This window comes from Enterobacter sp. KB-280D8 (assembly GCF_041399405.1).
Classification (GTDB): Bacteria; Pseudomonadota; Gammaproteobacteria; order Enterobacterales; family Enterobacteriaceae; genus Enterobacter; species Enterobacter cloacae_N.
In genome coordinates, this window is record NZ_JBGKEC010000001.1 from 680337 (window position 1) to 738007 (window position 57671).

Annotated in this window: 50 protein-coding genes and 1 pseudogene (2 of these 51 cut by a window edge); 20 read left to right on the forward strand and 31 right to left on the reverse strand. The window is 55.1% G+C overall.

Going from position 1 to position 57671, the window contains the following annotated elements; all coding sequences use genetic code 11:
• The 3 genes in view from AB8818_RS03280 to AB8818_RS03290 are tightly spaced (at most 4 nt apart) and all read left to right on the forward strand, a layout consistent with a single transcriptional unit that may run on beyond the window.
• Positions 1-70: the end of an SrfA family protein gene (locus AB8818_RS03280; protein ID WP_371199761.1), read on the forward strand. Its footprint begins 1265 nt before the window's first position; only the last 70 of its 1335 coding nucleotides appear in the window; its start codon lies beyond the left edge, outside the window; the stop codon is at positions 68-70.
• Positions 71-74: 4 nt separating this feature from the next.
• A complete protein-coding gene (locus AB8818_RS03285; protein WP_371199762.1) occupies positions 75-3056 on the forward strand; it encodes a virulence factor SrfB in 2982 nt (993 codons plus the stop codon).
• Positions 3053-5227: a virulence factor SrfC family protein gene (locus AB8818_RS03290; RefSeq protein WP_116339621.1), complete on the forward strand. Its 2175-nt coding sequence runs from the start codon at positions 3053-3055 to the stop codon at positions 5225-5227. The genes AB8818_RS03285 and AB8818_RS03290 overlap by 4 nt, the downstream gene beginning before the upstream one ends.
• Before the next feature lie 71 nt (positions 5228-5298).
• Here the strand turns inward: AB8818_RS03290 and AB8818_RS03295 are convergent, their stop codons facing one another.
• The 10 genes from AB8818_RS03295 to AB8818_RS03340 form a co-directional block, all read right to left on the reverse strand.
• A complete protein-coding gene (locus AB8818_RS03295; RefSeq protein WP_116339619.1) occupies positions 5299-6054 on the reverse strand; it encodes an alpha/beta fold hydrolase in 756 nt (251 codons plus the stop codon).
• Positions 6055-6140: 86 nt separating this feature from the next.
• On the reverse strand, positions 6141-6314 hold the full coding sequence (locus tag AB8818_RS03300; RefSeq protein ID WP_013096478.1) for a GhoT/OrtT family toxin: 174 nt from the start codon (positions 6312-6314) through the stop codon (positions 6141-6143).
• Between the two features lie 197 nt (positions 6315-6511).
• Complete coding sequence (locus AB8818_RS03305; RefSeq protein WP_371199763.1) at positions 6512-10198, reverse strand: autotransporter domain-containing protein; 3687 nt, start codon at positions 10196-10198, stop codon at positions 6512-6514.
• 185 nt (positions 10199-10383) lie between these two features.
• Positions 10384-11808 (reverse strand): aminobutyraldehyde dehydrogenase, encoded by a 1425-nt coding sequence (gene patD / locus AB8818_RS03310; protein WP_192982077.1) that lies wholly within the window; start codon positions 11806-11808, stop codon positions 10384-10386.
• Positions 11809-11832: 24 nt separating this feature from the next.
• A complete protein-coding gene (locus AB8818_RS03315) occupies positions 11833-12639 on the reverse strand; it encodes an ABC transporter permease (protein WP_371199764.1) in 807 nt (268 codons plus the stop codon).
• Positions 12629-13573 carry an ABC transporter permease gene (locus AB8818_RS03320; RefSeq protein ID WP_233003372.1) on the reverse strand — a complete coding sequence of 315 codons (945 nt, stop codon included), beginning with the start codon at positions 13571-13573 and terminating at the stop codon, positions 12629-12631. The genes AB8818_RS03315 and AB8818_RS03320 overlap by 11 nt, the downstream gene beginning before the upstream one ends.
• Position 13574: 1 nt before the next feature.
• Positions 13575-14588: an ABC transporter ATP-binding protein gene (locus AB8818_RS03325; protein ID WP_371199765.1), complete on the reverse strand. Its 1014-nt coding sequence runs from the start codon at positions 14586-14588 to the stop codon at positions 13575-13577.
• A gap of 17 nt (positions 14589-14605) precedes the next feature.
• Complete coding sequence (gene ydcS / locus AB8818_RS03330) at positions 14606-15751, reverse strand: putative ABC transporter substrate-binding protein YdcS (RefSeq protein WP_163329587.1); 1146 nt, start codon at positions 15749-15751, stop codon at positions 14606-14608.
• A 271-nt stretch (positions 15752-16022) separates the two neighbouring features.
• Positions 16023-17432, reverse strand: a complete 1410-nt coding sequence (locus AB8818_RS03335; protein WP_116339607.1) for a PLP-dependent aminotransferase family protein — start codon at positions 17430-17432, stop codon at positions 16023-16025.
• An 82-nt stretch (positions 17433-17514) separates the two neighbouring features.
• On the reverse strand, positions 17515-17703 hold the full coding sequence (locus tag AB8818_RS03340; protein WP_058654517.1) for a hypothetical protein: 189 nt from the start codon (positions 17701-17703) through the stop codon (positions 17515-17517).
• Positions 17704-18094: 391 nt separating this feature from the next.
• Here AB8818_RS03340 and AB8818_RS03345 point away from each other — a divergent pair, with 391 nt between their 5' ends.
• The 4 genes from AB8818_RS03345 (at position 18095) to hslJ (ending at position 21197) form a co-directional block, all read left to right on the forward strand.
• Positions 18095-19495, forward strand: coding sequence for a cytochrome ubiquinol oxidase subunit I (locus tag AB8818_RS03345; protein ID WP_116339604.1), 1401 nt, complete (start codon positions 18095-18097; stop codon positions 19493-19495).
• Positions 19495-20505 carry a cytochrome d ubiquinol oxidase subunit II gene (gene cydB, locus AB8818_RS03350; protein ID WP_116339602.1) on the forward strand — a complete coding sequence of 337 codons (1011 nt, stop codon included), beginning with the start codon at positions 19495-19497 and terminating at the stop codon, positions 20503-20505. The genes AB8818_RS03345 and cydB overlap by 1 nt, the downstream gene beginning before the upstream one ends.
• Entirely contained in the window at positions 20505-20633 is a 129-nt protein-coding gene (locus AB8818_RS03355) for a DUF2474 domain-containing protein (protein ID WP_008501283.1), read from the forward strand. Before cydB ends, AB8818_RS03355 begins: the two co-directional genes overlap by 1 nt.
• Before the next feature lie 126 nt (positions 20634-20759).
• Positions 20760-21197 carry a heat shock protein HslJ gene (gene hslJ / locus AB8818_RS03360; RefSeq protein ID WP_116339600.1) on the forward strand — a complete coding sequence of 146 codons (438 nt, stop codon included), beginning with the start codon at positions 20760-20762 and terminating at the stop codon, positions 21195-21197.
• Here the strand turns inward: hslJ and AB8818_RS03365 are convergent, their stop codons facing one another.
• Positions 21198-21464 carry a DUF333 domain-containing protein gene (locus AB8818_RS03365; RefSeq protein WP_028013313.1) on the reverse strand — a complete coding sequence of 89 codons (267 nt, stop codon included), beginning with the start codon at positions 21462-21464 and terminating at the stop codon, positions 21198-21200.
• A 271-nt stretch (positions 21465-21735) separates the two neighbouring features.
• Here AB8818_RS03365 and nifJ point away from each other — a divergent pair, with 271 nt between their 5' ends.
• Positions 21736-25260 carry a pyruvate:ferredoxin (flavodoxin) oxidoreductase gene (gene nifJ, locus AB8818_RS03370; protein WP_371199766.1) on the forward strand — a complete coding sequence of 1175 codons (3525 nt, stop codon included), beginning with the start codon at positions 21736-21738 and terminating at the stop codon, positions 25258-25260.
• Positions 25261-25649: 389 nt separating this feature from the next.
• On the forward strand, positions 25650-26759 hold the full coding sequence (gene ompC / locus AB8818_RS03375; RefSeq protein WP_371199767.1) for a porin OmpC: 1110 nt from the start codon (positions 25650-25652) through the stop codon (positions 26757-26759).
• A gap of 332 nt (positions 26760-27091) precedes the next feature.
• Here ompC and AB8818_RS03380 read toward each other — a convergent pair whose 3' ends face one another.
• From AB8818_RS03380 to AB8818_RS03405, 6 genes are all read right to left on the reverse strand, one after another.
• Entirely contained in the window at positions 27092-27169 is a 78-nt protein-coding gene (locus tag AB8818_RS03380; protein ID WP_223239581.1) for a hypothetical protein, read from the reverse strand.
• Between the two features lie 68 nt (positions 27170-27237).
• Positions 27238-27660 carry a GFA family protein gene (locus tag AB8818_RS03385; RefSeq protein WP_163329593.1) on the reverse strand — a complete coding sequence of 141 codons (423 nt, stop codon included), beginning with the start codon at positions 27658-27660 and terminating at the stop codon, positions 27238-27240.
• 3 nt (positions 27661-27663) lie between these two features.
• Entirely contained in the window at positions 27664-27861 is a 198-nt protein-coding gene (locus AB8818_RS03390) for a hypothetical protein (protein ID WP_116339592.1), read from the reverse strand.
• 65 nt (positions 27862-27926) lie between these two features.
• The gene (locus AB8818_RS03395; RefSeq protein WP_371199768.1) at positions 27927-28349 is read right to left on the reverse strand and encodes a VOC family protein; all 423 of its coding nucleotides are present in this window, start codon (positions 28347-28349) and stop codon (positions 27927-27929) included.
• Between the two features lie 95 nt (positions 28350-28444).
• Complete coding sequence (locus tag AB8818_RS03400; RefSeq protein ID WP_371199769.1) at positions 28445-28849, reverse strand: DUF1294 domain-containing protein; 405 nt, start codon at positions 28847-28849, stop codon at positions 28445-28447.
• A gap of 74 nt (positions 28850-28923) precedes the next feature.
• Positions 28924-30549, reverse strand: a complete 1626-nt coding sequence (locus tag AB8818_RS03405) for a mechanosensitive ion channel domain-containing protein (RefSeq protein WP_371199770.1) — start codon at positions 30547-30549, stop codon at positions 28924-28926.
• 374 nt (positions 30550-30923) lie between these two features.
• Between AB8818_RS03405 and AB8818_RS03410 the strand changes: the two are divergent.
• Together AB8818_RS03410 and ttcA are read left to right on the forward strand one after the other, a co-directional pair.
• Positions 30924-31063: pseudogene (locus AB8818_RS03410) on the forward strand (site-specific integrase); the annotation flags it as partial.
• A 101-nt stretch (positions 31064-31164) separates the two neighbouring features.
• Entirely contained in the window at positions 31165-32100 is a 936-nt protein-coding gene (gene ttcA, locus AB8818_RS03415; protein WP_371199771.1) for a tRNA 2-thiocytidine(32) synthetase TtcA, read from the forward strand.
• A 42-nt stretch (positions 32101-32142) separates the two neighbouring features.
• Here ttcA and dbpA read toward each other — a convergent pair whose 3' ends face one another.
• The 4 genes from dbpA to AB8818_RS03435 form a co-directional block, all read right to left on the reverse strand.
• The gene (gene dbpA, locus AB8818_RS03420) at positions 32143-33516 is read right to left on the reverse strand and encodes an ATP-dependent RNA helicase DbpA (RefSeq protein WP_166711371.1); all 1374 of its coding nucleotides are present in this window, start codon (positions 33514-33516) and stop codon (positions 32143-32145) included.
• Between the two features lie 27 nt (positions 33517-33543).
• The gene (locus tag AB8818_RS03425; protein WP_306464030.1) at positions 33544-33708 is read right to left on the reverse strand and encodes a hypothetical protein; all 165 of its coding nucleotides are present in this window, start codon (positions 33706-33708) and stop codon (positions 33544-33546) included.
• A gap of 291 nt (positions 33709-33999) precedes the next feature.
• Positions 34000-34983, reverse strand: a complete 984-nt coding sequence (gene zntB / locus AB8818_RS03430; protein ID WP_116339581.1) for a zinc transporter ZntB — start codon at positions 34981-34983, stop codon at positions 34000-34002.
• Between the two features lie 154 nt (positions 34984-35137).
• The gene (locus AB8818_RS03435) at positions 35138-36280 is read right to left on the reverse strand and encodes a methyl-accepting chemotaxis protein (RefSeq protein WP_163330880.1); all 1143 of its coding nucleotides are present in this window, start codon (positions 36278-36280) and stop codon (positions 35138-35140) included.
• Positions 36281-36734: 454 nt separating this feature from the next.
• Here AB8818_RS03435 and AB8818_RS03440 point away from each other — a divergent pair, with 454 nt between their 5' ends.
• The 3 genes from AB8818_RS03440 (at position 36735) to AB8818_RS03450 (ending at position 40404) form a co-directional block, all read left to right on the forward strand.
• On the forward strand, positions 36735-38864 hold the full coding sequence (locus tag AB8818_RS03440) for a bifunctional diguanylate cyclase/phosphodiesterase (protein ID WP_192984252.1): 2130 nt from the start codon (positions 36735-36737) through the stop codon (positions 38862-38864).
• Positions 38865-38956: 92 nt separating this feature from the next.
• Positions 38957-40189, forward strand: coding sequence for a sensor domain-containing diguanylate cyclase (locus tag AB8818_RS03445; RefSeq protein WP_192984250.1), 1233 nt, complete (start codon positions 38957-38959; stop codon positions 40187-40189).
• A gap of 74 nt (positions 40190-40263) precedes the next feature.
• Positions 40264-40404 carry an Ecr family regulatory small membrane protein gene (locus AB8818_RS03450; RefSeq protein WP_162874963.1) on the forward strand — a complete coding sequence of 47 codons (141 nt, stop codon included), beginning with the start codon at positions 40264-40266 and terminating at the stop codon, positions 40402-40404.
• A gap of 190 nt (positions 40405-40594) precedes the next feature.
• On the opposite strand, the gene AB8818_RS03455 is transcribed toward AB8818_RS03450, so the two are convergent.
• A complete protein-coding gene (locus AB8818_RS03455) occupies positions 40595-41494 on the reverse strand; it encodes a LysR family transcriptional regulator (RefSeq protein ID WP_192984248.1) in 900 nt (299 codons plus the stop codon).
• A gap of 141 nt (positions 41495-41635) precedes the next feature.
• Between AB8818_RS03455 and AB8818_RS03460 the strand changes: the two genes are divergently transcribed.
• Positions 41636-42565, forward strand: a complete 930-nt coding sequence (locus tag AB8818_RS03460) for an aromatic alcohol reductase (protein WP_192984246.1) — start codon at positions 41636-41638, stop codon at positions 42563-42565.
• Here the strand turns inward: AB8818_RS03460 and AB8818_RS03465 are convergent.
• Positions 42558-43427, reverse strand: coding sequence for an AraC family transcriptional regulator (locus AB8818_RS03465; RefSeq protein ID WP_116339568.1), 870 nt, complete (start codon positions 43425-43427; stop codon positions 42558-42560). The two genes, AB8818_RS03460 and AB8818_RS03465, sit on opposite strands and share 8 nt — an antisense overlap.
• 157 nt (positions 43428-43584) lie before the next feature.
• Between AB8818_RS03465 and AB8818_RS03470 the strand changes: the two genes are divergently transcribed.
• Entirely contained in the window at positions 43585-44340 is a 756-nt protein-coding gene (locus AB8818_RS03470) for an SDR family NAD(P)-dependent oxidoreductase (RefSeq protein ID WP_192984244.1), read from the forward strand.
• A gap of 96 nt (positions 44341-44436) precedes the next feature.
• Here AB8818_RS03470 and AB8818_RS03475 read toward each other — a convergent pair whose 3' ends face one another.
• Positions 44437-46053, reverse strand: a complete 1617-nt coding sequence (locus tag AB8818_RS03475) for an ABC transporter substrate-binding protein (protein ID WP_192984242.1) — start codon at positions 46051-46053, stop codon at positions 44437-44439.
• 185 nt (positions 46054-46238) lie between these two features.
• Here AB8818_RS03475 and mpaA point away from each other — a divergent pair, with 185 nt between their 5' ends.
• Positions 46239-46952 carry a murein tripeptide amidase MpaA gene (mpaA, locus tag AB8818_RS03480; protein ID WP_116339562.1) on the forward strand — a complete coding sequence of 238 codons (714 nt, stop codon included), beginning with the start codon at positions 46239-46241 and terminating at the stop codon, positions 46950-46952.
• Here the strand turns inward: mpaA and ycjG are convergent.
• Positions 46943-47908: an L-Ala-D/L-Glu epimerase gene (gene ycjG / locus AB8818_RS03485; RefSeq protein ID WP_116339560.1), complete on the reverse strand. Its 966-nt coding sequence runs from the start codon at positions 47906-47908 to the stop codon at positions 46943-46945. The two genes, mpaA and ycjG, sit on opposite strands and share 10 nt — an antisense overlap.
• Positions 47909-48015: 107 nt before the next feature.
• Between ycjG and tpx the strand changes: the two genes are divergently transcribed.
• Complete coding sequence (gene tpx, locus AB8818_RS03490; protein WP_192984239.1) at positions 48016-48522, forward strand: thiol peroxidase; 507 nt, start codon at positions 48016-48018, stop codon at positions 48520-48522.
• A 275-nt stretch (positions 48523-48797) separates the two neighbouring features.
• Entirely contained in the window at positions 48798-50006 is a 1209-nt protein-coding gene (locus AB8818_RS03495) for an aldose 1-epimerase family protein (protein WP_371199772.1), read from the forward strand.
• A 33-nt stretch (positions 50007-50039) separates the two neighbouring features.
• Here the strand turns inward: AB8818_RS03495 and tyrR are convergent, their stop codons facing one another.
• The 3 genes from tyrR to AB8818_RS03510 all read right to left on the reverse strand — a co-directional run bounded on the left by tyrR (position 50040) and on the right by AB8818_RS03510 (position 54140).
• The gene (gene tyrR, locus AB8818_RS03500) at positions 50040-51581 is read right to left on the reverse strand and encodes a transcriptional regulator TyrR (RefSeq protein WP_163330870.1); all 1542 of its coding nucleotides are present in this window, start codon (positions 51579-51581) and stop codon (positions 50040-50042) included.
• Between the two features lie 112 nt (positions 51582-51693).
• On the reverse strand, positions 51694-52746 hold the full coding sequence (locus tag AB8818_RS03505) for a YcjF family protein (RefSeq protein WP_192984234.1): 1053 nt from the start codon (positions 52744-52746) through the stop codon (positions 51694-51696).
• On the reverse strand, positions 52743-54140 hold the full coding sequence (locus AB8818_RS03510; protein WP_192984231.1) for a YcjX family protein: 1398 nt from the start codon (positions 54138-54140) through the stop codon (positions 52743-52745). The genes AB8818_RS03505 and AB8818_RS03510 overlap by 4 nt, the downstream gene beginning before the upstream one ends.
• Before the next feature lie 155 nt (positions 54141-54295).
• Here AB8818_RS03510 and AB8818_RS03515 point away from each other — a divergent pair, with 155 nt between their 5' ends.
• Positions 54296-55306, forward strand: a complete 1011-nt coding sequence (locus AB8818_RS03515) for a LacI family DNA-binding transcriptional regulator (protein WP_371199773.1) — start codon at positions 54296-54298, stop codon at positions 55304-55306.
• Positions 55307-55339: 33 nt separating this feature from the next.
• Here AB8818_RS03515 and AB8818_RS03520 read toward each other — a convergent pair whose 3' ends face one another.
• The 3 genes from AB8818_RS03520 to pgmB all read right to left on the reverse strand — a co-directional run.
• Complete coding sequence (locus tag AB8818_RS03520; RefSeq protein ID WP_116339546.1) at positions 55340-56254, reverse strand: OmpG family monomeric porin; 915 nt, start codon at positions 56252-56254, stop codon at positions 55340-55342.
• A gap of 66 nt (positions 56255-56320) precedes the next feature.
• Positions 56321-57403 (reverse strand): ABC transporter ATP-binding protein, encoded by a 1083-nt coding sequence (locus AB8818_RS03525; RefSeq protein WP_061098026.1) that lies wholly within the window; start codon positions 57401-57403, stop codon positions 56321-56323.
• A 13-nt stretch (positions 57404-57416) separates the two neighbouring features.
• On the reverse strand, positions 57417-57671 hold the 3' portion of the coding sequence (pgmB, locus tag AB8818_RS03530) for a beta-phosphoglucomutase (RefSeq protein ID WP_192984229.1). It continues 411 nt past the right edge of the window; 255 of the gene's 666 nt are visible here — the last part of the coding sequence; its start codon lies off the right edge, out of view; it ends in the stop codon at positions 57417-57419.

Sequence of the window (57671 nt, forward strand, 5' to 3'; positions counted from 1 at the left end):
CGCAGAATGTCGCGCGCGTTATGATGCCAACACCGTCGTTCCACTGACGTTCAAGAAAGCAGGTGCCTGATCCTATGCTGGTAAATCTTTGCGACTATAAACAAAGCGTCTCGCTTATTGCCAACAGCGGCGTGCAGTTCCTGGATTTCGGTCTGACGCCACAGGACACCGCCAGCAACGGACGCTTCGTACGTAAAACCGCGAACGGCCCCCTTTTGCGACTCGATTTCGACCTTGTGAACGGGCGCTATACCCTGCCGGGGACGAACGGCGGGCAGCCTGAAGTGGTTAAACCGGAAACGACGATCCCGCTGCATCAGTCCCTTGCCGTGCTTGACGGCGTCTGGCTTCCCGTTCCCTTCCTGCGCTTTAACCCACCGCGGACCTTTGTGGAAGGACCGGATAACTGGGCGCGCGTTCAGGTGCGCAAGCTCGATAAGCCCGACACGGCAGGCAACACGCACCGCGTCACCCTCGCGCTCGACAGCCAGATCGCGGAACATGCCACCTCCGCCCTGTCGCCGGTTGAAAACGATATTCTGAACGGAACCCGCTTTGCGCTGGCCTGGCGGGATAATGAGGTTGAAAGCTTCCTCGACCAGACCTGGATTGACGGCTGGCTGCGCGAGGCGTTTACCCAGTATGCCGACGGCGTTGAAAACCGCTCTGAACGAGACCTGCATCAGGCGATGCGCAGTTTTGAATATCAGGCCCACTGGCTCAACCTGCTGACCATGCTCGGTGAACAGCTCACCGTGCCGGAAGTGAAATTTGTCACCCATACGCTCAGCACGCCTGCCATTCCGGTCGACCTGATCCTCGACGTGGGCAACACCCATACCTGCGGCGTGATTATTGAAGACCACGGTGATGCAAACGATGGGCTTCGGCAGACCGCCGAGCTGCAGGTTCGTTCGTTAAGCGAGCCGCAGTTCCTCAACGAGCCCCTGTTCACCAGCCGTCTTGAGTTCTCCGAAGCGCGCTTTGGTAAACAGCACTTCTCGGTGGAAAGCGGTCGCGAAGATGCGTTTGTCTGGCCGTCGATTGTTCGCGTGGGTGATGAAGCCCGCAAGCTGGCGATGCAGCGTCTGGGAACCGAAGGTAACAGCGGCATCTCCAGCCCGCGTCGCTACCTGTGGGATGAAACGCCGGTCGTGCAGGACTGGCGCTTTAGCCAGATGAACGGCAAAACCCAGCGTGAACCGCTCGCCACGGCGTTTCCGCTGATGAACCTGATGAACGATGATGGTGAACCGCTGTTTACGCTACCGCAGGACGAACGGCTGCCGGTCTTTTCGCCGCAGTACAGCCGCAGCACGCTGATGACGCACATGCTGTGCGAGCTGCTGGCGCAGGCGCTGGGTCAGATCAACAGCGTCGCCACGCGCCTGCGGCTGGGCTTCCCGGCCTCGCCGCGCCAGCTGCGCACGCTGATACTGACCCTGCCCTCGGCTATGCCGAAGCAGGAGCGCGAGATTTTCCGTCGCCGCATGTTTGAAGCCATTGCCATCGTCTGGAAAGCGATGGGCTGGCACCCGCAGGATGAAGATTTTGCCACCCGCAAGCAGCAGGAAAAAAGCGTGGTGCCGGTCCCTGAGATCCAGATGGAGTGGGATGAAGCCAGCTGTGGTCAGCTGGTCTGGCTTTATAACGAAGCGATCTCCCGTTTTGGCGGCCAGACGGAAGCCTTTTTCGCCTCCCTCGCCCGCACGGATCGTGACCCCGAGCCGGGGGTGCAGCCGGGCCGCGCATTACGCGTCGCCTCTATCGACATCGGCGGCGGCACCACGGATATGGCGATCACCCACTACCAGCTTGATGACGGCTCCGGTAATAACGTCAAAATTACCCCGCAGCTGCTGTTCCGCGAAGGGTTTAAAGTGGCGGGCGACGATACCCTGCTGGACGTGATTCAGCGCTATGTCCTGCCCGCCCTGCAAACGCAGCTGCAGAAATCCGGCATTGCGGACGCCTCGCTGCTGATGGCGTCGCTGTTCGGCGACTCCGGACGTATTGATACCCAGGCGGTACTGCGCCAGCAAACGGCGCTTCAGCTCTTTATGCCAATTGGCCACGCCATTCTTTCTGCGTGGGAAGCCAGCGACGTTGACGATCCGCTGGCGGGCCTGCATGCCACCTTCGGCGATCTGCTGCCGCAGAAGCCGACCCGCAACGTGATGAATTATCTCCAGCAGGCGATCGATCATGCCCTGCCGGCGGGCTCAGAAGCCTTCGACCTGTTCGCCGTGCCGCTGCACGTGAATTTCCGCGAAATGCAGGATGCAATGCTGGCCGGTCAGTTTACGCTGACCTCGCCGCTCCACGCTGTGTGTGAAGCGATTTCCCATTACAGCTGCGATATTCTGCTGATCACCGGGCGTCCAGGCTGCCTGCCGGGCGTTCAGGCGCTGATTCGTCACCTGCAGCCGGTGCCGGTTAATCGCATCGTCTGGCTGGATAAATACCAGGTGCACGAGTGGTATCCGTTCAGCCAGCAGGGGCGCATAGGCAACCCGAAATCGACCGCCGCAGTGGGGGCCATGCTCTGCAGCCTGGCGCTCGATTTGCGTCTGCCGCGCTTCAACTTTAAAGCCGCGGACATTGGCGCGTATTCCACCGTGCGTTATCTCGGCGTGCTGGATAACACCGTCAATACTCTGCGCGAGGAAAACGTCTGGTATCAGGATATCGACCTGGATAAGCCGGGCGCGAAGCTCGACGCGCGTCTGCACTTCCCGCTGCGCGGCAACGTCACCCTCGGCTTCCGCCAGCTGGCAAACGCGCGCTGGCCCGCTACGCCGCTTTATACGCTCAGCATCAACTCGGCTGAACTGGCAAAAGCGATTGCCGGCGACGGCGTGTTGAACGTGCGGCTTAAGCTCTGCGGCGGCAGCAAGCAGGAGGGCCCGGAGGCCTTCGAGCTGAGCGATGCCTGGCTACAGGACGGCACGCCGGTAGCGCCTGACGCGTTAACCTTCAAACTGAATACTCTGGCCGATCGCCGACACAGCGGCAGCCATTATTGGATCGACAGCGGGAGCGTATACCTGAAATGACAGCGACGACGACCACCACTCAGGCCTTAATCGAGTGGATTAACGAGACGCGCCTGAACGCCCCTGTGCTGGATAACGATGCTGACGCCCTGCTTGCTCGCATCAACACGGCGCAGGCGCGGGAGCAGGCCATTGAACGCGCCCTGACCCGCCGTAGCAGCATTGGGCTTTACGGTCATTCTCAGAGCGCCAAAGCACACCTGCTGCTGTCGCTGTGCGGCAGCGGTAACGGGCGCCTGAACGTGACGCCGGGCCAGCGCACCTTTGACTATTTTTCGCATATCAATCCGGGACATGCCCTGACCAACATGGCCGTGCGCTTCACCCGCGACATCCCGGAGGTAGCGGATGAGGCGTTTCCGCTGCGTCTGAGCCTCGTCACCGAGGCCGAACTGGTACAGCTGTTTATTGCCCGCACGACGCTGCACCCGCAGATGTGCGCGGTGGATAAATCGGTCATTGAGACGCGTCTGGAGAAATGGCGCGGCCTGCGCCAGCCGCAGGGCGTTCCCGGCATCACCGCTCAGGAAGTGGGTGCGATTGCCCGCTTCTGGCAAAGCACCGTACCCGCCGCGAAACAGCAAATTGACGATGCCCTGTGGCATGAGTTTGCCCAGCTGGTGCCATCGCTCGATCTCAGCACCCGCGCCAGCGTCTGGTCGCTGCTGTGGGGCGAGCAGCAGGAGTTAACCCAGCAGTGGCTGAAGCTTGCCCACGTGCTGCATCAGACCAGCCATGCCAGCGAGCTGGCTGCGCCGCTGAGCCTGCTGGTGGACAGCTTTGGCCTGCCCGGCGAAGGCTTCCTGACGCACGGCACCTTAACCCAGCAGGAGGCTCAGGAGACGCTGCTGCATCCGCTGAACAACGGTGAAATGCTCAACGCCATCAGCATCCCGGTCGACGTGCTTGCCTTCCTGACCCGCGAGCTGGCCTTGCCGGTTGAGAACGGAGCGCTGGATAATGTTGATATCATTGACATTCCGGTCTTTGAAGACCGCAGTGCCGATCCTTTAGTACAGGCTAAATGCCAGTGGTTGCTTGAACATTACCGCCAGCAGCTCCAGCCGGATGTGCTGGTGATCTGCAATGCGACGGCGCAGCACGAGCAGACTGCCCAAAAAGCAAAATTGTTAACTAACTGGGTAAAAGAGACCCAGCCTGCCGAGGAGTCTGCCCTGCCGGGTCTGGTGTGGGCGATCACCCCGCATGACGCTCGCTTCACCACCCGACAGAATCTCGATGAAGCCGTACAGCATCTGCTTGGCAAGCCTGGCCTGCGCTGGGGAACACTGCAGGCGCTGGACAGCCACAGCATGCAGCGCGTCATTGAGTGGTTGTCTCAGGCTACGCTACCCGCACAGCGGCAGAAGCGTCTCGGCACGCTGAAAAACCTGCTGCGGCAGGAGATCGCGTCGCTGATGCAAAGCTACCTGGCGCCGCTGGTTGAGGAACCGGGTACGCGACGCGCTCAGGCCGAAAACATGGTGCGCACGCTGCAAAGCAGCGCTGCCCGTCACGGCGAGCTGCTTGAGGGCCTGCTCCCGCCGCTGAAAGCCTTTGAAACGCTGCTCGCCGTTCAGCAGCCGCGCGAGGAGCAGGTGAACGGACTGTTTACGGACACCATCGATCTGTTCGCTGATAACGCCCAGGAAAGCGCAGGACGGTTCCAGACAAAAGACAACGCGCGTCTGGCGCACAAAGTATGGATAAATCATCTGCGCCAGTGGAGCCGCAATGAAGCTACGGCCGCCCGTCTTGGGCTGGAGCCTGCGGTACTGCAGCAAATCGCGGATGTACTGGTGGTAACCAGCTATCGGCTTAATCTGCCGCAACAGCTTCAGCGAATTGTCGAAGCGGATAAAAGCAGCGCGGCGCAGCTGCACGCCGTGATGGGGAATTTCGTTGGCTGGCTGGGTTACGATCAGTCACCTGCAGCAGAGCGCCCAGCAAGCCGCATCCGCAAAGGTCAGGCAATCTTTGTTACGCCCGTCGTCAGCAGTGACGCACCGCGCCTGACGCGCCTGGGGGAACAGCCGGTCCATGCAGCCACCGCGTACGTTTACGACTGGCTGGTCGCACTCTATAGCCGGGCAATAGAGAATATTGATTATCAGCATCCGCATGATGTTCAGCCTGACGCACGTCGGACACTACGGACTTTAATCATGTAACCGCCTTTTTTGCCGGGTGGCGCTGCGCTTACCCGGCCAACATTCCGCAACGATAATAAACTGCACAATAATCACGCCGCCATACACTCGGCTAACGTCTTTGCCAGTGCGGACGGGTTTTCCCACGACATGGAATGCCCCGCCGCAGGGATAATTTTTACCTCAACGCCCTTCTGCTTCAGATTGTCTACATTATCATCCGGCAGTGAGAGCTCACCGAAAATCAACGTTACCGGGCAAGGCAGCGACAAAAATTGGGTTTCCCAGTCCGGCTCAACGCCCGCCACCAGGCTCGATGCGCCCCGCCAGACGGCATATGACGCGTTACTCTTCAGGCACCCTGCCCATGCGGTGGTTTCTGCGCCGAGCATGGCGTTATAGCCCTGTTCCAGAAACTGTTGTTCAGTTTGCGCTGCGATAGATCGGCTGAACATGCCCCCGCCCGCATGAAAATTGGGCTCTGACACCATCAATCCCTTTATGCGTGCTGCCAGCAGCCCCGCCGTTTCGATAGCAATACTGCCGCCCATGCTGTGGCCATATAGCCAAAAGGCATCCAGCTGAAGATGGTCAATCAGTTCCGCCACAACGCGTGCCTGGTCGGTGGTTTTATAGCTGTAATGGTCAGGTTTATCGCTGTAACCGCTGCCGGGCAAATCGATGAGAATCGCTCTGCGCGCGCCAAACAGCGGGTCACAAACGACGCGGGGATATTCATAGGAAGAGGCGCAGCCCAATCCGTGGATGAAGACTACGGGATCGCCAGAGCCGGGCAAATCATGCCAGCGCACGATGCAACCCGCATGCTGCGAGTAAAAACTGTTCATAAGCACTCCTTTTACGATGCACTGTTTATTTATACAGTCATCATAACCGGAATGCCATATTCATCGTTTAAAAATGGAAGGATGCTTCAGAAAAGCGAGACCAGCAGCGCAACGGGGAAACTCATCGGCCAGGTCGACCCTACCAGAAACGCGCTAAGCAGGCGAATGCGCTTGCGATCTTTAGAAAGGAACCAGGTAATTAATGCGCAGATGGAAGCCATGATTGCGTAAAAAACCAACATCTTTTGATACAACGTCATTCTGTATACCAGAGCCGAAAAAATAACCGCACGCAATATGCGTCATATGTTGACACAGATCAAGTTTTTTCGTTACAGAATAACCACTTAAATATTATGGCTAATAACAATTGAGTATATTTCGCTACAACTTATGAAAATGCCCATGAGGATCGTTCATGGGCATGCGTAAAATAATGAGAGCGGCAGCCGTCAGGTTACCAGGTCCCTCTCACGCCTATCGAGGCTCCCAGACTGTACTCTGTATTATCAAAGCGCGGCGTCCAGTTCGCAGAAGTATAGACAGCAAGCGTTTTGTTGAGATCGAGGCTGCCCCCGACCTTCACATCAGCAAAGCCGCCACGCGTCCGGGTGGTAATCGTTTCGGTTTTCTCCGTCATCACAAACTCCGTCTTCGATTTACCCATAAATTCTTGGCCGGCACCGGCATCCAGCCAGACAGAATATTTGAGATTGTTCACCAATCCGATATTGCTGACCCGAATCCCTGCGGAACCCTGCAGTGACTGGAAATTATTGAAACGGATCTCGGTCAGGCCATCATTGGCATCATTCAGGTTTTCATACTGATAGGTTACTCTCGCATGCGGCTCTACTTTTATGCTCCCTGTCTCGTACACCGGGAATCCACCTTCAAGAGATGTCGCAAGAGCGAACCCTTCTGTATCGTAACGGGTATTGTCTTCGGCCTGGTTACGTGCTTTTAACCATGAACCCTGGAATAACATATCCGTCCAGGCATCATTATGATGAACATGGGTAAAATAGGAGCCGAGGGTGTAAGCATCCAGGCGGCTTAGCCCCGCCTCGCTATCGTCATAATCCGTCACGTGACTTCTGCTGTTGCCGATCGTGGCATACAGACCGGCGTAATTGCGGTTACCCGTATCATCAACATTGCGCCAGATATCATTCCCGAACTGAATGGCGTTAATGTGTTGATCATACTTTGCCCCGGCATCGCCGTAGATACCCTTCCCATCACCTTTATGCGTAATGTTGTCGTTGATATAACGTCCCCAGGCCCGTGATTCTCTGGCACACCACAGCGTAAGATCCTCCTCACAGGGCATAGATGCTGTCGGTGTTACATCACTGTTGTTCAGACCATAAAAACCGGTACGTTCATAAAAGTTACTCATCATCGCCATATTAGTCCCTGCGACAATCAGCGGCGTGGCTGCCGCCACCGAGACACCCGGACGCCATACCGGCGTACCGGGATTTGGCGAACCAGGGTTTTGCGAATCCGGGTTTGGCGAACCGGGTTGATCAGAGGTGAGATACCAGTTATCAGCCGCACTGCCATCACTGGCGCCACGCAGCAGGGAGTAGCGATACGCCCCGCCATAAACAGGGCTGCTCAGCCGGAAAGCATCGGCAGCAGTCGTTCCGTTATTGGTGGTCTCCACCAGCAGAATACCGTTCCCTTGCGTTGGTGCCCCCGTATTGCTGACATTATTAACCGCCAGGTTAGTACTCCCGGTTGCAGCGCCACCGTTTACAATAATGCGATCCGCTGTTCCGTTGCTGAGATCGGCATTCAGGCCGACCGTCCCGTTCTGCCCATTGAGATTTTTTACCGTGAGGGTGTTAGGTGTGAAAGTGCCACCTGTCGCGCCCGGGAAATTAATATTTCCGGCAAGCGTCAGCGTATCCAGAACGTTCTGTCCCGCGGTACCGGTGACATTCCAGGTCGAGCCGCTTTCAATATTCATATCCAGTGGATCAACCCAACCCGTGAGGGTGGCATTGTTCTTCAGGTTCAGTATCGAGCCACTCTGGCCTGTCACATTGGTCGTTGCCGTGTTGCCCGAAAATGTCAGCGTCCCGGCATCAATATAGGTTCCGCCCGTCAGGCTGTATAAGCCGGAAAGTATCAGCTCCCCGCTTCCCTGTTTTCTCAACGTTCCTGAACCGCCGATCGCGCCATCTAGCGTGAGAGCATCACTACGGTTCACCACCAGCGCACTGTTATTCGTCACATCACCTTTGATGCTCCCTTGCGTTCCACCATCACCCAGTTGCACTGTCCCATGGTTAATCAGGGTTCCCCCCGTCCAGGTGTTATCACCCGTCAGGATGGTAGTGCCTGCGCCTTCATTGCGGAATTGCCCCGTGCCAGTAATGACATTGTTTAGCTGCTGGACAGCGTTATTATTCAGCGTGAGCGTACCGTTATTGATGATATTACCGGCAATCGTTCCCGGGTTATCACCATTGCCAAGTTGCAACGTACCTTCGCTGATCGCTGTACCACCGGTATAGGAATGTGTACCCGTCAGGGTGAGTATTCCGCTGCCGGTCTTTGTTAAACCTCCATCGCCCGTCAGGACAGATGAAATAAGGATTGCATTGCCGCTGGTATCAATGGTGCCACCACCGCCACTCAGGGTTATGCCATCGGTCGCGGTAAGTGCCGCCGCGCCAGCATAGCGCAGGGTACCGTTATCCAGCGTCAGGTTGCTGAGCCTGGAATCCTCCGTGACGTTCCAGGAAGAGCCACTGCCGAGCGTCAGATTTGTCGTGCCGCCTTCTGCCGTCTGCACTCGCCCGGTTAACTGTGAATTATTGTCCGCCACCACGCGGGTTGTGCCCGTGCCAGCGGCGTTAATCACTGCCCCATTATCAGCGCTGAGACGGGTGTTTATCAGCGTAATGGTCGCATCCCCGGCGGTAACCAGCACACCATCTTTATTGCTGCTCAGGACTGAATCGACAAAGGAAAAGCGGTTTTCTCCAGCGGCAGCGCTGTTATCAGCGCGAATAACGGCGGCGGCATCTGTACCCTCCACCGCGAGCTGGCTTTGATTCAGTGACAGATTTCCAAGCCCCGCCCCCCAGACACCCCATGCAGTATCTGCCGTGAGTGTGCCGATTGAGGCCCCTGAAAGGGTAACCGTCCCGTTTCTGTCGGCCCTGACGAGATAGCCGGAAGCGGCCTGCGCATTCAGGTCTGCATTCCCGGTGATGTTAATTGTCCCGGATTGGGTTGCCCAGAGACCGTTTGCCGCCCCACCGTCAGAGCGGATCTGTAAATTCATATCGTTTAATTGTACCCGGGCAGCATCTTCGCCCGACAGACTGGCACCGGCTACCACGCCAAAAAAGTTTCCGCTTCCGTCGTAATTTAAATTCGTCGTTCCGCTGCCCGTAATGCTGCTGCTGAATTGCGAGACAATACCGAAGGAGGTGCCCGATGCCGGGTTTTCACCCGTACCCGCATTCAGTTCAGCATTTTCCATCGTTATATGGGCGCCAGCGTTAGCCGATAACAGGGCACCACTGTTAGCCCCGGCATTAGTGACCCGGTAATCCCCCGTTAATTCCACATCGCTATGCCAGTTAGCACTAATACCCGGGCTATCTATTCCCCCAAGAACCATATCGCTTGTATTTATGGACAAATCTCTGGCCTTAAACTGCGGGCGAGGGTCATTCGCGTCTGTCGATCCATTTAGCAGGATCCCAAGAGCTTTACCGGAAGCGCTGATGGTGGTTCCGGTTCCAAGATTTACGTCCGAGCCACTGTTTATAATAATCACATTATTATTTAATCCATCAGCCGTACCGGTGCCAGTCACGGTAATGGCGACTCCACCATCCGGTACCGAAACGCCCCCTCCATTTTCGGCGCGAATCGCGGACGCATCGCTGTCCGTCACGGTGATGGTGTCTCCGCTCAGGAACACTCTTGGTATATCCGGATCGTCGCTGATAACGGTATCCGTATAGTCCTCTGCCCGAACGTGGCTTGTCAGAGAAGCGGAAATAAGTAATGCAAGCAAACTCACTTTTATATGTAAACGAGGATTATATGTATTAGGTGCAGCAGAATGCGGGAACGTCTGAACAGGCGTTGCAGGACATATTAATGTATCCATGGTTTCACCGATAAGAGATATGATTCAATCTAATTTTTACCGAAGATTTCTGGATTTCAAGGAGAGTAAAATTATATTTTTAAATATACCTATAAAGCCCAGGGAAATTAACCTCCGTATTATTGACTGGTTTTCAAACGTGGCCGGAATAAATATAACGATTAACCCAGCCACGCCGTTATAAATTAATGTTTGATCATGACATGCCGCACGACCGTATAATCCTCAAGCCCGTACACCGACATATCTTTGCCGTAGCCGGATAACTTCATGCCGCCGTGCGGCATTTCGCTCACCAGCATAAAGTGGGTATTCACCCAGGTGCAGCCGTACTGCAGGCGCGCGCTCAGGCGATGGGCGCGGCCCACGTCTTTGGTCCAGACCGATGACGCAAGGCCGTACTGCGAATCGTTCGCCCAGGCCAGCACCTGCGCCTCGTCGTCAAATTCAGTAACGCTCACTACCGGGCCAAACACCTCTCGCTGAACAATGGCGTCGTCCTGCTTTGCCCCCGCCAGCAGGGTTGGCTGGAAGTAGTAGCCCGCCCCCTCTTTTTTGCTCCCGCCCGTGACAACGCGAATATGGCCGAGCGCTTTCGCCTCATCGACGGCCTGACAGACGCGTGAAAGATGGGCAGCCGAGCTGAGCGGTCCCAGTTCGGTAGAGGCATCGTCCGGGACACCCATTTTTAGGCTGGCAACCGCTGCGCCCAGCTTTTCCACCAGTTGGGCATAGATGCCCTTCTGAGCATAAATACGACAGGCCGCCGTACAATCCTGCCCGGCATTGTAGAAACCAAACGTCCGCACCCCTTCGACAACCGCATCCAGGTCGGCATCATCAAACACGATAACCGGCGCTTTACCACCCAGCTCCATATGGGTGCGTTTAATGGAGGACGCGGTATGGCCAATGATATGTTCCCCGGTAGCAATTGACCCGGTCAGTGAGACCATACGAACTTTCTCATGGCCGGTAAGCGGGTCGCCCACCGTTTTACCGCGACCAAACAGGACGTTCAGAACGCCTGCCGGGAAGATATCTTTTGCCATCTCTCCCAGCTTCAGCGCGGTCAGCGGTGTGATCTCTGAGGGCTTAATCACCACGCAGTTCCCTGCCGCCAGCGCGGGGGCCAGCTTCCAGGCCGCCATCATCAGCGGGTAGTTCCAGGGGGCAATAGAGGCAACCACGCCCACCGGATCGCGGCGGATCATAGACGTGTGCCCGTCAAGGTACTCACCGGCTGCCAGCCCGTTCAGACAGCGGGCGGCCCCGGCAAAGAAACGGAAAACGTCGACAACTGCCGGAATTTCATCGCCCAGCACGCAGTGCAGCGGCTTGCCGCAGTTGAGGGATTCGAGCCGGGCAAAGTCCTCCCCATGCGCTTCAATCGCATCCGCCAGCTTCAGCAGGCACTCGGCGCGGGTTTTCGGCGTGGTTTGCCCCCATGCCGCAAATGCACGGTCGGCAGCCTGAACCGCCGCGTCGACCTGTGCCGCAGACGCTTCAGCAATCTCCAGCAGCACCTCTCCGGTGGCCGGGTTATACACCGGCTGTTTTTCTCCCTCTCCGGTTACCAGCTTTCCCTCTATCAGCAGTTGTGTTTGCATAGCATTGTCCTGTTGAAATCACTGTTATTTCCCGCTGCCGGCGATGTTCTCGCCGTCGCGGGTTAGCCACCAGGCTCCCAGAATGGGGATAGTTGTCACCAGCATCACCAGCAGTGCTACGACGTTGGTGACCGGCACGTCGCGCGGACGCCCGAGCTGGTTGAGCAACCACAGCGGTAACGTGCGCTCGTGTCCCGCCGTAAACGTTGTGACGATTATCTCGTCAAACGACAGGGCAAACGCCAGCATTCCCCCGGCAAGCAGCGCGGAACCCAGATTGGGCAGCACCACATAGCGGAAGGTTTGCCATCCGTCGGCCCCGAGATCCATCGACGCTTCCACCAGGCTCCAGGAGGTGCGTCTGAACCGGGCAATCACGTTGTTAAACACCACCACCACGCAGAAGGTGGCGTGCCCAACCACGATGGTGAAAAATCCCGGTTCCAGGTTGATTGTTTTGAAGGCCGTCAGCAGCGCCAGGCCGGTGATGATCCCCGGTAACGCAATCGGCAGCAGCAGCAACAGCGAGATCGCGTTCTTACCAAAAAACTCGCTTCGCCACAGCGCCGCTGCAGCAAGCGTGCCAAGCACGAGGGCTATCGCGGTGGATAACGCTGCAATTTGAAGTGACAACGTCATGGATTCAATAATATCGCCGCGCCCCGCCGCCGCGCTAAACCACTTCAGCGTCAGCCCCTGCGGCGGAAAGCTGAAGGCCGCGTCTTCGGTATTAAAGGCATAGGTCGCGATAATCAGCAGCGGGAAGTGCAGGAAGATAACCCCTCCCCAGGCGGCCACTTTCAGGAACAGCGGTGCGCGTTCAGAGTGCATCGAATGCTCCCAGACGCTTCACGAACGCCAGATAGAGTGAAATCAGCACGATGGGCACCAGCGTGAACGCGGCGGCCATGGGCATATTGCCAATGGCCCCCTGCTGCGAGTAGACCATGTTACCGATGAAATAGCCCGGCGGGCCTACCAGCTGCGGAACGATGAAATCCCCCAGCGTCAGGGAAAAAGTGAATATTGAGCCTGCCGCAATACCCGGGATCGCCAGCGGCAGAACGACGTAGCGAAAGGTCTGGCGCGGGCGCGCGCCGAGGTCAGCTGAGGCCTGCAGCAGCGAGGCAGGCAGACGTTCCAGCGCCGCCTGGACCGGCAGGATCATAAACGGCAGCCAGATATAGACGAAGACCAGAAACCGTCCCAGCCCGGAGGTGGACAAGGTGTTGCCGCCAATCGCGGGTAGCGTAAGGATCGAGGTCAGGATCGGCTCCAGCCCCATATGATTAAGAAACCACTGCGCCACCCCGTCCTTCGCCAGCAGCAGCGTCCAGGCGTAGGCTTTGACGATGTAGCTTGCCCACATCGGCAGCATCACGGCGATATAGAAGAATGCTTTCCACCTGCCGCGGGTGTATCGCGCCATGTACCAGGCCATCGGGAATGCCAGGATGGCGCTGGCAATCGTCACCGCAATCGCCATCGTCAACGTGCGCAGGATAATGTCGTAGTTTGCAGGGTTGAAGAGCGCCTGGATGTTCGCCAGGGTCAGATCCGGCGTGACGGCCATGGTGAAATCGTCAAAGGTGTAAAACCCCTGCCACAGCAGGGTAAGAAGCGATCCCAGATAGACGATGCCAAACCACATTAGCGGCGCGAGCAGGAGCAGGAACAGGCCGAGCGACGGTTTACGCCAGAACAGAGCCGTCACGCGGCTTACGCGGCTGCGGGAGACGGGAGGATGCGCAACGCTCATAGCCATTTCACCTCTCCTCCTGCAGACGAATCATCGCCTCGCGTGACCACGACGCCGTGACCGCCTGCCCCGGCGCAATGCCGCTCAGCGGCGAGGTTTCACTGAGGTTGGCCTGGCTTACCAGCAGTTTGGCACCGTCGGCGAGCTTCAGCTCCAGCCGCGTGGCGGCCCCCTGATACTGAACGGCCTGCACGACGCCCTGAACCTGAACGTCTCCGCCCTCATTAAGGCGAATATGTTCCGGACGCAGGGAATAGCTGCCTTCCATGCCGCATATTTTCTGCGCCAGACCCGCATCGAAAACGTTAGAGGTGCCGACAAAACCGGCGACAAACGGCGTGCGCGGACGCATGTAGAGATCGCGCGGGGTATCCACCTGTTCGATGCGCCCGTTATTGAACACCGCCACCCGGTCTGACATGGAAAGGGCCTCGCCCTGGTCGTGGGTGACAAAAATAAAGGTGATACCGAGTTCCTGCTGAAGCTTCTTCAGCTCGAACTGCATCTGTTCCCGCAGCTTGAGATCGAGCGCGCCTAACGGCTCGTCGAGCAGCAGGACGCGCGGTTCATTCACCAGCGCCCGGGCAATGGCAACACGCTGGCGCTGGCCGCCGGAAAGCTGCGAAGGCTTGCGGGCGACGGCAAAGCTCAGGCCCACTTTTTCCAGCGCATCACGGGCCTGCGCATGGCGTTTTTTCTTGTCGATGCCTTTGACCATCAGCCCGTAGGCGACGTTATCGAGGATCGACATATGTGGGAACAGCGCGTAGTCCTGAAAGACGGTGTTCACGTCCCGCTCCCAGGGAGGCAGTTCGCTCGCCTCTTTGCCGAAGATAGAAATCGTGCCGCCTGACAGCTGCTCAAAGCCGGCAATCAGACGCAGGCAGGTGGTTTTGCCGGAGCCCGAAGGCCCCAGCATGGAGAAAAATTCCCCGTCACGAATCGCAATGGTGACCCCATCCACCGCCCGCACGTCGCCGTACAGTCGGGAAACATTGTTAAACTCTACTGCGTACGTCATGTTCAGCTCCCGGACGATTAACGGCCGCCCATAATGGCGATGTAATCCTGCGTCCAGCGACTGTAAGGTACATATTTACCGCCTTCCGCGATGGGGGTTTTCCAGAACATGATTTTGTCAAAATAGTTATAGCCATTGGTTTCGCAGCCCTTGTCGCCCAGCAGCGTGCTGGCCTTACATCCTTCAGCCACGACGGGCAGCGAGCCAAACCATGCCGCCAGATCGCCCTGCACTTTCGGCGTGAGCGACCAGTTCATCCATTTGTAGGCGCACATAGGGTGTTTTGCCTGCGCGTGCAGCATGGTGGTATCCGCCCAGCCGGTTACCCCCTCTTTCGGGAAGACGGTGGCAACGGGCTGGTTTTCAGCCTTCAGGGCATTCGCCTGATACGGCCAGGCGCTGGAGGCTACGACGCCTTCGTTTTTGAAGTCGCTCATCTGGACGGTGGTGTCATGCCAGTAGCGGTGGATCAGCGCATGCTGGTCGCGAAGCACCTTGAGCACGGCGGCATACTGTTGTTCAGTGAGCTGATACGGGTCGCTAATACCCAGCTGCGGCTGCGTGGCTTTAACGAACAGCGCGGCATCGGCGATATAAATCGGGCCGTCGTACGCCTGCACGCGTCCCTGATTGGTTTTACCGTCCGGCAGATCCTGTTTGGTAAAGACTACGCTCCAGCTGTCCGGCGGCGTCGGGAAGGTTTTGGTGTTGTACATCAGCAGGTTTGGCCCCCACTGATACGGCGTGCCATAGACCTTGCCGCCTACGTTAAACCACTCGCCCTTCACGATGCGTGGGTCGAGGGTTTTCCAGTTAGGGATAAGTTCGGGGTTAATCGGCTGAACGCGTTTGCCCATGATCAGGCGCAGGGAGGCGTCACCTGAGGCGGTGACCAGGTCATATCCGCCTTTTGCCATCAGGCTGACCATTTCATCGGACGTGGCCGCCGTTTTGACGTTGACCGCGCAGCCGGTCTCTTTTTCAAACTGGGTGACCCAGTCATAATTTTTATCCGTCTGTCCGCGTTCGATGTATCCCGGCCAGGCGATAATATCCAGTCGACCTTCCCCGTCGCCGATGGCCTTTGGTGGTTCTGCGGCTTGCGCGGTCATGATAGTCATGCCGAGCGCGCACAGGCTGCTGCGGGCAAATTTTTTGCTCATAAGGGTTACTCCTGTCGCAATGAAATTTAGCGGCAGCCGTGCCGTAAAAATATCTCCCTTATTAAACGTAGACCGCACGTATGCGCCGCACCGTTCGGCTTAAGGAAATTTCATCAAGGTGTGACCGAGGACGCATTCCCCGTTAACTGGATTATAGACAAGGAGTTAGACGCGAAGGCCGGTATGCAGATTTCATATGATACGGCACCGAAAAATATTCGCCGTGCCGTCGTCAGGATAAGAAATGATTATTTAAATAACGAGGGAAGGATTATTCCAGCATCGTGCTAATTAATTTACCTAACTGAATGACCGCCTGCTCTTCCCGCTCGCCCCATGCCCAGGACGTATTAAAGCGGAAGAACGGCGTCCACGCGTCAGAGGTGGAAAACATCTTTCCAGGCGCAATGCTGATGTGGTGCGTTAAGGCCTTTTCGCTGAGCAGGCCCGCGTCCAGCTGCGCCGGAAGTTCCAGCCATAAAAAGTAGCCGCTGTCGTTGTGGTGAATTTTGACGCCGGCAGGCATATGGCGCAGAAGTGACTGCCAGGCCTGCTGTTTCCGCTCGGCGAGCGTGCGTCGCAGGCGGCGCAGATGGGCGTCGTAGCGCTTGGTCGCCAGGTAGTCCACCAGCGCCAGCTGCATGGGAGAACTGGTTGATAAGGTGCTCATCAGCTGCAGCTGCTGAATGCGTCGCGCGTGTTTTCCTGCCGCCACCCAGCCGATGCGAAAACCGGCCACCAGGCATTTTGAAAAGGAGGAACAGTGCAGCGTCATCTCCTCCCGGTCCCAGGCTTTCGCCGGAAGGGGTTTTTCCCGGCCAAAATAGAGCTCGCTGTAGACATCGTCCTCGATCAGGGTGACGTTGTGCTTCGTCAGGAGCGCGACCAGACGCGCTTTTTTCTCTGCGCTCAGCGTAAAGCCAAGCGGGTTTTGGCCGTTAGTCATGAGCCAGCAGGCTTTTACCGGGTAGTCGTTCAGCGCCTGTTCCAGCGCATTCAGATCGATACCCTCCCGCACGTCTGTGGCGACCGACAACGCTTTTAGCTTAAGGCGCTCTAGCGCCTGCAGCGCGCCGTAGAAACAGGGGTTTTCGACAATCACCCAGTCTCCTGGCTCTGTCACCGCCTGCAAACTCAGGTTCAGGGCTTCAAGGGCGCCTGCGGTAATGACAATTTCGTCCGGCGAGATGTTCATCCCCTGCTGCGCGTAGCGGCGCGCAATGGCGTGACGGAGTTCAGCGTTACCGGGCGGCAGGTTCTCAATCACGCTCATTGCGGTAGCGGTTTTACTGACGTTTGCCAGTGAGCGGTTGAGCTGCTGAAGCGGGAAAAGTCGGGGGTCGGGAAAGGCGGAAGCGAAAGGAACAACGGACGGATCGCGGCTGGCCTGTAAGACCTCGAAGATATAGGTGTTGATATCTACCGCTTCATCACGCATCACCTGGGCAGGCGGCGCAGGCTGTTGTGCGGTCGGGCGCGAGGCAACGTAATAGCCCGACTGCGGCCTGGCGACAATGCGCCCCTGGCTTTCCAGCATCTGATACGCGTGGCCAACGGTCATAAAGCTCATGCCGCTGCTTGCCACCTGCTCTCGCAGGGAAGGCAGCTTATCGCCCGGCAGCCATACGCCAAGCTCAATCTGCGAGATAATTTGTTGCGCCAGACGCTGGTATTTTTTCATCAGATTCTCCTTATTGCCGACAGTGTATATCAGCAGGAGAAAAAGAGAAGATTTTGCTAACTGTTATAGTCTGGAAGATGAATTACTTACGGTATTCGGTCACGTGGCTCTGAGCAGAGCGTGCGGCGGCCAGGTGGTCGAGCGTAATCATCGGCGATTTGCAAAAAATGCATTTAGCGCCAAACGGGTTCTTCTCAGACACGTCAAAGGCTGAGGTACGGTACTGCGAACCATGGCAGCACGGGCAGCGAAAATGGATATAAGAAGTCATAGGATTCTCCTGAAACGTAAAAACGTAAATTACTAATGGGCCGATTGGGCATAATGGTTTTAAACAAAACTAATCGGAATGTAGATAAAGACCCAAGAGAGGCTGCGGAGAGGCACAACGTGATGAGAACTGCTTTATAAAACTACGTCAGATATTTATTTGGACTCAAAACCAGATGACCATTAACGCACGGCGGTGACGACATAGCAAGCAGTTTAATGCGTAAAAATCATAAAAAGAATATTTTTATTCCACAACTGCGAGGTATATCAGATGGCTAAAGGGTGAAATTTACGCTAACTGTTATGGTTAAAATTCGCTTTTCTGCGTCTGCTCCTCCGATCTTTGCCCCTATACCATAACAGCACACCGTTTGACATTGAGGCTGTGCATGTTTGGTTTAGATGCTTTTCACCTTGCACGGATACAGTTTGCCTTCACCGTATCCTTTCACATTATTTTCCCGGCCATCACCATCGGCCTGGCAAGCTATCTTGCCGTGCTCGAAGGGCTGTGGCTGAAAACAAAAAATCCGGTCTGGCGCTCGCTGTACCATTTCTGGTCGAAGATTTTCGCCGTCAACTTTGGCATGGGCGTGGTCTCCGGGCTGGTGATGGCCTACCAGTTTGGCACCAACTGGAGCGGCTTTTCACAGTTTGCGGGCAGCATTACCGGCCCGCTGCTGACCTATGAAGTGCTTACCGCCTTCTTCCTCGAGGCCGGGTTCCTCGGCGTGATGCTGTTCGGCTGGAATAAAGTGGGGCCAGGTCTGCACTTCTTCTCCACCTGCATGGTGGCGCTGGGCACGATTATCTCCACCTTCTGGATCCTCTCCTCGAACAGCTGGATGCAGACCCCGCAGGGCTACGAGATCGTCAATGGTCAGGTCGTGCCGGTGGACTGGTTCGCCGTGGTATTTAACCCCTCCTTCCCCTACCGCCTGCTGCATATGTCGATTGCGGCATTCCTGAGTAGCGCCCTGTTTGTCGGTGCATCCGCGGCATGGCACCTGCTGCGCGGGAATAATACCCCCGCCATCCGGGCGATGTTTTCGATGGCGCTGTGGATGACGCTGGTTGTCGCCCCCCTCCAGGCCCTGGTTGGCGATATGCACGGGTTGAACACCTTAAAGCACCAGCCCGCCAAGATTGCCGCCATTGAAGGCCATTGGGAAAACCCGCCGGGCGAGCCTACCCCCCTGCTGCTGTTTGGCTGGCCGGATATGGAGCAGGAGCGCACTCGCTTTGGACTGGCGATCCCGGCGCTGGGTAGTCTTATCCTGACGCACAGCCTGGATAAACAGGTCCCGGCGCTCAAAGAGTTTCCAAAGGAGGATCGTCCTAATTCCACCATCGTTTTCTGGTCGTTCCGCATTATGGCGGGCTTAGGGATGCTGATGCTGCTGCTTGGGGTAGCGGCGCTCTGGCTGCGTTATAAAAAGCGGGTTTATTCTTCACGTCCGTTCCTGTGGTTTGCGCTGCTGATGGGACCATCCGGGCTGATTGCCATTCTGGCCGGATGGGTCACCACCGAAGTGGGCCGCCAGCCGTGGGTGGTTTATGGGCTTCAGCGAACGAAGGATGCGGTTTCTGCCCATGGCGATCTGCATATGAGCGTGAGCCTGCTGGCCTTCTTCGTCGTCTACACCTCGGTATTCGGCGTGGGCTACAGCTATATGGTGCGCCTCATCCGTAAAGGGCCACAGCCGTATGAATCATTCGCCACCGAGGCCGACGGACGCCCGACGCGCCCGCTTTCTGCCGTCACAACTGAACAGAAGGAGCAGCCATAATGGGTATCGATCTTTCCATTATCTGGTTTGTCATCATCGTCTTTGCCACGCTGATGTATATCGTCATGGACGGGTTTGATCTGGGGATCGGTATTCTGTTCCCGGCAACGCAAAACGCCGACGATCGCGACGTGATGGTCAACAGCGTCGCGCCGGTCTGGGACGGCAATGAGACCTGGCTGGTGCTAGGCGGTGCTGCCCTGTTCGGCGCGTTTCCGCTGGCCTATGCGGTGATCGTTGATGCCCTCACTATTCCGCTGACGTTAATGCTGATCGGACTTATTTTTCGCGGTGTGGCATTTGAGTTTCGCTTTAAAGCCACGCCGGCCCACCGTCCTTTCTGGGATAAGGCGTTTATTGGCGGTTCCGTTCTGGCGACCTTTACCCAGGGCGTGACGGTGGGTGCCGTCATTAACGGCTTTACCGTGACTGGCAGGGCCTATACCGGCGGCCCCTTTGACTGGTTTACCGCATTCAGCCTGTTTTGCGGCGCGGGTCTGGTGGTGGCCTACGCGCTGTTAGGCTCGACCTGGCTGGTGATGAAAAGCGAAAACGCACTACAGCAGCGGATGCGTGAGGTGTCGAAAACGCTGTTAATCGTGCTGCTGGCGTTTATCGCGGCGATCAGCCTCTGGACGCCGCTGGCGCACCCGGCCATCGCAGCGCGCTGGTTTACGCTGCCGAATCTGTTTTATCTGCTGCCGGTCCCTGCCCTGGTCGTCATGTTTAGCCTCTACCAGTGGCGCTGCCTGAGTAATCCTGATAGCCATACTCGTCCGTTTATTCTGACGCTGGGGCTGATCTTCCTCGGCTTTAGCGGGCTTGGGATCAGCATCTGGCCGCATATCATACCGCCGTCAATCACCCTGTGGCAGGCCGCCGCCCCGACGCAAAGCCAGGGCTTTATGCTGGTGGGCGCTCTGTTGATCATTCCCGTCATTCTGGTCTACACCTTCTGGAGCTACTACGTCTTTCGCGGCAAAGTTCAGCCTGGGGAGGGTTATCACTGATGCAACAACCTGTCTGGAAAAGATTGCTGTGGCTGGCCATTATCTGGGGCGGCAGCGTACTGGCGCTGGCAGCGGTCAGTATGCTCTTCCGTATGCTGATGACGGCTGCCGGGTTTAAATCTCATTAAACTTCATTCCGGGCAGCCCTGCGTTGCCCGGCACCACCCCGCACTTTCAGATAAACCCCATTAACGCACCGCAGAGTATCGTTACACTGGTAAAAGATTCACAGAATTTATAATTTGAGAAGAAAAATGAAAAAGCTCATCGCGTTAAGTGTTATCAGCCTTGTCCTTAGCGGCTGCGTTAATCCTGGCAAAGCATCTGTTCAGCCGGATCAGCTGAAGAGCCACCGTTTTGTGCTGGAAAACGTGGACGGCAAAGCCGTGAAGGGGATGACCGCGCAGCCTGAGATCGCTTTTAACGCGCTTCCCGATATCAGCCTCGTTGATAACATTAGCGTTTCCGGGCAGATGTGTAACCGCTTCAACGGGCAGGGAAAGCTGTCCGAAGGTGAGCTAAAAGTTAAAACGCTGGCGATGACCCGCAAACTTTGTACCGAACCGCAGCTTAACGAGCTGGATCAGGCCATCGGCGACATGCTGCGCAAAGGGGCGCAGGTCGACCTGACTGAAGACCAGCTGACGCTGGCAACGGCCGATAAGACGCTGATGTTTAAGCGCGCGGAGTAATCAGTAGCTACCGCAGCTTCCAACGGCAAGCGACTGTTCACTGCAGCGTTTGCCGTTTGGCAAGGCGCACATCCCGATCGCCGAACCATCAAGCTGGCGGGCAACGGACAGCGAGCCGCCAATCATGGCACAGTTGGCCTGGCCTGAACTGGACATTGCCGCTTTCATTCCCGGCGCCACGTGGGCCGCCGTGGCCTGCTGAACAGGTTCACTGCTGCATGCCGACAACAATAACGCGGCACACCCTACCCAAAATGCTGAACGCATGCTCTCTTCCCCGTAAATAGTGCGAAACCTAAGCATAATAGGCATCACATCCCGTGTCGTCGAGAGCGGAAGTGCGTATTTATGCGCTACTGAAACAATTTCTCGCAATTTTTTCGCCCTAAGTTTGATCTAACCATTGATGGTGAGAATACCGAGGACACAAAAGCGAAAATCGTAAAACCCCCTGTTTGCTAGACTACAGAGATAATATTCAGGGCTGGTCGCCTTATGACAGCCTCTCTGTTTTTGCGCAATGTAAGGGTGTCGTCCTATGCAAACTATTGACGGTAATGGTGCAGTTGCCTCAGTCGCGTTTCGCACCAGTGAAGTTATCGCCATCTATCCGATCACGCCAAGCTCTACCATGGCCGAGCAGGCGGATGCCTGGGCGGGGAACGGGTTAAAAAACGTCTGGGGCGATGTCCCGAGAGTGGTTGAAATGCAGTCCGAAGCGGGAGCAATTGCCACGGTCCACGGTGCACTGCAAACCGGCGCGCTCTCCACGTCGTTTACCTCCTCTCAGGGATTGTTGTTAATGATCCCAACGCTGTACAAACTCGCCGGTCAACTGACCCCCTTCGTCCTGCACGTCGCGGCGCGTACTGTGGCCACCCACGCACTCTCTATTTTTGGCGATCACTCCGACGTGATGGCCGTGCGTCAGACCGGCTGTGCGATGCTGTGCGCGAGCAGCGTTCAGGAAGCCCAGGACTTTGCTTTAATTTCGCATATCGCCACGCTTAAAAGCCGCGTTCCGTTTATTCACTTCTTTGATGGTTTCCGTACGTCTCACGAGATCAACAAAATCGTCCCGCTGGCGGACGACACTATCCTGGATCTGCTGCCGCAGGCGGAAATCGACGCGCATCGCGCCCGCGCCCTGAATCCGGAGCACCCGGTTATCCGCGGGACTTCGGCAAATCCGGATACTTATTTTCAGTCCCGCGAGGCCACAAACCCGTGGTACAACGCGGTTTATGACCATGTCGAGCAGGCAATGAACGACTTTGCCGCCGCAACCGGACGCGAGTACAAACCGTTCGAATACTACGGCCACCCGCAGGCCGAGCGCGTGATTGTGCTGATGGGTTCTGCTATCGGCACCTGTGAAGAGGTCGTTGACGAGCTGCTGGCCCGCGGCGAAAAGGTCGGCGTGCTTAAAGTGCGTCTCTACCGTCCGTTCTCGGCTAAACATCTGCTCGCTGCGCTGCCAGAAAGCGCGCGTACCGTGGCGGTGCTCGATCGAACCAAAGAGCCGGGCGCACACGCGGAACCGCTCTATCTGGACGTGATGACCGCCCTCGCTGAAGCCTTTAATAACGGCGAACGTGAAACGCTACCGCGCGTTATCGGCGGTCGTTATGGCCTGTCTTCCAAAGAGTTCGGGCCGGACTGCGTGCTGGCCGTGTTTAACGAGCTAAGGGAAGCAAAACCCAAGCCGCGCTTTACGGTGGGTATTTATGATGACGTGACGAATCTTTCCCTGCCCTTACCGGAAAATACCCTGCCCTCGACCGCTAAACTTGAGGCGCTGTTCTATGGTCTGGGCAGCGATGGCAGCGTCTCGGCGACCAAAAACAACATCAAGATCATCGGCAATTCAACGCCGTGGTACGCGCAGGGTTACTTCGTCTACGACTCCAAGAAAGCCGGCGGTCTGACCGTTTCTCACCTGCGCGTCAGCGAGCAGCCTATCCGCTCTGCCTACCTTATTTCTCAGGCCGACTTTGTTGGCTGCCATCAGCTGCAGTTTATCGACAAGTACCAGATGGCTGAGCGCCTGAAGCCCGGCGGTATCTTCCTGCTCAACACGCCTTACAGCGCCGATGAGGTCTGGGCGCGCCTGCCGCAGGAAGTACAGACGGTGCTGAACCAGAAAAAAGCCCGTTTCTATGTCGTCAACGCGGCGAAAATTGCCCGTGAATGTGGCCTGGCCGCGCGTATCAATACCGTGATGCAGATGGCCTTCTTCCATCTGACCAATATCCTGCCGGGCGACAGCGCGCTGGTGGAACTGCAGGGGGCCATCGCCAAAAGCTACAGCAGCAAGGGCCAGGAGCTGGTAGAGCGTAACTGGCAGGCTCTGGCGCTGGCGCGCGAGTCACTGTTCGAGGTGCCGCTGCAGCCGGTAAATGACGCCAGCCCGAATCGCCCTCCGGTGGTCTCGGATGCGGCACCTGATTTCGTGAAAACCGTGACGGCCGCGATGCTGGCCGGGCTGGGTGACGCCCTGCCCGTCTCTGCGCTGCCGCCGGACGGAACCTGGCCGATGGGCACCACGCGCTGGGAAAAACGCAACATCGCCGAAGCGATCCCCATCTGGAAAGAAGAGCTCTGTACCCAGTGCAACCACTGCGTCGCGGCCTGCCCGCACTCGGCCATTCGGGCCAAAGTGGTGTCGCCGGAAGCGATGGAAGATGCCCCGTCCAGCCTGCACTCGCTGGATGTAAAATCCCGCGACATGCGCGGCCAGAAATACGTTCTGCAGGTCGCACCGGAGGACTGCACCGGGTGTAACCTGTGCGTTGAGGTCTGCCCGGCGAAAGACAGGCAGAACCCGGACATCAAGGCCATCAATATGATGTCGCGTCTTGAGCACGTTGAAGAAGAAAAAGTGAACTATGACTTCTTCCTGAACCTGCCGGAAATCGACCGCAGCAAGCTGGAGCGCATTGATATTCGTACGTCGCAGCTGATTACGCCGCTGTTCGAGTACTCCGGTGCCTGCTCCGGCTGCGGCGAAACGCCGTATATTAAGCTGCTTACCCAGCTGTACGGCGACCGGATGTTGATTGCCAATGCCACCGGCTGCTCATCGATCTACGGCGGTAATTTACCGTCCACGCCTTACACCACCGATGCGAATGGGCGCGGTCCGGCATGGGCAAACTCTCTGTTCGAAGATAACGCCGAGTTTGGCCTGGGCTTCCGCCTGACGGTTGACCAGCACCGCGCGCGCGTGATGCGCCTGCTGGAGCAGTTTGCCGGGCAGATCCCTGCCGAGCTCAATGCCGCACTACACGCTGACGCCACGCCCGAGGTACGCCGCGAGCAGGTGGCCGAGCTGCGTCACGCCCTTCAGGGGGTGGCCGGGGCTGAACAGCTTCTGACCGACGCTGATGCCCTGGTCGAAAAATCGATCTGGCTGATTGGCGGCGACGGCTGGGCTTACGACATCGGCTTTGGCGGGCTGGATCACGTATTGAGCCTGACCGAAAACGTCAACATTCTGGTCCTGGATACGCAGTGTTATTCCAATACCGGTGGTCAGGCGTCGAAAGCCACGCCGCTGGGCGCCGTCACGAAATTCGGTGAGCACGGTAAACGCAAGGCGCGTAAGGATCTGGGCGTGAGCATGATGATGTACGGCCACGTTTACGTCGCGCAAATCTCGCTGGGCGCGCAGCTTAACCAGACGGTGAAAGCGATCCGGGAAGCGGAAGCGTATCCGGGTCCGTCGCTGATAATTGCTTACAGCCCGTGCGAAGAGCATGGCTACGACCTGGCTCTCAGCCACGATCAGATGCGTCAACTGACGGCCACCGGCTTCTGGCCGCTCTACCGGTTCGATCCGCGTCGTGCAGATGAGGGGAAATTACCGCTGGCGCTGGATTCGCGTCCGCCGTCCGATGCCCTGGCAGAGACGCTAATGCAGGAGCAGCGCTTCCGCCGCCTGAATGCGCAGCAGCCTGAGGTGGCAGAGCAGCTCTGGCAAGACGCCGCCGCGGATCTGCAAAAACGGTATGACTTCCTGGCGCAGCTGGCAGGAAAAGCTGAAAAATCCACCAGCGACTAAACCCTATGCCCGGCTCGTCCGGGCATTTTTTTTCCATAAAAAAAGCCCGATGTTTTCACATCGGGCTAATCCAGATAATTAATGAATCTCTTTTTAGTTTCCTAAATGACATTCACGATAATTATGGATAAATAATCTTAAAGGCATATAACGGGGCAGAGACTACCTGATTTAACCGCTAATTAATAATTTTTATTTAATATGGTTTATTTTAACTCATTCATAAAACAAATGACCATTTCCGCAGTTTTATCTGGTTTAGATTTTACTTAATTCGTAACAATTCTATTTTATTACTATTCCACAGGAGTGATTTAGCATGAGACAACTTTCTTATTCGGGAAGTTCAACAGGTAATCAAATAAAAACAACTGCAAAGGAATATCACTATGCAAAGAAAAGTACTGGCTCTGATGATTCCGGCTCTGTTAATGGCTGGCGCCGCGCATGCGGCAGAAATATATAATAAGGACGGCAACAAACTGGATCTGTACGGAAAAGTGGATGGTCTGCACTATTTCTCCGATGATGCCTCTAAAGACGGCGATCAAACCTACATGCGTCTGGGTTTCAAAGGTGAAACGCAGATTAACGACATGATGACCGGCTACGCGCAGTGGGAATATAACATTCAGGCAAATAATACCGAAGGGTCTGATAACCAGTCCTGGACGCGTCTGGCCTTCGCGGGGGTCAAAGTGGGCGATTACGGTTCCTTCGATTATGGCCGTAACTACGGCGTGTTGTACGACGTGGAAGGCTGGACCGATATGCTGCCTGAATTCGGCGGCGACTCATACACCTATGCTGATAACTTTATGACCGGCCGCGCTAACGGCGTGGCAACCTACCGTAACACTGATTTCTATGGTCTGGTGCAGGGCCTGAACTTCGCGCTGCAGTATCAGGGTAACAATGAAGATGCCAGCAACAATCAGGAAGGCACCAACAACGGCCGCGACACGCGTCATGAGAATGGCGACGGCTTCGGTATTTCTACAACCTATGATTTCGGCATGGGGATCAGCGCCGGTGCCGCCTACGCCTCATCTGACCGTACCAACGACCAGGTTACGCATACCACTGCGGGCGGTGACAAAGCAGATGCCTGGACAGCTGGCCTGAAATATGACGCCAATAATATCTATCTGGCCGCCATGTATTCTGAAACCCGTAACATGACGCCTTATGGTGATAACACCGACGCCGTGGCGAATAAAACTCAGAACGTCGAAGTGACCGCGCAATACCAGTTCGATTTCGGTCTGCATCCGGCAATTTCTTATCTGCAGTCAAAAGGTAAAGACCTGGGTAAAGGTCAGGGCGACCAGGACCTGGTGAAATATGCAGATGTAGGCGCAACCTACTATTTCAACAAAAACATGTCCACCTATGTTGATTATAAAATCAACCTGCTGGATGAAGATGACAGCTTCTACAAAAACAACGGCATCAGCACCGACGATGTCGTTGCATTAGGCCTGGTTTACCAGTTCTGATGGTCAGAGCCCGCAGCGTTACGCGGGCTCATTCTTTTTTGATTTTCGTCTCAAAAGAGCGCTTTATTTCGGTATTGTTGAGGATAAGTTGAAAGAAAACGGGTTAGACTGCGCGCATATCCCCTTCTTCACTAAGGATGATAGCGTTGTTTGGCCGCATATCCGTTACCATACTGACTCTTCTGGCGTGTTTATGGATGGCGTTGATCTTTGATTTTCGCGATATTGTCGGGCATCTCGGCACGCTGTTAAACCATCTGGATCGCCATTAACAGTTATTCCCAGAAAAAAGCCACCAGCTTTGCCGGTGGCGGTCATACGCATTTCGAGCGTTACTTTTTCACGGGTTGAGGTTTTTTATCCCCTGATTCGGGGGCCTCGCGCGGATCGTCTTTTTCAACACAGAGCATAATGTCTCCTGTTTCAGTTAACCACTTCCCACTATAGCCAGTGTGAACAGATCCTGGCCAGGCGGTAATCAACCTATATTGCTCTCTTTTTTGCGAAACGAGAGGTAACCAAAAACGCCGCTTTCACCATCGCTCGGATGGTTCACACCGTCCATCACCGTCACTTCGGGAAAATCAAACGGCGAGACATTTTCAAAACAGGCCACATTGACGCCGTATTCATTTGGGTTAGAGCGACGCTGATGGAACGTGTATATCCCACAGACCGAGCAAAAGAAATGCCGCGCAGTCCCCGTGTTGAACCGGTACTCCGTCAGCTTATCCTCACCTCTGGTTACGGTAATACCCGACAACGGTGCAGAGACCACAACTGCGCCCCGCATGCGGCAAAAAGAGCAACTGCAGCGCCGCGCAGTATTAAAACCGTCCGTGAGTTCGACGGTAAATGCCACCGCGCCACAATGGCACTGTGCATGACGAATATCTGTCATCGGTTAGACCCCTTTTCTCACCAACTCGGCGGCCTTAACGAAAACCTCATCTTCTACACCATCGCCTTTCTGCCTGCCGAGCCTGACCAGCTCTTCAACAATGCTGTCGCGATCGATCGGTCTCTGGGCGGAAACCAGCCCAATAACGGCGGCACCAATCGCCAGCCCCACTAATCCTGTTTGTTCGTCTTTGTTCTTCATACTCATGCTCCTGATACAACAAACAAGCGTAGCAGGATTTTTAAAAACGCAGCGTCAGGCCGTATTCACTGAATCGCTGTCAGCCCGACGCGCTGGCCGTACGATAGCTCTAAGGTATTTCCATCGGGATCGGCAAAGAATACATAATACCCAACGGGATCGCCCAGATCTTCCGGTGCTTTCCGTAACGCTTCTTCTTCGATGGCCATCGCGGTTTTTCTGTCAATTTCTTCGCGCGTGGCGCAGGCAATCCCAAGGTGGCCAAAATGCCCCAGCGGCGTATCGGTCACGTTGTCAGACTGCACCAGAACCAGCGCAAAAGGACGCGTATGGTCAGTCAGCCACGCCACTTTGCGGACATCGGGAAGATCGGGCTCACGCGAGTGGATGACCTCCATCCCGGCATATCGGCGGTAGAAAGCAACGCTCTTCTCCAGATCCCGGACCATAAACGCAACATGAGTGAATCCTACGTCAATGTCTTTCATTTTAAGATGTTACTCCTCTATTAACGTGTCGAAGCCATCTTAAAAGCTAAAGTTAACTTGAGGTCAACGGTGAATTTGTGCGGTCCTGCTGATGCTCAACTGGGAATAAAGGGATAAAAATAATACAGCCCCGCCGTAGCCGAGACGCTTACGACGACGCTCAGTAAAAACCAGGTTTTGAATGGCTGCTTCTGCGTTTTATGGCGAAAGAGCTGTTGGCCCACAATAGCGCCAGGCCACCCGCCTACAATGCCAAATACCAGTAACGTCCTCTCCGGTACCCTGCGCATCCCTTTCCGCGCAGCGGTTTTATCGGCGCCGTAAATGGCTATCGTCAGAACGTTAATCAGCAAGAACCACATGGCGCAGGGATACGCGGTAAAAGCGCTGCCAGCTGCAGCGATGAGCAGGAGCAAAAAGCAAAAACGATTCAAAGTGATAGTGACAACCACTGGACAGGTATGCGGATTTCGAAAGGCATTATACGCTTTCTTACGCATGTATCAGCCTGAGGCCATCTTTCGTCAAACATACCCATTCAGCAACTCTATTGTCCTGCGCCTTCTTCATGCCCTCACCTGTCAGCGTTATGCGTACCGCTCGGTGCGACGGCAGGAGCGGAATACCAGTTTTCTTTGGCGACCATGACGCTTCCTTCAGGCTGCATGACAAAGTTGGGCGACATGATTTGCACGTTATATTCGTTAAAGACATCCTGAATGTTGCTGAACAGCGCATTGCGTGCGACGGCCAGAGGCTGCCCGGGTAGCAGCCTGACCTGAAGCTCATAGGCGATATACCAGTCCATTAGCGACAGCTGACGCACCAGCGGCGGTGTCGAAGGATCCACGCACGCTGTCCGCCTGGCGGCCAGCTCAAGCATGGCATGCACCTGCCGCCAGGGGGTGTCATACCCAATGGTGACGCTTACGGTTAAGTTGACGCTGCCGTCATTGTTTTGAGCGCTGAGGTTCGTTATCTTGCCGCTCACCACGACGGCATTGGGCACGGTGACCACATAGTTTTCGCGGGTGATAATTTTGGTGGCGAGCATACCAATTTCGCTCACCTTCCCTTCGTTATCCGCGACCCGAATGACGTCGCCCTTGCGCAGCGCGCGCGAATAAATCAGTACGAGACCGCTCATCGCATGATTCATCACCCCAGCAGAACCCAGCGTCAGCATCAGACCAAAGAAGACGCTTATTCCCTTAAAGGCCAGCGAATTGGCCCCGGGAAGAAACGGATATGCGGCGGAGAGCGCGAACAACCACACCACAACTGAGAGAAGTTTTCTGGTCGCCCCGACGGTTTCAGGGTGCAGCCCTGGAAACTGTAAACGCCCCACTTCTACCTGGTTGAGTACCACCTTTAACACTTTGAGGATTACCGCAGTGATGGTGAAGATGATGAAAACAATTGCCAGTCCTGGCAGCGCAGAGGCAACGGCTAAGGCAATCTGCCGTATGACATGCAACGTCCAGTCACCCAACGATGTTGCCCAGACTCGCGTCCAGGGAAACAGGCTGAACGACCAGCTAAGCCAGCCGTAAAAAGCCAAAATCATCACAACCAACATCAACAGGCCGTACAGACGCGCTTCGATGAGGCCGATGAAACGGCGCCAGCGTTGGGGTACCCAGCTCCGCTTCTCTGCGACCTTTCGACGATAGTGCCCTCTTACCCATTTCCAGGAGCGCAACGCACCATACCCAAGCAGGAACCAAATCAAAATACCGGCCGCAGTCTTAGCGGTGGAAAGCACCAGCCATCGGGTATCATATTGATCGCGAAGTGAGTTACGCTGCGCTTCCAGACGTGCCAGCACGCGCTGAGCGGCCTGATCCAGGGTAAGATCGTCCCCTTCATCCAGATCCGATTCTGTCAGGAGCATGACCGGCTTACCATTCATCACGAACAGTCTTCCCTGCTGGTTATACCGGGTGACAGGGATAATTGTCAGAGGTTTGCTAACATCTTCCTGCGAGAAATTACGTAACGTATTTCGAATCCGTAATACACGCTCTTCTGGCGTGGTGAAACCGAACTTTGCCTGCAGCATGACGATCGGTTGATGGAAGATATATAGCGTGCGTGCCCGCTCACTTTCAGTCGGTTCCTGTCGGGGTTCGGCAGCAAAAACGGAATGAGCAGGGAAATAGAGTAAACATAATAATAGAGCGAGCACTAACCTGTTCATATCTACCTGTATTTCATGAATTATGCGTTTTCACCAGGCATTGTATTAACATCATGCCGACCGACAGCCGTGGAAAACGTCCCTGCGAGAAATACCGTTCGCAGGGCAAAGCTCTTGGCTATCATGTTGAATTTCTTAAAAACCTCTCAACGTTCTGCTACATCACATAGAGGTTTTTGTTATTAAGCGCTTAATGAAAGGAAGCATGAATAAATATAAGTGGTGATACACAATCAGCAAGTTACTTGCCGAAAATTAACGCATTGTATTTGTAATGAAAGGCACTAACCTCTTGTCCATCACGAGTTGTTAACCTGCATCCCTTTTCCTTCTTGTCAGGCTAAATCTTTCGATGCAATCCCTAAGCGTATTGAATTCGTCGCAGTAATCCGTACCATACGCGGCATGCCTACGCCTGCTGGCGTTTATCTGCCAGCGCTATCCCGTCTTTCATTGCCGATCAGAGGGGCTTGAAAACGCGAAAAGGGTTTACGAAATTTACGGGGCAGGATAGCGGAAATGAGCCAGAATCTGATCGTCATGCCGGAAGTACGGCCGTCGATTTAGAAAGAGGTTACCCCTATGGTGCCCTGACGCCTCCCGAGACAAATAAAAATGCCAGAGAATCAATCGAATACAAAGAAAGAGCAATACAACCTGAACAAACTGCAAAAGCGCCTGCGCCGTAACGTGGGCGAAGCCATTGCAGACTTCAACATGATTGAAGAAGGCGACCGCATCATGGTTTGCCTGTCAGGGGGTAAAGACAGCTACACCATGCTGGAGATCCTGCGTAATCTTCAGCAAAGCGCGCCGGTGAATTTTTCTCTGGTAGCGGTCAACCTTGACCAGAAACAGCCGGGCTTCCCGGAGCACATTCTGCCGGAGTACCTGGAACAGCTGGGCGTTGAGTACAAAATCGTCGAAGAAAATACCTACGGCATCGTGAAAGAGAAGATCCCGGAAGGGAAAACCACCTGCTCGCTTTGCTCCCGTCTGCGCCGCGGCATTCTCTATCGTACCGCGACGGAGCTGGGCGCGACCAAAATCGCGCTGGGCCATCACCGCGACGATATCCTGCAAACGCTGTTCCTGAACATGTTCTACGGCGGCAAGATGAAAGGCATGCCGCCTAAGCTGATGAGCGATGACGGCAAGCACATTGTGATCCGCCCTCTGGCCTACTGCCGTGAAAAAGACATTGAGCGTTTTTCTCAGGCGAAAGGGTTCCCGATCATTCCATGCAACCTGTGCGGCTCTCAGCCGAACCTGCAGCGTCAGGTGATTGGCGACATGCTGCGCGACTGGGATAAGCGTTATCCGGGGCGCATCGAAACCATGTTCAGCGCGATGCAGAACGTGGTTCCTTCCCACCTCGCGGATGTAGAGCTGTTCGACTTCAAAGGTATCAACCACGGATCGGAGGTGGTGAATGGCGGCGATCTGGCGTTTGACCGGGAAGAGCTCCCCATGCAGCCTGCGGGCTGGCAGCCGGAAGACGATGACAATCAGTTCGAAGAGTTACGTCTGAACGTGCTTGAAGTGAAATAAGCGACTAGCGTCTCAGAAAGGTCTTCTGAGACGCTTTATGCCCTATTTCAGCAGACGTACGCGGCAGGTTTTACCTTTAATCTTGCCGTTTTGCAGCTGCTTCCACGCCTTATGGGCCACCGCCTGGCGAACAGCCACATAAACATGTGCCGGATGCACCGCAATCTTCCCGATGTCCGCCCCGTCCAGACCCACATCGCCGGTCAGCGCACCTAACACATCTCCCGGACGCATCTTGGCCTTTTTGCCGCCATCAATGCACAGCGTCGCCATTTCGGCCTCCAGCGGCACGAGCCTGACGCTGCCCGGGGCGTTCACCCAGTTCAGCTTGATCTGGAGCATTTCAGCAAGAATATTGGCCCGCTGCGCCTCTTCCGGGGCGCAGAAGCTAATGGCCAGGCCGCTGTTCCCGGCGCGTGCCGTACGGCCAATACGGTGGACGTGCACTTCGGGATCCCACGCCAGCTCATAGTTCACTACCAGCTCAAGGGATTTGATATCCAGGCCGCGCGCAGCCACGTCGGTCGCCACCAGAACACGGGCGCTACCGTTGGCGAAACGCACCAGCGTCTGATCGCGATCGCGCTGTTCCAGATCGCCGTGCAGCGACAGCGCACTCTGCCCCGCCGCATTCAGGGCGTCACAGACGGCCTGACAGTCTTTTTTGGTATTACAGAACACCACGCATGACGCAGGCTGGTGCTGGCTCAGCAGTTTTTGCAGAAGCGGGATTTTCCCCTGCTGCGACGTTTCAAAGAACTGCTGTTCGATGGCTGGCAGGGCATCGACGCTGTCGATCTCGATGGTGAGCGGGTTTTTCTGCACGCGACCGCTAATCGCGGCGATGGCTTCCGGCCAGGTCGCAGAGAACAGCAGCGTCTGACGATCGGCTGGTGCGAAGCGGATCACCTCATCAATGGCATCGCTGAAGCCCATATCCAGCATTCTATCCGCCTCGTCCATCACCAGTGTGCTTAAGGCATCCAGCGAGACGGTGCCTTTTTGCAGGTGATCCAGCAGGCGGCCTGGCGTCGCGACAATAATGTGCGGCGCGTGCTGGAGCGAATCACGCTGCGCGCCGAACGGCTGCCCACCGCAGAGGGTTAATATCTTGGTATTGGGCATAAAGCGTGCCAGGCGGCGCAGTTCACCCGCGACCTGGTCTGCCAGCTCTCGCGTCGGGCACAGGATCAGTGACTGGGTCTGAAACAGCGACGCGTCAATATGCTGCAGCAGGCCAAGACCGAAAGCGGCCGTTTTCCCACTGCCCGTTTTCGCCTGCACGCGCACGTCACGGCCTTCGAGGATAGCGGGCAGCGCGGCCGCCTGAACAGGCGTCATCGTGAGGTATCCCAACTCGTTGAGGTTGTCGAGCTGGGCGGCAGGCAGAACATTCAGGGTAGAAAAAGCGGTCACAATAGTCTCTCGTGGTCATCTTTACGGTCAGATGGCGCGTATCCTCGCAGATCTCGGGGTTCGATGCGACAATTTAATCGGTTCTTCGTCCGGCGGCGGATCTGGCATCGGCTGCGGACGCGGAATGGGATCGGGCATCGGCACGGGATCGGTGGGGACAGGATCGGACTGACGCGAGTGTTGCAGTAGCAGAGCGAGTAAAATGCTCATCTTTCCCTCCAGGATTTGCTGTCGTCCCTTTTAGGGTAGACGCTGAGAAACAGGAGGCAAAAAAAAGCCGACTATAAAGTCGGCGTCGTACGAATCAATTGTGCTATGCAGTAATTCAAAAAAGGAAGTAAGACAATATGGAGCGCAACGCCCATCGCTTGACGTTGCATTCACCTGCGGGAGTAATATTGCACCTTACGGGGTAAATGTTTATTGACTTCGCTCAATTAAAAGAGCGTTTTAATCCCCGTAAAAGGTGAAAAAAACGTAAATTTACAGCCATTTACTACGATGCAACCACCATGCAACACCTCCAATCAAAACAACTAACATGACGCAAAACGCAGTGAAGCCGTACCGATATTCCCCGCCGGGTATACCACCCAAATTGACGCCAAATAGCCCTGTCAGAAATGTGCTCGGTAAAAAGACCATCGCCATCAGGGACATCGTATAGGTCCTTCTCGCCAGCGACTCCTGCATCACCTGGGCGATTTCATCCGCCATCACCGCCGTTCGGGCGATGCAGGAATCGATCTCATCCAGCCCGCGTCCCAGCCTGTCAGCAATGTCCTGCATTCGGCGGCGCTGATCGTCATTCATCCAGCCAAGTCTTTCACTGGCCAGACGAGCATATACATCCCGTTGTGGCGTCATATATCGACGCATCACGATCAGCTGCTTGCGCAATAGCGCCAGAAAGCCGCGCGGGGGGATCTGCTGATCGAGCAGATTATCTTCCAGGTCGATGATTTTATCGTGCAGCTCTTCAATAAATTCGCTCGCATGATCGGTCAGAGCGTCGCAGACGTCCACCAGCCAGCTGCCGCAGTCGACCGGTCCGGTCCCCTCTTTGAGGTCGTTCACAATGTCGTCCAGCGCCAGAACTTTACGCTGGCGGGTGGAAACAATCAGCCCGTCGTCCATATAGACGCGCATCGCAACCAGCTGATCGGGACGTTCATCCGTGCTGCCGTTTATACAGCGCAGGGTGATAAGCGTTCCGTCCCCCATCCTGCTTACGCGGGGCCGCAGGCTTTCACCCGCCAGCGCATCACGTACGTTGTTAGGCAGCAGCGGAGTCGAGGCCAGCCAGTCAGCGCTGTCCGGGTGGGTATAGTTCAGATGTAGCCAGCAGGGATGCTCTTTATCAATGACATCATCATCTTCCAGCGGTCGGGCACCGCCGCGACCGTCCAGCACCCACGCAAAAACTGCGTCAGGAACGTTAAGTTCAGATCCTTTAATGCTCTCCACAGCGCCTCCCCTGTTTGGCTCTTTCGATGTCAGTCTAGCTTCCATCAGGGGTTAAGCAACAACTATGTCTCGCATCGCGCTGAAATCGCTCAGGAATTGTACACACTGTATTTCGAGAATAGAAAAGCCCGGCATGCCAGGCTTCGGAAAGCTGTCAGAGTGAGTGCCCGGGGCGCTGAAGGAACGAGACAGAATCTGTCACGGGTGACGGGGAGTGCCCCTGGTCCAGCCTGAAATTTCGTGTCCGCGTCTGCAGTTCGATCACCTGATTACGCAGCACATCAGAGGAACCGTTGAGCTCCTCCGCCATCGCAACGTTGCTCTGCGTGACCCGCTCCAGTTCGGACAGCGCCAGCGTGATCTGGGAAATGCCCTTTTCCTGCTCTGCGGTCGAGGTAGAAATCTCGTCCATTAACCGGCTGACGTTGCCGGATCCGGTCACGATGTCATGCATATTCTTCTCCGCTTCCGACACAACGCTGGCACCCTGGGTGACATTACTGCTGGTAACGTCAATCAGCGTTTTGATATTTTTCGCCGCCTCCGCACTGCGGTGCGCCAGATTTCGTACTTCCTCTGCAACAACGGAGAACCCTTTACCGTGATCGCCTGCCCGCGCAGCCTCGACGGCCGCGTTAAGCGCCAGAATATTCGTCTGGAATGCAATGCCGTCGATCAACGAGATAATTTCCGTCATCTGCTGCGCACATTCGGTAATGGATTGCATATTGCTGGCAACCTGTTCCATCAGCTCTCCTCCCTTGCGCGCCTGCACCGTCGCGGCATTCGCCTGCTCGCTCGCCAGCCTGGTGTTATCGGCATTGTTTCGGGTACTTGCTGCCATCTGCTCCATACTTGCCGCAGTTTGCACCAGAGATGCAGACTGCTGCTCTGTTTTCACCGAGAGCTGAGCACTGCGGGAAGAGAGCTGATCCGACAAGGTCATGGCGTTTTGTGATGAAGCCCTGATCTCACGCACCAGCGTAGCAATGTTGCTGGAAAGACTATTAATCCCGGGAATTAACCGCCCTGCGCAGTTATTGCCAAACTCGGGGATAGAGACGCCTAAGTTGCCTGCGGTCACTTCTTCAATACTTTTTTTCACAGTATTGATCGGCGTCACAAGAAACTTCGTCATATAACTCCAGAGCAAAAATAACGCAACGAAATTGACCACATTAATCGAAACGAAAAGAGAAAGATTGCTGGAAAATAGAACAACGATACCTGCATTCACAAAAAAAAGGCACAGCAGGAACCAGGCAATGAAGGTCCTGACACTAATATTTCTTAGCATGATTTTACCCACAACTTATATTTTGGTCGGCATTAAGACTTATAGCATTCACTTTTGCGTTTGTCCTCACAAAATACGCTGGCTTCTCGTTTCGCCGTTACCCACCCAGTATTTAACTTAAGTCAGACAAAAAAGGCGTTTTAGCAGAAATGTTCTGTTCAGCATGCTGTGTTGCTGGTCCAGAGCCCCCTGAAGCGATACCATCACCTGCGGTAAAATCGGCCATTTGCACACATATTTAAGACGCTTTGCTACAATTGTTCGACTATGTTTAGCAGTGCTTAATGTTCAATAAAAAAGAATATATTTTATATTACGAGTAAGTTTGGCATTTTATATGACTGGTCATTTTTCACGATAAATAACTAATATGGTTTGAATGCGCATGTTCGTTGCCAGATAAAGACGTGCCGGCAGGCGAAATCGGTAACCCTCTCAGGCGTGGGATTGCATAATGCTCAATATATCGTGGGACCCTGTGTTGATCGCTGTCTCCTATCTGGTGGCGTTTATCGCCTCCTTTGTGGCCCTGGATAGCGCCGGGAAAATTCCCCTTTCCAGCCGAAAAACAGCTTTGTTCTGGCGGATTGCTGGCGGGGTCACGCTGGGTATCGGGATTTGGTCAATGCACTTCATCGGCATGCTGTCCATGCAAATGCCGATGATGATGAGCTATGACCTATGGTTAACCCTGGCGTCTCTCGGCGTGGCGGTTGTTGCTTCCACAATAGCAATTAACATTGCCGTTACGGGCAAACACCTCTCGCTCTTTCGGCTGTTCTTCGCTACGGTCATCCTCAGCGCTGGCGTGGTCTCCATGCACTATATCGGTATGGCCGCCCTGATGCTGGAAGGAAGCATCCTCTGGGATCGGCGCACTGTGGGTTTGTCCGTGGTCATTGCCGTTGTCGCCTCCGGCGTGGCGTTGTGGCTGGCTTTCCGCCTTAGGGATAAGCACAAAGGGGTCTTTGTTACTCGCATTCTTGCCGCGTTAGTCATGGGTGCCGCCATTTGTGCAATGCACTATACGGGCATGAGCGCCGCGCATTTCCATGAGATGGCGCGTACGCTCCCCGGCGGGGTCAGCGAACTGGGATTATCCATCTGGGTTTCCGTCACCACACTCTCCCTGCTCGGCATGATGTTAATTATTTCGCTTATTGATTCGCACTGGCGGACCAGTCGGCTGACGGACAACTTGCGCCAGCTCAACCGTCAGCTTGAGCTACAGGTCCGCTTTGACGCTCTCACCGGCCTCGCAAACCGCCACCAGATGGATATCCGAATGCAGGATTGTCTGCACAGCGCCTTGTTGAGTAACAAACAATTTGCCGTGATCTTCCTGAATGTCGATCGCTTCAGACGCGTGAATGATACCTGGGGCCACAGCGTCGGCGATGAGTTATTAATCACCATTGCCCAACGCATCACGTCCCGGCTTACCCGCGAGATGACGCTTGCCAGGCTGGGTGGGGATGCCTTTATCCTGCTGGTTCCCGAATGTGACGAAGAAAAGCTCACTGCCCTGCTCACGACGCTGCTCGCGGATATGCGCCGTCCGTTTTCGCTTTGCGGACATACGCTGAGTACGACCCTGAGCGCGGGTGTTAGCCTCTATCCTCAGGACGGCGAAACGCTGCATGAACTGAAGTTTAAGGCGGATGCCGCCTTACAACACGTTAAGCAAGACGGTCGTAACGGCTGGGCGATTTACTGCCCTGAGATGTCAACGGCGGTTCCGGCGCAGCCGGGTTTTCTGCAGGAACTTTCTCAGGCGCTGGAACGCGATCGGTTTGAACTCTGGTATCAGCCAACCTGGCATGCTGAAGATAAGACGATCCACGGTTTTGAGGCCCTTCTGCGCTGGCGGCATCCGGAGCAAGGCGTTTTGCTGCCAGGTCTTTTTTTGCCCACGCTGGAACAAACGGGTTTGATTATTCCGGTTGGCAACTGGGCCATTGAGGCCGCGTGTCGGCAGCTTCATTTCTGGACTGAACAAGGCTTCAGCCAGTGGACATTGTCGCTCAACTTATCCCCCGTTCAGTTCGAACAGCCGGATATCTTTCACATCGTGTCCTCAATGCTGGAAAAATATAATCTGTCGCCTTCAAGGCTGATCCTGGAGGTAACGGAGAGTACCGCGCTAAAAAATCTCGATCGCAGCATCGAGTTGCTCAATGCCTTTAACCATGCGGGGATCACCGTCTCTATTGACGATTTTGGTACGGGCTATTCCAACCTGCTGATGCTGAGCGTTCTTCCGGCAAAAGAGCTAAAAATCGACAAGAGCTTTGTGGCCTCTATGCTGGAAAATGAAAAAAGCCGCAAGCTGGTGGAAACCATTATTAATATTGCCCGCACCATGGAGATGCGTGTCGTTGCCGAGGGAATTGAAACGGACGAACAGCAGGCAATACTGACCAGCCTCGGCTGTGATTATCTCCAGGGCTACCTTTTCTCCCGCCCTCTGCCCGCTGAACAGGTTCCATGGCTACTGCTACAGAAAAACTCAGATAAACAAATTGTACCGATGAATAAAATTCAAACGGACAACGCATTTATTTCACAAAAAAATCATGCCTGACGGGAATGAGTAGAGTATGTTTCAAGGGAGTACATGCGAGTCAATTCCGCCATGATTGTCAGGCATATCGTGCCGATGAACAGGAAAATACTATGTCGCAAAATAGTTTTGATGCGCTTAATGCAATTAAAACGCCCGTGTGGCTCATTTCTCCTGTTTCGGAACAGATTGTTTTTGCAAATGTGGCCGCAATACAGCTGACGGGTAATAAAACGCTGAACGACCTGCGCAAAGGTTCCTGTTCTGCCAGTGCGCAAACCGTACTGTCGTTGTACGTTCCCGAACTGAAAAATCATCACGATATTGTCGAGATCTGGACAATTAGCCGGGGCGGGCAGGACGCCCCCTTAAGCTGTCGCCTCTCACTCACCCACGCCACGCCGTATGGTGATGTTATCGTTTTCGAAGGGATCTCTTCCCACGCCCCCTCAGGCCTGAAAGCCAGCCGTTCCGCAACCTATCAGCGCAAGAAACAGGGATTTTACGCACGCTTTTTCCTGACCAACAGCGCGCCGATGCTGCTCATCGATCCTGCCCGTGACGGGCAAATTGTCGATGCAAACCTGGCCGCGCTCAGCTTTTACGGTTATTCGCATGATGAGATGTGCTGCAAGCATACCTGGGAAATTAACACGCTTGGCAGAGGCGTCATGCCCATCATGACGGAGATCGCCGCACTGCCCGGCGGACATAAGCCGCTCAATTTTATTCACCGCCTTGCCGATGGCACCACCCGCCATGTCCAGACCTATGCGGGACCCATCGAGATCTACGGTGACAAACTGATGCTGTGCATAATCCATGATATTACGGAGCAAAAGAGGCTTGAGCAGGAGCTGGAAAATGCTGCATTACGTGACTCGATGACGGGGTTACTCAACCGACGACAGTTTTACAATGTTATCGACCAAACCAGCCTGAGCCATCTTTCTGCACAGCAGCAGTTTAGCCTGCTGCTCGTGGATACCGATCATTTTAAAAACATCAATGATCTTTTCGGTCACCTGAAAGGTGATGAAGTGCTTATCGCCCTATCCCGAACGCTGGAAGCCTGCTGCAGACAAGATGACCTGGTGTTCCGCTGGGGCGGTGAAGAGTTTGTCATCCTGTTGCCGCGCACGTCTCTTGAAACGGCTCTGAAGATTGCCGAATCCGTCCGTGCGGCGGTCGCCCATATCACCCTTCCTGGCTTACCACGGTTTACCGTCAGCATTGGCGTGGCGCGGCATGACCCGGAAGAGAGTATCGACGCGCTGTTTAAACGTGTCGACGATGCGCTCTATCGCGCCAAAAACGATGGGCGTAATAAAGTCCTTGCGGCATGAAACTGGAGTATCGGGAAAAGCCCCGCTACAATGCCCAGCTTAAGTAAATTAACGACGGGTGGGTTGTGGCGACAATGGGAAAGACAGAATTAATACTCACCTTAATTATTTTCTTGCTTATTATATTTGGCTTATGGTTTATTTTCAGCGGCGAGATTTGGTATTTCGTTGAATATCTGGAAAACAGTCTCTACCCCACTTTTGACGCACTATAGTGCACGTTTAATTTATTGTTTCACCTACCGAATTTGTCAGGTTTCTGCATTGCCCTTAGCCACGTAAGATACGCGGCGTTATCCTCCAACAATGTTGATAACGAATCACTAAATCATTTGCTTATTTCGCCCGTTCTCTGACGGGCTTTTTTTATTTCCGGCTATTAAGCAAAACAACGATTCTTGTCCATCAGTCGCCATGTTGTTGCAGCACCGTTCTGCTCCAGTCATAAAAGGCGCGCACCGAAGGCGGAAGATAGCGGTTTTGTGGATAGACAAGTGAAAGCGGTAAATCGTAAGAGAGGTTCTCCATACAGCGAACCAACGCCCCGCTCTTCAGATACGGCTCAGCCAGATAGCTGGCCACACGAATTAATCCGAGCCCTTGAACTCCGGCCTGGATATAGGCGTCGGTATCATCGACGATCAGCGACTCTTTCATGTGAATTGCACAATCGCCGTCATCACGCGTAAAAAACCAGTCGATGGTGCGCCCGGTACGGTGGTTCAGGTAGCCGACGGCGCAATGCTTTTCCAGTTGGTCGAGATTTTCCGGCTTACCACAGGCGTCTATATAGCCCGGAGAAGCCAGAACAACCCATCTGAAGTTCGCCAGAGGGCGCGCGACCAGCGTCGTTGAATCTTCGATCCTCCCGGTGCGGATCACGCAGTCATACCCTTCCTGAATGATGTCCTCCACGCTATCGCTTGAACAGAGTACCAACTCCAGCCCGGGATACTGGCGCAGAAATTCCGGGAGACAGGGAAGAATGCAGTGTCGGGCAAGAGACTGCGGCATCCCGACTTTTAAACGGCCTCTGGGCTGTGCGGATCTGGCGGGAAAGGAAGACTCCACTGTCGCAATATCCGCCAGCAGCCGTTTGCTCTCGCCATAGTAACGCCGGCCCTCTGCGGTCACGCTGAGCTTCCGGGTGGTGCGTTGTAAAAGTTGAATACCCAGGTATGTCTCCAGTTCCTTAACGACCCGCGATACGGTTGAACGCGGTAGCCCCAGCGCTTCTGCCGCCCTGGCGAAGCTATGGGTGTCGACCACGCAAACATATACCCGCATTGATTCCAGTTTATCCATGTTCCCACCGCGCCTGAAAGATCGATTATCCCATTATTACGAACAGTCTAACTTATGCCTGTCGTCTTATCGAATGCAGCTATCTGACATAACCTTGCTCAAGTTGCAGTAGAACGGCGATTTAACAAAGAGAGGCTCAGCATGAAAGAACGTGATATCAAGACAGGTGAAAAAGTATTAGTGCTTGGTGCAGGACAATTGGGTGCTGCCGTACTGAACCATCTGGTTCCGGCAGTCACGCAGCGCGATGGCGCTGTTACCGTTATCGTTTCGCCCGGCTCCTGGGACAGCCGGGGTAAACTTCAGTCCGAAATTCATCAAAAACTGGCTGATGCAGGGGCAGAATTCATCGCGGTCGATGTCGCCGTCAGCTCCACTGAAACGTTAAAAACCCGTTTTGTGGATTTTGACACCGTGATCAACTGCATGGGGTTTGTCGCCGGAGCAGGTACACAGCTCAAAATTACCCGCGCGGTACTGGAAGCCGACGTAAACCGCTATTTCCCCTGGCAGTTCGGCGTGAATTACGATGTGGTCGGCAAAGGGAGCGGCCAGCCCGTCTGGGACGAGCAGTATGATGTCAGGACGCTCTTGCGGGAACAGAACACGACGGAATGGGTGATTGTTTCAACCGGTATGTTTACCAGCTTTCTCTTCGAACCGGCATTTAATGTGGTGAATTTATCCGAAAAAACCATTAATGCGCTCGGAGGATGGGACACGCAGGTCACGGTCACGTCTCCCGCGGATATTGGTCGGCTGACCACCGAAATTTATTTGCATCATCCGCGGATCGTAAATGAAGTGATATTTGTCGCAGGTGAAACCACTTCTTATGGAAAACTGGCCGAAACGGTTGAACGCACGACAAGACAAGCCTTTGCCAAAAACGTATTAACGCTCCCGGATCTGCTGGATGCACTGCATTTAAATCCGGATGACCAGATGCTCCGCTATCGCGCGGCCTTCGCCCGAGGAGACGGCATGTGGTGGCCGATGAGTAACACCTGGAATGTACAGAATAATATACCGACTCAAGATATTGAATCATGGCTTAAAACCGTTATGTAGCCATGCGTTTATCCCGCCCCGGTGGCGCGCCAAACATACGGGCATATTCACGGGTAAACTGCGAAACACTGGCATAACCGACCGTATACGCCGCCTGTGCGATCCCGGCGCCATCGACAAGCATCAGGCGGCGGGCATGGATAAGGCGTAGCTGTTTCTGAAATTGCAGGGGCGAAATCGTGGTTATCGCGCGAAAATGCTGATGGAATACGGACACGCTCATGCCCGCCACGTCAGCAAGCTCCTCAACGCTTATCGTACGTGTAAACTCCTTACGCAACATTGCGACCACACGGCTAATTCGTCCGGAATGGCTATCCGCCGCGCCCAGGGCGCGAATAGCAGGACCATGGACACTGCGAAGCAACCAGTAATGCAGCTCTCGCCGTAGCCCATCCCCAAGAACCGCCATCGCCTCCGGTTGTTCAAATAACCTGGCCAGCCGGTAAGCCGCATCCGTCACGTCAGCATTCATTGGCTCAACCCCAACGCAAGGCGCGTCCCTCTGCTCTGCTTGCACAGCATCCTGCAACTCGCGCAGTATGGCGATATCCAGTTCCAGCACCAGGGAATAGTAGGGATGGCGAAGGCTGGCCTGGGTAATCTGACTGAGGGTCGGCACATCGGCGGCAATCACCATCGCCTCGCCGGGACCATATTCAAAACTTTCCGTCCCCGTAGCGACGCGTTTGCGACCCTGCAACAGCATCGCCATCAGCGGTCTGTTGATCGCCGCCTGCAGGTCGCCCGGATGCAAAGCCCGGATAATCGTCAACCCTGGAACCGGCGTTACGGCAACCCCGCTACGGTCGACGTGAGCATCGGCATACCGGCGGCAGAGATCGAACAGGAGATCGCGCATAGACACTCTTTCAGGCAAGTTTTTAAGCCATAGTATGCGGTCATTCTCAACAGAACAAACCATGAAAAGAGAAACAGGCAAAAGATAACCAGAATCAGGCAAAGTGGATGAGTGGCCTTCTCCTACTGTAAAAGCTCCACCAAACAGAGGATACACCATGAGTAAAATTGCACTTATCACCGGCGCCAATCGTGGTCTTGGCCGTAACACCGCCCTCTCTGTCGCGCGTCAGGGGGGCGATATTATCGTCGCTTACAGAGGAAATACCCCTCAGGCTGAAGCTGTTGTCGCGGAAATCCGCACCCTTGGTCGTAAGGCGATTGCGATTCAACTGGATGTGGCGCAGACGACGACTTTCCCGGCATTTGCCGAAACTCTGCGTCAACAACTCGCCGAGGTCTGGCAGCGCGACACCTTCGACCACCTGATAAATAACGCAGGTCATGGCGAGTTTGCCGGGGTGGGCGAGACCACCGAAGCGCAGTTCGACGGGCTGTTCAGTGTCCATGTCAAAGGGGTATTTTTCCTGATCCAGACCCTTTTACCCCTGCTGGCGGACAGCGGGCGCATCATCAACTTCTCGTCCGGCCTGACCCGGGTATCGTACCCTGGGTTCTCCGCTTACGCGGCGGCAAAAGCGGCGGTGGAAATGCTCAGCGTTTATCTGGCACGCGAGCTGGGCCCGCGCGGCATCACCGTCAATACCATCGCGCCAGGCGCCATTGAAACCGATTTTGGCGGCGGCCTGGTTCGCGACAACGCAGATGTCAACGCGCAGTTTGCCGCCATGACCGCGCTCGGGCGGGTCGGCGTTTCCGACGATATCGGGCCGATGGTCGCCAGCCTGCTGCGTGATGATAACCGTTGGGTAACCGCACAGCGCATTGAAGTGTCGGGCGGGCAAACCATCTGAACAGGCCAAAAATACCGTCAGAAAAATGATGCTTTCAGCTGTGACGGGTGATGCTCAGAAGGAGGAACTGGCGCCGCAAGCCGCGCCAGTACTTGATTAGTGCTTTTCAATATACATCGTCCGGCTATACGCCACGTCTTCCGGGTTGTTGATGGGGTAACCCTTCACCCAGGGCTTAATCAGGCGGCCGTTGGTATACTGGTAAATTGGCGCGATGGGCGCCTTCTCCATAAGAATTTTCTCCGCCATGTTGTAGTCGGCATTACGCGCTTTCGCCGTGGTTTCCAGCGTCGCCTGGCCGATAATCTTATCGTAAGCCGGGTCACTGAAACGGGAGATATTGCCGCTGTGGGTTGAGGTCAGCAGCGACAAAAAGGTTGATGGCTCGTTGTAATCGCCTACCCATGAGGCGCGGATCACGTCAAAGTTGCCGGTATTACGGCTATCAATGTAGGTTTTCCACTCCTGGTTTTGCAGTTTGACATCCACTCCGAGATTTTTCTTCCACATGGAGGCCACCGCAATGGCGATTTTCTGGTGGTTTTCGGATGTGTTGTACAGCAGGTTCAGCTTCAGGGGGCGCTGAGGACCGTAGCCTGCGGCCTGCAGCAAGGTTTTGGCCTGGGCGTTCAGCTCCTGCTGCGACATCTGCTCAAACGGCGAGGCGTCCGGGGTAAACCCTGCCGTCACGTCAGGCGTAAAGTGCCAGGCGGGTTTCTCTCCCGTGCCTAACACCTTTTCCGCCATAATGCGACGGTCGATAGTCATGCTCAGCGCAAGACGGACGCGGGCATCGGCCGTTGGGCCCTTTTGCGTGTTAAACGCATAGTAATACGTGCCCAGCTGAGGCGGCGTATACACCTGCCCCGGAATATCCTTCAGCAGCTTCTGATACATGTTTTTCGGGAACGATTCGGTAATATCAATATCCCCTGCCAGGTAGCGTTTGGTGGCCGACGATTCCTGATTAATCGGCACGAAGGTGACCTTTTGCAGTACCGTTTTGGCATTGTCCCAGTAGTGCGTATTGGGCACCACAACCAGCTTTTCATTCACCACGCGGTCCTTCAGAACGTAAGCGCCGTTCCCCACCAGCGCGCCCGGCCGCGTCCACTCTTTACCGCTTTCTACGTTAGCTTTTTGTACTGGATAGAAGGCAAAGTTCGCCGTCAGGTTGCTGAACCACGGCAGCGGTTTGTCCAGCTGGACGCGTAACGTCCTGGCATCCACCGCCGTCACCCCCAGCGTATCGGGCGCGGCTTTACCGTCAATAATGGCCTGCGCGTTATTGATTCCCGCCAGCGCGGCAAACCAGGCAAACGGAGAGGTGGTTTTCGGGTCAACCAGACGCTGCCAGCTGTAGACAAAATCCTGGGCGGTGACAGGGGAACCGTCGGACCATTTCGCGTCATCGCGTAAGGTAAACGTCCAGATACGGTTATCATTACTCTGCCAGCGCGTCGCCACGCCCGGAATCAGCTCCCCTTTCTCATTCTGATTAACCAGACCTTCGAAGAGATCGCGAATCACCTGAATCTCTGGCAACCCCACGGCTTTCGCCGGGTCCAGCGAAGCCGGTTCGTCTTTAATATGCCTGACCAGCTCCTGCTTTTGCGCCAGCGCAGTGCCCTGCGGCACATCAGCAGCAAAAGTAAGTGAAGAGAGTCCGCACAGGCACAGTGCGGCAAAAAGACGCGAAACAGGATGCTTCATAAGATCCCCTTTAATAAATTCAGGTAATAAGCAGATGCGTAATTATTTGTTTCGACAAAGAGAAATGCAAATAACTTACTCCTGAAGAGTGATTTAAGGCAATTCTCAGCCGTTACGGAAACTATTTGATTAACAGCGTGTTTTGCACAACACTGCCAGTAGTGCTTTCTTTATCAGGATTTCGTATGGCAACCACCCGACCGAGAGCGGAACGCGGCGCCTTTCCGCCGGGCGCTGAGCAATATGGCCGCTCGTTTTTAGGCGCATCGCTGATCTGGTTCCCCGCCCCTGACGCAGACCGCGACAGCGGCTTGATTCTTGCCGGCACACACGGGGACGAGAACTCCTCCATCGTGACGCTTTCCTGCGCGCTGCGGACGCTGACGCCTTCATTGCGACGTCATCATGTGATTCTGGCGGTAAATCCGGACGGCTGTCAGCTGGGGCTTCGCGCCAATGCGCGAGGCGTTGACTTAAACCGTAATTTTCCGGCAGCAAACTGGCGCGCCGGGGAAACGGTGTATCGCTGGAACAGCTCCGCCGAGGAGCGTGATGTGGTTCTGCTGACGGGAGATAAGCCGGGCTCAGAGCCGGAAACCCAGGCGCTGTGCCAGCTAATCCATAAGATCCACCCCGCGTGGGTGGTCTCCTTCCACGATCCGCTGGCCTGCATTGAAGATCCGCGCCACTCTGAGCTCGGCGCGTGGCTGGCAGACGCGTTCGCCCTGCCGCTCGTGACCAGCGTGGGCTATGAAACGCCAGGCTCGTTCGGTAGCTGGTGCGCCGATTTGAGCCTGCCCTGTATTACCGCTGAATTCCCGGCAATCTCGTCCGACGAAGCCAGCGAAAAATACTTAAAAGCCATGGTGGAGCTTTTGCGCTGGCAGCCTCAGAGATGAAGCACGCCGCTGGTAAAATGGAGCGCGGGTGATACGTCAACCGCCAGCCACGTCGGGCCGTCCAGATCGGCGAAACGGACCTGATTGACCAGCGGTAGCGCCGCGCCGATCGCCCGGGACGTACAGAGCATACAGCCCAGCATCAGCGAAAAACCCTGCGCCCGGGCTTCTTCCGCCAGGGCCAGTGCCTCTGTCAGCCCGCCGGTCTTGTCGAGCTTAATATTGACCATCTCGTAGCGGCCCTGCAGCTCGCTCAAACTCGCGCGGGTGTGGCAGCTTTCATCCGCACAAACGGGCAACGGATGGATAAAATTCTTCAGCGCCGCATCCTCTTTTGCTGGCAGAGGCTGCTCCAGCATGGCCACCCCCAGGTCGGCCAGCAGCTGACAGCGGGCAGCCAGCCCTTCCGGATGCCATGATTCATTGGCATCAACAATTAGCGTGGCTGCGGGTACCGCCGCGCGAATGGCGACCATTCGCTCGCTAATCAGACGATCGTCGAGCTTCACCTTCAGCAGCCGGGCCCCGGCGTCATAAAGCGCTTTTGCGCTGGCGGCCATCTGTTCCGGCTCGCCAATCACCACCGTTTGCGCGGTAGCCACCGATTCCGGCAGCGCCACGCCCAGCAATGCTGTCAGCGGTTGCTGCTGCTTCGCCGCCTCCAGGCTCCAGAGCGCGCTATCAATAGCGTTGCGTGCGGCACCGGCGGGCAAACGCTGCTGTAATGCCTCGCGCGTAAGCCCGGTTTGCAGGTCCGGCACCAGCGTCATGATATGCGCCATCACCGACGCGAGGCTTTCTCCATAGCGTGGGTAAGGCGTGCACTCCCCTACACCTTTAAAACCGTCCTCTTCGATTTCAACGACCACCACGCTGGCTTCGCTTCGGCTGCCGCGAGAGATCACAAACGGGGTATGCAATGGCCAGGCTTCTTCATAGACCTTAACGCTTCTCATCACTGACTCCTTGCGGCCCGAAAAGGCGAAAAATTTGGTTTGCCGTGTTATCCGCGGATGGCATACACTAGCCCCGACGTTAACTATATGTAAACAGGAAGATATCTATGTCACAACTCGTTCATTTCCAGGGCAACCCGGTTGCTGTTGCAGGTTCCATTCCGCAGGCTGGCAGCAAAGCGCAGGCTTTTACTCTGGTGGCTAAAGATCTGTCTGACGTCACACTGGCTCAGTTTGCGGGTAAACGCAAAGTGCTGAACCTTTTCCCGAGCATTGATACCGGGGTTTGCGCCGCCTCCGTGCGTAAGTTTAACCAGCTGGCAACTGAAATGGACAACACCGTTGTGCTGTGCATTTCTGCTGACCTGCCGTTCGCCCAGTCTCGCTTCTGCGGCGCTGAAGGCCTGAGCAACGTTATTACTCTCTCCACCCTGCGCAGCCCGGATTTCCTCGAAAATTACGGCGTCAGCATCGCCGAGGGCCCTCTGAAAGGTCTGGCAGCACGCGCGGTACTGGTTCTTGATGAAAACGACACTGTCGTCTTCAGCGAACTGGTTAATGAAATCACTACCGAGCCGGATTACACCGCCGCGCTGGACAAGCTGAAAGCATAATCATTACTTAGCATTTTATACCGCTTTTTCAAAACCTCGCTATGGCGGGGTTTTTTATTAATCGCCAGCTGAATCGTTAAAGCATTAATCAATTTGGATCACAATATTTATGCAAAATAGCATTAAGAATTCATCGATAAAGCGATCATACCCGCAAATCAATCGTTAAATATCCCTGTATTTACCCTCAGTGAGGCACATCACATTTCCCTCATCGCCAAAACATTAGATTTGCTTACGATGTTAAATAATCGTTTCAGCAAAAAGGGATAAATATGAAAATAAAACTGGCTTTAACGCTCCTTTCGGTACTGGTTTCGGGCCATGCCGCAGCTAAAACCTGGGTGCTGACAAGCGCTGAAAGCAGCGTGGAAAAAGGAAACTGGAAGATTTCCAGCGATGAGCTGAAAATTAACGATCGAACGTTCAGCATTGAGCAAAAAGTGTTGCACGGCGGCAGGCAGGAAGGCAGTAAAGTTATCGTCATCAGCAGTAAAAATGGCCTGACCATCACCTTAAGCCCGACGCGCGGGATGAACCTTCTGCATGTGGAAGGATTTGGCACCAGACTGGGCTGGAACTCGCCCGTTAAGGAGGTCGTTAACCCGGGGTATATTAATCTGGAAAGCCGAAACGGGCTTGGCTGGCTGGAAGGTTTCAACGAGATGATGGTCCGCTGTGGCTACGAATGGACTGGGCACCCGGTCACCGCTGACGGCCAGATTTACACCCTGCACGGTAAGGCAGGCAACACCCCGGCCTCTCAGGTGGAGGTAGAAATTGCTGATGCTGCCCCGCATGAAATTCGTATTCGCGGTCTCATCAAAGAAAGCACGTTTAAAAAAGCGGATCTGCAAACTATGACCGAACTGCGTTACGTTCCGGGAACCAACCAGTTCAGCCTGCATGACGTTCTGACAAACCATGCCGATTACCCTCATGATTACCAAATCATCTATCACAGCAACTTCGGGGCGCCAGTCCTCGAAGAAGGCGCGCGCTTCCTTGCCCCCGCGGCAAGCGTAAGCCCGTTCAATGATTACGCGAAAGCGGGCGTTAACGACTGGCAAACCTACGCCGGGCCGACAAAAGGCTTTGATGAGATGGTCTTTAATATCAAACCGCTCGCCGACAGCAACCACGAAACCCTCGCAGCGGTGGTGAATAAAGCCGGTGACAAAGGCGCGTCGATTCAGTTTGATACCCGCCAGCTCCCGGTGCTCACCCTGTGGAAAAATACCGATACGCCAAAACAGGGCTATGTCACGGGGATTGAGCCGGGCACCAGCTACGCCTACCCCGTCACCATTGAACGCGAGCAGAAGCGGGTTAAGCAGCTGTCGCCAGGGGCCAGCGCTCAGTTTGATCTGACCTATACCCTGCTACACAGCGCGCAGCAGGTGAAGGATGTCGAAAGCAGGATTGCGTCGATTCAGGGAGAGACAAAAACAGAAATCGTAACCACCCCGCTGGCAAAGGAATAATCATCAAAAAAGCCTCTTTACAGAGGCTTTTTGTTATTCGTCACCTTTCTTATGATTCAACCCATACTCACGTAGCTTATTTGCAATCGCGGTATGCGAGACGCCAAGACGTTTTGCCAGCTTTCGGGTGCTGGGATAGCTGCGGTACAGCTGCGTAAGCACGGAGCGCTCAAAGCGGCTGGTGATATCATCCAGCGAGCCTTCCATCGCCTCTTCGCCTACCGACACCGTCCCGGCGTCGTAATCCGGCAACAGGATATCCTGGGGGCGCAGTTCATAGCCTTCCAGCTGGGTCAGCGCACGATAAACGGCGTTTTTAAGCTGACGGATGTTGCCCGGCCAGCCGTAGCGCATGAGCACCGTGCCGAGATCGGCAGACAGCTTCGGACGCGGTACCCCCTGCTCGTCGGCAAAGCGGGCCACAAACAGCTCCGTTAGCGGCATGATGTCCTGCGGACAGTCACGCAACGGCGGAATGTTCAGCGTCAGGACGTTAAGGCGGTAATAGAGATCCTCACGGAAGATCCCCTTTTGCACCAGCTCCACCAGGTTTTTCTGGGTGGCGCAGATAACGCGCACGTCCACATGAACTTCGTGATCCTCTCCGACGCGGCGGAAGGTCCCGTCGTTCAGGAAGCGCAGCAGTTTGGCCTGCATACGCGGCGACATTTCGCCGATTTCATCCAGCAGCACGGAGCCGCCGTTGGCCTGCTCGAAGAACCCTTTCTTGCCTTCCGGCGCGTGACCAAACAGCTCGCTTTCAACAGCATCTTCCGGAATCGAGGCACAGTTAAGTGCCAGATACGGTTTTGCCGCACGCGGGCTTGCCAGGTGCACGGCGTGCGCCAGCAAATCTTTCCCGGTACCGGTATCGCCGGTAATCAGCAGCGGCGCGGTCAGGCTGGCAAGCTTGCGCGCCTGGTCAACCACATGGCGCATTTTCGGGCTGACGGCAATAATCTGGCTGAACGCGCCGACATCCTGGCTGGAGAGGTTTTGCAGCTGGCGACCCATGCGCAGCGTCGAGCGCAGCATGATCACCGAACCGGTCAATACGCGGGTGTCTCCTTCTCCTTTCAGATAGACCGGGGTGATCTCCATCAGGAAATTCTGCCCGTTTATCACCACGTGCTCGCTATGCGTATTCTGCGGATTGCTGTCCAGCCAGCGCTGGAAGTTAAAACCGGGGATCAGCTGCGCGGCGTGGTGGTTGCTGAGCTTCTCCTGGCTCTGCGCGAAAAGCTGGCAGCTCGCGTGGTTAACGCGCTCGACTTTACTTTTCAGATCCAGAGAGAGGAACGGCTCAGGCATCGCTTCAAGCAGCGCGCTCAGGGCGAGGTGCTCACGTTCGGAGGGCATCCAGGGGATGGTGCGTACATCCGTAACGCCAGCGATACGGCGGATTTCCGCCATCAGGCTGCTGAAGGTGTTAAATTCAATTTCGGCAAAATTGAGGTAAATTCGCCCGACAGGATCGATCTCAATGCCACGTAAATCAATGCTACGTAAAACAAGAAGATCGAGTAACTCGCGGGTCAGACCGAGACGGTCTTCACAGAAGACTTCAAGACGCATGGGAAATTCACCGTTTTAAGCCAATAACCTTAAAATGATATGTCAGAACACGGTGAACCGGAAGATGGCTGTCAACAAATATTGACAGCCAGCACGATTAATGAACAACGCCTCACGGAGCCGGCTTTTTATTGAGCGTATTTTTCAGCTGACCGATCAGTTCACGCCTGAAATCCCCCAGCCGCGGCTTATCGCCATCAATCCACGGCAGCGGTCGGCACACCTCCATCGCTTTGATACCCAAACGCGCCGTCAGTAAGCCCGCGCCAATGCCCTGAGCGGCACGGGCGGAGAGACGCGCCGCCAGATCCTGCGACATCCAGTCCATTCCCACTTCGCGCACCAGCTCGCTCGCGCCCGCAAAGGCGATATTGAGCAGGACCAGTTTGAACAGCCTGAGCCGGCTGTAGTAACCCAGCTCTATGCCGTAAAGGTTCGCGATACGGTTGATGAGGCGCAGGTTACGCCAGGCGATAAAGGCCATATCCACCAGCGCCAGCGGGCTGACGGCAATCATCAGCGTAGACTCCGCCGCCGAGCGGCTAATCTCGCGTCGCGCCTGCGCATCCAGTACCGGCTGAACCATATGGGAATAGAGCGTGACCACCTCCCGGTCATTCTGGGTTTCATGGATGGCGGCATACCAGCGCTGAAGCGCCGGATGTGACTGATCGATACCGGCCTGGCTGGCCAGTTTTTCGCAGAAGGCGCGGCCTTTGCCGGTGCCGTGGCTGTGGAGAAGATCCCGCGCTTCATCACGCTCGTGCGCGCGCTGTCGCAAACGCCAGAGGCGGCGCCACTCGGTGGCAACCGACCCGATACCCGCCCCCACGATGAGCGCGCCCGCGGCACAACCGCCCAGCGCGACCCAATCCTGGGTTTGCCAGGCGTTCATCGCCCACTGCACGCCCTGCCCGACCACGCTGACGCCAAACAGCGCAAGACCGGCGGTGACCATCTTGCGCCACAGGCTGCGTTTCGGGCGCAGAGCGGCTTCCACGACCGCCTCCGCCGGACCTTCCTCAACGGCGGGATCGTCCGGCAGCGCCGGGGCAAAGTTCTCCGCCTGCGCGCCGCTGAACGTCTGCGCCGTTTTAAAGGCGTCCTGACGATCAGGTTCAAGCGTTCCGGAAAAGTCTATGCGCGGTTTTAACGGTTCCGTCATCGCAATTTATCTCCAATCAAAAACTCCAACGCCGCATCCAGACGGATGTGCGGTAACGGCCGATCGACGCTCATGGTCTGAGGGCGGAAGGCTTCAAACTGGAAGCCCTGGCTCTGCCAGAAGGCCTGGCCCGGCAGCCGCGCGGGGACTTCGCCGGGATAGACGGTGAGCGGCTCGCCGTCACTGAGCCGGTTCCCGCGTAATGCCGGTATTTTCTCGCCGTTAAGGTCAATCAGGCCGCTTTGCGTCGCCTGCACCGATGCGAGCCCGAGGCAATCCATACTGATGCCTTCAAACGCGGCGTTTTGCCAGGCGTCCTGCACCAGCTGCTGCAGCAGAGAAACCATGTTGGCGTGCTGATCGACCGTAACGTGATCGGCTTTTGTGGCTGCAAACAGCAGCTTGTCGATCACCGGTGAGAACAGACGACGGAACAGCGTCCGCTGCCCGTAGTGGAAACTCTGCATCAGCTGCGTCAGCGCGAGGCGCATATCGTTAAATGCCTGCGGCCCGCTGTTGAGCGGCTGCAGGCAATCCACCAGCACAATCTGGCGGTCGAAACGTAAAAAGTGGTTTTTATAAAAACCTTTGACCACCTTTTCACAGTAGTAATTGTAACGCTCGCGCAGCATTCCGGCGTTCGTGTGTTTGTCTGCCTGCGCCAGCTTCGACTCGCCTGCGCCGTCCACGTCCGGCCACGGGAAGAACTGCAGCGCGGGCGCGCCTGCTAAATCACCCGGCAAGACAAAACGGCCCGGCTGGATAAAGTGCAGCCCTTCCTGTTTGCACTGGTGCAGATAGGCCGTCCAGGCTTCAGCAATGGTCGCCAGACGGTTTTCATCCGCAGGCGCCAGCGGATCCAGGCCTTCGCACAGCTGTCGCCACTTCGTCGACCACTCTGCGCGTTGCCCCTGCAACAAGCCTGTCATCTGACGAGACCAGCTGAGGTAGTCCTGCCCCAGCATCGGCAGGTCGAGCAGCCATTCGCCAGGATAATCGACGATTTCCAGATACAGGGTGGAGGTATCCTTAAAGTGACGTAGCAGCGATTCATTAGAACGAAAGCGCAGCGCAAGGCGAATTTCACTGACGCCTCGCGTCGGCGTCGGCCACGCGGGCGGATCGCCGTAAAGCTGCGCCAGTCCTTCGTCGTAGGTAAAACGCGGTATGCCAAAATCACGCTGAGGGACGCGCTTAACGCCCAGCAGACGCTCTTCCCGCACGGCGCTGAGCAACGGCAGGCGCGCGCCGGCGTGCAGGTTCAGCAACTGGTTTACCATCGCGGTGATGAACGCCGTCTTACCGCTGCGGCTCAGGCCGGTGACGGCCAGACGCAGATGTCGATCAACGCCGCGGTTCACCAGTGAGTTGAATTCGTTCTTAAATCGCTTCATCGCCATCCTTCATTGCCCGGAAGCCTGGAATGTATGGCTTCAGAATACAATAAATGGGGGCAGATCGTTGATTATCAATTCTTATTTATTGCTATTGCCGTTTTCTCTCCAGTAAGATGAACCACATTGCTGTCAGTCCGGAGTGAGTAAGGTGTATGTCACCCACCATCTATGATATCGCACGGGTTGCGGGCGTATCGAAATCAACCGTTTCCCGAGTTCTGAATAAACAAACGAATATTTCCCCTGAAGCGCGAGACAAAGTGCTGAAGGCGATAGACGAATTAAATTATCAGCCCAACAAACTGGCCCGCGCCCTGACCTCTTCTGGCTTCGATGCCATTATGGTTATTTCGACCCGCTCGACCAAAACCACAGCCGGTAACCCTTTTTTCTCCGACGTTCTTCATGCCATTACGGCGAAAGCGGAAGAAGAAGGATTCGACGTTATTTTACAAACCTCGAAAAGCAGTGAGGACGATCTGCAGAAGTGCGTGGGAAAAATAAAGCAGAAGATGATCAAAGGGATCATCATGCTGAGCTCACCGGCAAACGAATCTTTTTTCACCACGCTGGACGAATACGGTGTGCCCGTAGTGGTTATTGGGAAAGTAGAAGGTAAGTTCCAGAATATTTATTCTGTTGATACGGACAATTTCCACGACAGCGCTATTTTGGTCGATTCGTTTATTAAACATGGACGAACAAAAATTGCCTGTCTGCATGCCCCGCTCGATTATCACGTTTCTATCGATCGCCTTGCTGGCTATAAATCCAGCCTTGAGAAGCAGGGTATCGCCATTAACCCGGATTGGGTCATTGATGGCGGATATACCCATGAAAGCGCGCTTCAGGCAGCCTGCAAATTACTCTCGTCCGATAACCCGCCCAATGCCGTTTTTGCCACAGACAGCATGAAATTGCTGGGTCTTTATCGGGCAGCGGATGAGTTAAATCTGATGGTTCCCGAGCAGGTTGCCATGGCAGGATACTGCGATCCGATGCTGTCTCTCGTATTAACTCCTGCTCCCGGTGGGTTTGATATCCCGACGAGAAAGCTCGGCGAAGAGAGCTGCAACGTGTTATTTAAGCGTATTGCGGGTAAACCTGCGCCGCATAAGGTATTGGTTGAAACGCATTTTTCGGATGCAGCGTCCTTGCGCTAAAAACCAGGGGCAATCGCCCCTGGTAAAACGTTATCAGAACGCGTAGTTCACGCCGACACCCGCATAGTGGAAGCGATCGCTCTCACCTTCATCGTGGTTTTCCCATTCGTAGGCATATTCCAGCGTCATGGATAAACCGTTGTTAAAATCATAGGCGTACAGCATACCCAGACGGTTGAAATCATGCCCTTCACGCGCTGGATCGTCCTGCCAGTCCCAGTTTGACCAGCGATCGAGACCCAGTCGGGTATAAGGCGTTAACGTCGTCTGGCCTAACGAAATCGGCAGATAGGCACGAATTTCCTGGGTAGAAAACTCGCCGTTATTGCGCGAGCTGTCCATATTGAAGCCGCGCTCTAAATAGTAATTCACCTTGGCGGAGACGGTTTCATTAATAGTCCAGGTAAAGCCCGTTTCAGTCTCGACGCGGCTGTCAGAATAACCGGTTTTTTCCAGATCGTTGGCAAACTGGTACATGGCAAACCAGCCGCCAAAGCGCCAGTCGTCGGTTAATTTAATATCCCAGTCAGGCTGAACTTTGTAGCGCTGCATATTAGCGCTGCCGTCTTTGGCACCGTGCTCATCTTTAAAGTGATAACCATAATTGCGGAAGCCACCGGTCAGACCGAAAGTAAAATCATCGGTGCCGATAAAGCGATAGCGTAATTCAAATTCCGGGCGATCGAAATAGGTACCACGCGTCATGCTGCTATAATCAACCGGTCCTTCCTGATACATTGCCAAAGAGATCGTCCAGGCATCCCATGTTGCATTAAACCACACGGAAGGTTCATATAATCCATCTTTATCGTCGCCCTGACCTTCGACGTTTTCAATTTCATACATGGCACCGATATTAAACGCCCACTGCTTTGCGGATTCTGTTGCTTGCGCGCAGCTAACCCCTGCGCACAGAACGAGCGCAGCACTTCTTAGTAGAGTACTCATTAAATATTCCCTTTATAATTAACAAACAAAAAAACCGGAAATTTGCATTTCCGGCAAACACCTTTCTTATCTAATAGCCGCTTCGGTATCGGCGTCGAAGAAATGGCACTTATTCATATCGAACTGAATGCCGATAGTATCTCCGGCTACATAGTCATTGGCCGCGCCCGCACGGACAACCAGTTCATGGCCGCCCACGGTGGCATAAAGCATAAATTCGGCTCCGGTAAGCTCGGCGACGCTGACTTTCGCCGTGATATCTTCTCCGCTGCTCTGCAGGGTGAGAATATCTTCCGGACGGATCCCGAAGACGACCGCTTTACGCTGGTAACCTTGCGCATTCAACTCGGCCAGCTTGTCCTCAGGGATCTCCAGACGCAGCGTTTCCGTTACGAAATAGCGATCGTCGATAGCGCCACGAATGAAGTTCATCGCCGGAGAGCCAATGAACCCTGCGACAAACATATTTGCCGGCTCGTTGTATACCTGCTTCGGCGCACCCACCTGCTGAATGATGCCGTCTTTTAGGATCACGATGCGGGTCGCCATCGTCATGGCTTCCGTCTGGTCGTGCGTTACATAGATCATGGTGGTGTTAAGCTTCTGGTGCAGCTTGCTGATTTCGGCACGCATCTGCACACGAAGCTTGGCATCGAGGTTGGATAACGGCTCATCCATCAGGAAGACGCCCGCTTCACGCACGATCGCCCTGCCCAGCGCCACGCGCTGGCGCTGACCACCCGATAAAGCACCGGGTTTACGCTTCAGATATTCACGTAACCCCAAAATCTGCGCCGCCCAGTTAACGCGCTCTTCAATCACCGCGGGCGCTATTTTTTGCATTTTCAGGCCAAACGCCATGTTGTCGTAGACCGTCATATGCGGATAAAGCGCGTAGTTCTGGAATACCATCGCAATATCGCGAGACTTGGCGGGCACGTCATTCATGCAAACGCCGTCGATAATCAGTTCACCCGCGCTGATCTCCTCAAGACCGGCAATCATTCGCAGTGTGGTGGATTTACCGCATCCCGACGGACCGACGAAAACAATAAACTCTTTGTCTTCAATTTCGAGGTTGAAATCTTTAACCACGTGGACCTGGTTATCATAGATTTTCTGAATATGTTTCAGAGACAGTTGAGCCATAATTTATTCCTTATCAATACGCCCGGGACGCCCAGAAATCTGTCAGGCATTTCCAGGTCAATTCCCGCGTTGAATGAAGTTGTAATCCCGCATGGTTAAGGCCAGGCCCAATCCCGACCGACAGCATTCCTGAGGCGTTGATTGCTTCAACACCCGCAGCGGCATCTTCAATGCCGATGGCCTCTTCAGGGCGCACATTCAGCCCCGCACAGGCCGCAAGAAAGATCTCCGGGTCCGGCTTTGAGCGGCGAATGCGGGAAGCATCAGC

Coding starts and splice junctions, on each gene's coding strand:
- AB8818_RS03285 (WP_371199762.1), top strand. CDS start 75: ATGCTGGTAAATCTTTGCGACTATAAACAAAGCGTCTCGCTTATTGCC.
- AB8818_RS03290 (WP_116339621.1), top strand. CDS start 3,053: ATGACAGCGACGACGACCACCACTCAGGCCTTAATCGAGTGGATTAAC.
- AB8818_RS03295 (WP_116339619.1), bottom strand. CDS start 6,054: ATGAACAGTTTTTACTCGCAGCATGCGGGTTGCATCGTGCGCTGGCAT.
- AB8818_RS03300 (WP_013096478.1), bottom strand. CDS start 6,314: ATGACGTTGTATCAAAAGATGTTGGTTTTTTACGCAATCATGGCTTCC.
- AB8818_RS03305 (WP_371199763.1), bottom strand. CDS start 10,198: ATGGATACATTAATATGTCCTGCAACGCCTGTTCAGACGTTCCCGCAT.
- patD (WP_192982077.1), bottom strand. CDS start 11,808: ATGCAAACACAACTGCTGATAGAGGGAAAGCTGGTAACCGGAGAGGGA.
- AB8818_RS03315 (WP_371199764.1), bottom strand. CDS start 12,639: ATGCACTCTGAACGCGCACCGCTGTTCCTGAAAGTGGCCGCCTGGGGA.
- AB8818_RS03320 (WP_233003372.1), bottom strand. CDS start 13,573: ATGGCTATGAGCGTTGCGCATCCTCCCGTCTCCCGCAGCCGCGTAAGC.
- AB8818_RS03325 (WP_371199765.1), bottom strand. CDS start 14,588: ATGACGTACGCAGTAGAGTTTAACAATGTTTCCCGACTGTACGGCGAC.
- ydcS (WP_163329587.1), bottom strand. CDS start 15,751: ATGAGCAAAAAATTTGCCCGCAGCAGCCTGTGCGCGCTCGGCATGACT.
- AB8818_RS03335 (WP_116339607.1), bottom strand. CDS start 17,432: ATGAAAAAATACCAGCGTCTGGCGCAACAAATTATCTCGCAGATTGAG.
- AB8818_RS03340 (WP_058654517.1), bottom strand. CDS start 17,703: ATGACTTCTTATATCCATTTTCGCTGCCCGTGCTGCCATGGTTCGCAG.
- AB8818_RS03345 (WP_116339604.1), top strand. CDS start 18,095: ATGTTTGGTTTAGATGCTTTTCACCTTGCACGGATACAGTTTGCCTTC.
- cydB (WP_116339602.1), top strand. CDS start 19,495: ATGGGTATCGATCTTTCCATTATCTGGTTTGTCATCATCGTCTTTGCC.
- AB8818_RS03355 (WP_008501283.1), top strand. CDS start 20,505: ATGCAACAACCTGTCTGGAAAAGATTGCTGTGGCTGGCCATTATCTGG.
- hslJ (WP_116339600.1), top strand. CDS start 20,760: ATGAAAAAGCTCATCGCGTTAAGTGTTATCAGCCTTGTCCTTAGCGGC.
- AB8818_RS03365 (WP_028013313.1), bottom strand. CDS start 21,464: ATGCGTTCAGCATTTTGGGTAGGGTGTGCCGCGTTATTGTTGTCGGCA.
- nifJ (WP_371199766.1), top strand. CDS start 21,736: ATGCAAACTATTGACGGTAATGGTGCAGTTGCCTCAGTCGCGTTTCGC.
- ompC (WP_371199767.1), top strand. CDS start 25,650: ATGCAAAGAAAAGTACTGGCTCTGATGATTCCGGCTCTGTTAATGGCT.
- AB8818_RS03380 (WP_223239581.1), bottom strand. CDS start 27,169: ATGCTCTGTGTTGAAAAAGACGATCCGCGCGAGGCCCCCGAATCAGGG.
- AB8818_RS03385 (WP_163329593.1), bottom strand. CDS start 27,660: ATGACAGATATTCGTCATGCACAGTGCCATTGTGGCGCGGTGGCATTT.
- AB8818_RS03390 (WP_116339592.1), bottom strand. CDS start 27,861: ATGAAGAACAAAGACGAACAAACAGGATTAGTGGGGCTGGCGATTGGT.
- AB8818_RS03395 (WP_371199768.1), bottom strand. CDS start 28,349: ATGAAAGACATTGACGTAGGATTCACTCATGTTGCGTTTATGGTCCGG.
- AB8818_RS03400 (WP_371199769.1), bottom strand. CDS start 28,849: ATGCGTAAGAAAGCGTATAATGCCTTTCGAAATCCGCATACCTGTCCA.
- AB8818_RS03405 (WP_371199770.1), bottom strand. CDS start 30,549: ATGAACAGGTTAGTGCTCGCTCTATTATTATGTTTACTCTATTTCCCT.
- ttcA (WP_371199771.1), top strand. CDS start 31,165: ATGCCAGAGAATCAATCGAATACAAAGAAAGAGCAATACAACCTGAAC.
- AB8818_RS03435 (WP_163330880.1), bottom strand. CDS start 36,280: ATGCTAAGAAATATTAGTGTCAGGACCTTCATTGCCTGGTTCCTGCTG.
- AB8818_RS03440 (WP_192984252.1), top strand. CDS start 36,735: ATGCTCAATATATCGTGGGACCCTGTGTTGATCGCTGTCTCCTATCTG.
- AB8818_RS03445 (WP_192984250.1), top strand. CDS start 38,957: ATGTCGCAAAATAGTTTTGATGCGCTTAATGCAATTAAAACGCCCGTG.
- AB8818_RS03450 (WP_162874963.1), top strand. CDS start 40,264: ATGGGAAAGACAGAATTAATACTCACCTTAATTATTTTCTTGCTTATT.
- AB8818_RS03455 (WP_192984248.1), bottom strand. CDS start 41,494: ATGGATAAACTGGAATCAATGCGGGTATATGTTTGCGTGGTCGACACC.
- AB8818_RS03460 (WP_192984246.1), top strand. CDS start 41,636: ATGAAAGAACGTGATATCAAGACAGGTGAAAAAGTATTAGTGCTTGGT.
- AB8818_RS03465 (WP_116339568.1), bottom strand. CDS start 43,427: ATGCGCGATCTCCTGTTCGATCTCTGCCGCCGGTATGCCGATGCTCAC.
- AB8818_RS03470 (WP_192984244.1), top strand. CDS start 43,585: ATGAGTAAAATTGCACTTATCACCGGCGCCAATCGTGGTCTTGGCCGT.
- AB8818_RS03475 (WP_192984242.1), bottom strand. CDS start 46,053: ATGAAGCATCCTGTTTCGCGTCTTTTTGCCGCACTGTGCCTGTGCGGA.
- mpaA (WP_116339562.1), top strand. CDS start 46,239: ATGGCAACCACCCGACCGAGAGCGGAACGCGGCGCCTTTCCGCCGGGC.
- ycjG (WP_116339560.1), bottom strand. CDS start 47,908: ATGAGAAGCGTTAAGGTCTATGAAGAAGCCTGGCCATTGCATACCCCG.
- tpx (WP_192984239.1), top strand. CDS start 48,016: ATGTCACAACTCGTTCATTTCCAGGGCAACCCGGTTGCTGTTGCAGGT.
- AB8818_RS03495 (WP_371199772.1), top strand. CDS start 48,798: ATGAAAATAAAACTGGCTTTAACGCTCCTTTCGGTACTGGTTTCGGGC.
- tyrR (WP_163330870.1), bottom strand. CDS start 51,581: ATGCGTCTTGAAGTCTTCTGTGAAGACCGTCTCGGTCTGACCCGCGAG.
- AB8818_RS03505 (WP_192984234.1), bottom strand. CDS start 52,746: ATGACGGAACCGTTAAAACCGCGCATAGACTTTTCCGGAACGCTTGAA.
- AB8818_RS03510 (WP_192984231.1), bottom strand. CDS start 54,140: ATGAAGCGATTTAAGAACGAATTCAACTCACTGGTGAACCGCGGCGTT.
- AB8818_RS03515 (WP_371199773.1), top strand. CDS start 54,296: ATGTCACCCACCATCTATGATATCGCACGGGTTGCGGGCGTATCGAAA.
- AB8818_RS03520 (WP_116339546.1), bottom strand. CDS start 56,254: ATGAGTACTCTACTAAGAAGTGCTGCGCTCGTTCTGTGCGCAGGGGTT.
- AB8818_RS03525 (WP_061098026.1), bottom strand. CDS start 57,403: ATGGCTCAACTGTCTCTGAAACATATTCAGAAAATCTATGATAACCAG.